The sequence below is a fragment of the Bifidobacterium sp. LCP19S3_E9 genome, assembly GCF_052121135.1.
In the GTDB taxonomy this organism is placed as follows: domain Bacteria; phylum Actinomycetota; class Actinomycetes; order Actinomycetales; family Bifidobacteriaceae; genus Bifidobacterium; species Bifidobacterium thermacidophilum.
On record NZ_JBQKEV010000003.1, the window covers coordinates 173,015 to 227,593 of the forward strand.

Below are 54,579 nucleotides of genomic sequence, written 5' to 3' on the forward strand. Positions count from 1 at the left end.
GAGGATCGCCCCGGCGAGGCCGATATCATCATGGCGAAGCATCGTAACGGCCCGACAGAAACGTTCCATCTTGCCTTCCTTGGCGCCACATCGAAGTTCAAGGATATGCCGCAGGATTATCAGCAACAGCAGGAGGTATGACATGGCGCAACAGCTTTCCCCGGTATCGGGCGGACGGCAGGATTCCGCCGCGCCCGTCGATTCCGCCCAGTCCGCGCCCGCGCCCAAGTGCCCGTGGTACGCGTTCGCGACCCCGACAATCGGCCGGGCCGTCCGGCACGCGTCCCGCCTGCTGCATCATGGCGGCAGCGCACTGCCCGGCAAGGTGGTCGAGCGCATCGATCCAGGCTTCCTCGCCCGCACGTTGAGCTCGCTGCCGTATGGGGTGGTGCTGGTTTCCGGTACGAACGGCAAGACCACCACGACCCGTATGGTCGCCTCCATGCTCTCCGACATGGGGTTGCGCGTGTTCACGAACCCGACCGGCTCGAATTTCACGCGCGGTGTGGTTTCCTCCCTGCTCACCCAGGTGAGCGCGTTCGGGCATCTGCACGCGGATATCGCGGTGTTGGAGCTTGACGAAGCGTACGCTGTGCATTTCGTCCGGCAGGTTCGTCCCCGATACGCGTTGTTGCTCAACGTGATGCGCGATCAGCTTGACCGCTTCGGCGAAATCGACAACACGGCCCGCCTGCTCGCCCATGTGGCGCGCGCGACCACCGGGACCGTGGTGCTCAACCGCGAGGATCCGCGTATCGCTCGGCTTGCCAGCGAGGTGCAGCCGGGCGTGCAGGTGCGCTATTTCGGCCTGTCCCAGGCGTTGCGCAGCTATTTCCCGTCTGACGACGACATGCACAATACCGATATGCAGGCCGCTGAAGTACAAACTGCTGAAGCGCAGGGCGTCGCCGTACAAGCCGCGGGGGCACAGCCCACAGGCGCCGGCAGCAGCACGGCTACCGCTACCGCCACCTCTTCCGCCACTTACAACCCCGACTGCCTCAATGCCGACGTGACTCTCACTCACGTAGGCGACCACGAAGCCACGTACCGGATCACCGATCACGACATCGCCACATCCGTGAAACTCGAAGGCGTCTATAACCTGTTCAACGCAGCCGCTGCCGCGACGGTCGTGCGCGCGGTCACCACAGACACCCCGCAAGGCGTCGCTTCGGATGACGATCTGATCGCATCGCTGTCCCGCGTGACCCCTGCGTTCGGCCGCGGCGAGACCATCAGCGTCGGCGGCACGCCCGTCGAGCTACTGCTGGTCAAAAATCCGATGGGCTTCCGCCTGTCGCTTGCCTCGTTCCCGCCCGCCGGGCACGACACGATGATCATCATCAACGACGAATACGCCGACGGCCGCGATATGAGCTGGTTGTGGGATGTTGATTTCACCGGCCTGCGAGGCACCGGAGTAGCGGCGGTGTCCGGCACGCGCGCTTGGGACATGGCCCTGCGCCTCGAATACGACCAGGTGCCGGTCAGCCATGTCGATACCGATCTCGAACAGGCGGTCGCCGATTTCGTCGCCGCCGACCCGACCACGCCGAAACGCATCTATTGCACCTACACGGCGATGCTGCGCACGCGCGCGAAACTCTCGCATATCACCGATGTCACGGACGCGGGCGTCGGCAGATGAACGCGCCAACGACGCCATCGCCATCATGCATGGACGCAATCAGCGAAATATGAAGGAGCTTGTCATGCCAGCAATGAACGAAGCAACCCGGAACCTTGCGGATACCGAGGCCGACACGCGTCCGGGCCGCCGCATTGACGTCGTGTCCCTGTACCCGAAGGATATGAACATCTACGGCGATTGGGGCAACGTGCTCACCGTCATGCGCCGGCTGTCGCTGTACGGCTACGACCCGGTTCTCCACGAATACAACCAAGGCGACCTGTGGCCGGACCATGTGGACCTGATCCTCGGCGGCGGCGGACAGGACAACGGGCAGAAGAAAATCACGGACGACCTGTTCGCCCGCGCGGACACCCTGCGTACGCTCGCCGCGGACGGCGTGCCGATGCTCATGATCTGCGGCCTGTACCAGCTGTTCGGCGAGTATTTCGAAACCGTGGACGGCACCAGGCTTGACGGCATTGGCATCCTCGGTGCGTACACCGTGGGCCGCGAACACCGCATGATCGGCAATCTGGTCGAGCACAGCGAGGAATTTGGCGACATCATCGGCTACGAAAACCATTCCGGGCAGACCTTCCTGACCGGTGGCACCAAGCCCTTGGGCCGCGTGGACGCCGACGGCACCGGCAACAACGGCACCGACCACACCGAGGGCGCGCGGTTCGGCAACGTGATTGGCACATACATGCACGGGTCGGTTCTGCCGAAGAACCCTCGTCTGGCGGACGGTTTGATTCGAATCGCCGCTGAACGGCGGTATGGCGCGTTTTCCCCTCAGCAGGACGAGCAGCAGTCCGCCGAGCTGCGCAGAATCGACGATTTCGCGCAGCATGCTCGGGTTGTGGCCGCATCCCGGCCCAGATAAACGACAGACGGTGATTGACAGATGGAAGGCGGAAGCGCCCGTCGTCGTCATTCCAGGCCGGATTTTGCCTACGCGACGCGCGAATGGGAGTGTCATGCCTCCCGCCCGTGACCTTCGTGGGGTAATGTTGGACGTACAAGGACCTGATACAAGGAGGTAATGATGGCTGACTTCAACTTCAACGACGGCCTGCTGCACAAGGTGTTCCTCGCAGGTGTCGGCGCTCTGGCGACTACGGTCGAAAAGAGCCAGGAAATCGTGGATGATCTCGTGAAGAAGGGTGAGATTACCGTTGAACAGGGCAAGGCGCTGAACGCCGAGCTCAAGCACAAGGCTGAGGAAGCGAAGGCCGAGGAAACCAAGCCCGCTTCCGACGAGAAGAAGGACTGACTCCGGTCGGTTGCCATGCCGCCGTCCGCCTTCGTCGCGCGCTATGACATGCGACAGGGCCGACGGCGGCATGTGGCATGCCCGGCGTCAGGCAGTAGCATATGGCTGATATGGCAGACGATCAACACGAGGTATCGCGCGATGTCGCGAAGCAGGAATCCGGCGGACCGGTAGCGCCTGAGCCGGAAGAGCACACGGAAACGCAGGGCGCGTCATCCCGGAGCGACGATGCGGCCGCTTCCGGCGCTGCTGCTTCTGGTGCTGTTCCCGGTGCAGTCTCCGACAACGCGACTTCCGACAATGCGGCTTCCGAGAACACTGTTCCCGGTGAGACCGCCGCCGGCAACACCGCCTCAGAAACCGCCGCGACTGGTGACGCCTCGCCTGACAATACGCCGCTCGCGCACGATGGTCCCCAGCAGGAGACCTCGGGTGCCGCGCCCACATACGCCGGCGAAAAAATCGGCCTGTTCAGTGGCCGAAAGAACGATTTCTCCGAAAAATACCATCTCACCCGGCGCGGCAAACTTAAGCGTCTCGACCAGATCATCCGGATCGCCAACCAGTTCGACGCAATCCACGGACTCACGCCGGTCAAAATGCGTCTCATGTTCGAGGCGCTCGGCCCCACCTTCGTCAAAGTCGGACAAATCCTGTCCATGCGCTCGGAGATTCTGCCGCAATCTTTCTGCGACGAACTCGCCAAACTGCGGGCCAACGCCGACCCGATGCCCTACCAGACCGTGCTGGACACCCTGTCCCACGAGTACGGCAAACCGGTCAAAGATATTTTCAAATCTATTGACTCGACTCCGCTCGGCTCGGCTTCACTCGCGCAAGTACATCGCGCGACCCTCGTGACCGGGCAGGATGTGGCCGTCAAAGTCCAGCGTCCAGGCGTGCGCGAAACCATGGCGCAAGACGTGTCCATCATGCGCACCATCGCCAGGAGCGCCACGAAAATCATGCACAACGCGCAGGTCGTCGACTTCCAAGGCGTCGTAGAAGAACTGTGGGACACCTTCGAATCGGAGACGGACTTTCTGGTCGAGGCACGCAACTTGCAGGAATTCAAGCGGTTCTGCTCGCGATTCGCCTATATGGACTGCCCGAAACCATATATGGACCTGTGTACCGAACACGTGGTCGTCATGGATTATATCGACGGCATCTCGCTGTCGCATCCGGGCGCGCTTGTCGCCAAAGGCTACGATCTGAAGGAAATCGGCACCAAACTCGTCGATAATTACGCGACCCAGGTGCTGGACGAAGGGTTCTTCCATGCCGACCCGCATCCGGGCAATATCATCATCTCCGGCGGCAAGATCATCCTGATCGACTTGGGTATGACCGGCAGGCTCAACAAAAAGACCCGCACGGTGATGAAGGATATGATTTTCGCTGTCGCCAAGCAGGATTCACCGGCGCTTGCCGACGGGTTGCTGCGGTTCGCGACGACGGGCGCCGCGGTGGACAACTACCCGGAATTGCTTGCGGATCTTGATTTGATTGTCGAAGAATACGGTACGGTTGACCTTGATGAGCTGGATATCGCCAGTTTCATCACCTCACTCACCCAGCTCGCCCAACGGCACGGCATCGAGGTGCCAAGTTCGGTGACCACGGTCGGCCGGGCGTTGGTGACGCTGGAAGGGCTGCTGGACGAGTTCATTCCGGATGTCAATATGATCGAGATTATCTCCCAGCACATCGCCAGCAGCAAGACAAACCTCGCCGAAATCGAGAATGAGGTCCAGACGCTCGGTATTGAGGGACATAAGGCCTTGCACGGCGCGTTGCAAACGCTCGCCGAGATGAAAACCGCCTCGCGGATGCTCACTCGTGGCCAATTGCGTGCCAATATGCAGCTCGTCGGATTCGATGAGCCGTTCAAGCTGCTGAGCGATATGGTCAATCGCTTGACGATGGCGTTGATTGTGGTCGGGCTGTTCATCGGCTCGTCGATTGTGTATTACGCCGGCATGAAGCCGATTATCTTCGGTATCCCCGTGGTCGGGTTCATGGGGTATGTCATCGCGTTCATCTTGTCGGTATGGATTGTGTTCGACATCTATTTCAAAGGCCGCAAAAAGAAGCACTGAATCGAGCCGCCCGCCCGGCCTCACCGCTCCGTGTCTTCCCAAACTAGTTACGCTAGTGGGCGTGTTTGCGTGGCTGGTTTGTGTGTTTTCCCAAACTGGTTACGCTGGCGGGCGTGTTTGCGTAGTTGGTTTGTGCATCTTCTCAAACTGGTTACGCTGGGCGGTCGGTTTGCGTGGCTGGTTTGTGTGTCTTCTCAAACTGTCTACGCTAGGCGGGCGCCCGGCGACGGGGTTTCTCACGGTTTGTCGGATGGTTACGCTGCGTTCACCGGATTCCCCGATATTGGTTCGGCCGGTACGGTAGGCTCGAATAAGCATGTCCACGAGGAGGAAACATGTCCGGTAATAAGCAACTGACGCATCTGCTAGTCGGTGCCGCCGCCGCGGCCGGGGCTGCGGCATGGGCCATCGCGCCTCGTTCGTCCAATGACAAACGCAACAATTTCGTACCCGTCGTGCCGCAGGTATGGTACGCGCATCGCGGTCTGCATGATGCCGGTTCCGGCTTGACCGAGCAGTATGCGGCAGAAAGCGGCGAATACGTGGCGTTGTCGCGTCGCATGGCCATGCAGGCGGGGTATGGTTCGCCTGTGGTCGAAGGACCGATCGCGCCTGAGAACTCCTTGGCTGCGTTCGCGGCGGCGTGTGAGGCTGGGTACGGCATCGAGCTTGATTTGCAGCTGACCCGTGACGGCCAGGTCGTGGTCGTGCATGACGGCGACCTGCTGCGTGTGGCTGGCGACCCGCGCAGAATCGAAGACCTCACCTATGACGAATTGACGAGGATCCCGCTGTTCCCAGCCCCCGCGGCCCCCGGTGACGCCGCTGCAGAACGGATTGATTTCGCCGGTGGGCAGCCGTCCACTCCGCAAACCGCGCCGGACGGCTACTACCAGCATGTCCCGCTGTTCGCGGATGTGTTGCGTGTGGTCAACGGCCGCGTACCGCTGATCGTGGAGTACAAGTTCGACGACAACTCCCTGTGGGGCGAGCGTGACGAAGCCCTGATGCAGCGCGGTGACGAGCTGCTGCGCCGCTATGACGGCCAGTATGTGATTGAGTCCTTCAACCCGGCGGCGGTGCAATGGTATCGGAAGCACCGTCCGGAGGTGTGCCGCGGCCAGCTCGCCGAGCCGCCGCAGCCGGGTCAGTCCGACTGGAAAGGCTGGTTCGCTGGCCTGCTCGGTTTCGATTGGATGAGTCGTCCTGATTTTGTGGCCTATGACTGGCAAGGCGGCGACCTTCCGCAGATGCGCGCCACCCGCGCGATGGGCGCGACCGCCGTGTCGTGGACAGTTCGCAGCCGCGCGGAGCTGGAAATCAGCGACCGGTGGTTCGACCGTCACATCTTTGAGGCCTTCGTCCCCGAACGCGCGTCCGACAAGGCGTAACCGCCGATTCATCATCACTGCCGGGCTGAATGACCCCCGGCCGGAATGGACCGCAGTCGGAATGGACCGCAGGAAACGAGAAGCCGGGAACCCTTGCAACAGCGAGGATTCCCGGCTTTCTTAGGTTTCGTGAGTGGTTGTGCCGCTACACTGCCTAGTCAATAACGCCGTACAGACGGTCGCCGGCATCGCCGAGACCTGGCACGATATACGCCTTGTCGTTGAGCTTCTCGTCGACAGCGCAGACGACGACCTTGAACGCGATGCTCGGGTCGATCTGCTCCTGCACGAACTTCAGGCCTTCGGGTGCCGCGATGATGTTGATCGCGGTGATGTCCTTGGCTCCGCGTTCGGCCAGATAGTGGGTCGCGGCGACCAGCGTGCCGCCGGTGGCGAGCATCGGGTCGATCAGGAAGCACTGGCGTCCGGTCAGATCTTCCGGCAGGCGGTTTGCGTAGGTGATCTGCTTGGTCGGATTGTCTTCGTCGCGCTTCATGCCGAGGAAGCCGACTTCTGCGGACGGAATCATCTTGGTCATGCCGTCGAGCATGCCGAGGCCTGCGCGCAGTACCGGCACGATAATCGGGCGCGGTTCGGCGATGTGCTTGCCGATCATCGGGGCGACCGGGGTTTCGATGGGCTTGTCGACCACGTCAAGGTTGCGCGTCGCTTCGTAGGCTTCGAGCATGACGAGTTCGGAGATGAGTTCGCGGAAGGTGCTGGACGGCGTGTTTTTGTCACGCAGCACAGTGAGCTTGTGTTCCACCAGCGGGTGGTTGAGTACATGCAATTCCATGCTTCCCAGATTACCGCCATCTGCGTGATTGAGCGAGCCGGTCCGACGGCGTGGCGAATGACGACGATGCAGAACCTGTGTTGATGCGTGATTCGGCGGCCGTCGCAAAGAAGGGAAAACGAAAGAAATGCGCCGGACCGTGAAAGCGCCTGTCGGCGCAAACGCCGCTCGCAGCGGCAACAAATGGAGCCCGGGGCTTAAGCACGGCTCGACGCACAGCCCAGTATAGCGGTATCCGGAGGTTTTCTGTCACGGCGTGGCGTGCGCATTCGTGCCTATTCCGTGCAGATGCAGATTCCGCCGCACGGGCTGAATCGTTGCGTTACTCCAACCGCCCTCGACGCCACAGGTGCGCGCCCTCATGGAAGTCGCGCGACGTGGTCAGCAGATTCGCCGCGGTGTGCATGAGCCGTGCGGCGCGGGTCTGCGCGTCGTGCGACGCCTCTTGTGCCCCTTGCGTCCCGCCGTGTGCCGCTGCATCCTTCTGCGCCGCGGTGATCCGGTGCGCTTGAACACGCAACCCATTGGCGATGACATCGGTGAACGCGCTCGCCCGGTCCAGTGCCACAGCGAAATCACCGGTGAATGCACCTGACAGAATGGAATCCGCGGTCCGGGCGATATCCTCGGCATCCGGCGTCTCATCGACTCCCACAATGGCGGAAGCCGTGGTTGCCACCGGTTCGCTGAGCCGCCACAATCGCGCTATCTGCTCACGATTGCGTTGCATCCATGTGCGCAGTAGATACAGGCGCCACAGAATACCCGGCAGGGAATCTGGCTCTGCATTGCTCCACAGCTGCGCGATGATATCCACGCCTTCTGTGTCCACAAGCGTGATGACACGCCGCACAATCTGCGGATCTTCGGTGTGGTGCACGCGGTCAAGCAGCGCCGCCGCCGAAGCGTGGCTCATCTCGCTGATGACCTCCGGGTCGAGACCGCCCCCCAGATGGTCCAAAATCGCCGGGTCGAGCTGCGCCGGACGGGCTGGCCGCGCCGAGCCTGACGGTGAGGCGAGGAACCCCGATCTGCTGGATTGGATTGATCCGGAACTGGAGGAGTCAGTAGACAAGTGGGCTCACTTTCTGAATATCGATGATTTTCGGGCCGTCGCCCGTTTCGATGATAGCCAAGGCAATCGCGTTGCCGGTGGGCATATACGGCGATTTCGCGATGAGCCGTTTCGCCAAAGCCTCGGACGCGCACATCCCGCGCAGATGAGTGAACATGCCGCCGATCACCGGACGGTGCATACAGATGGCTGTGTCCATGCCAGTGTCCAGCATTCGGTCGATTTCCTTACGGAACCGCTGCCATGCCGCATCAGGGTTCTCGGCGAACGCATCCTCAGTCAGCTCGTTGGCCATGTCAACGGTCAGGCCGGTCTGCCAGGAGAAAATCTCGATGGTCTGCATACATCTCAGCCACGGGGAGCTGACCAGACGGTCGGGGCTGTAGCACGCCAGCTCGCGGTTCAGCGCGAATGCAGCCGCGGCTCCACGCGGAGTAATCGGGCGGTCGCCATCCAACCCTTTCCACTGTTTGCGCGCCTCTGCTTTGCCGTGCCTGACGATCAGCAGCGTGCGGCTTTGCGCTGCGCCGGCTTTGACTAGAGCCACGAACTTGTCGAGAATCATGCGGTCGAGGATATGGGTCAGCAGTTTGCGCGCGCGGGATACCGGCACCCACACCACCGTGTCGATTTCGTCCTTGTCCGCAGGCAGGACCGGGCCAAGCGCTGTGTGACGGCGCTTTTCGGCTTCTTCGGTGATTGGCGTCGCCATCCAAAACACGACATGTTTCTGGTCGACGGTTTTGTTTTTCACGCGACGCTTGCGTCGGCCCTCATCCGCCAGCGGGTACTCGATGTCCCCGATCAGCGCCCCCAATTCCACGGCGACGCCGGATTCCTCGCCCATTTCGCGTACCGCCGCGTGCCGGTGGGTTTCGTTGTTCTCCAGTTTGCCTTTCGGCCAGCTCCAGTCATCGTATTTTGGCCGATGCACGACGCATACTTCGATGGCGTCGAGCGCTGATGCGGGATTCGACCCGACGGGCAGCCTCCCGTCATCGGAGAACTTCATCACGCCCGATGCGGCTTGTTGCGGGCGGTAGATGATACCTCCAGCGGCTTCGACGATTCTTGGCATACTGATTCCTTTCCCCTTGACTATCAACGATACCGTCTGCGAGCGCTTGGATTCGCACGGGTGATGTTTGCGTGCGGCGCGGGTGCGATTGCGGATGCGAGTTGGATGTGAACGCGGACACGACTGCGAAAGCGGCTGCTGATACAGCTACTGATGCGGTCGTGACGGCGAAACCGGAAACGAGCGCGGATACGGCCGTGACGGCGAAACCTGCGCGAACAGGACCCGGACATGAATGATGGCGGCTGACCGGTTGCAGTCGGCCGCCATCATCGTCGTGGCAATCGCAAGGGTGTCGTACGCGGCGAATCCCTCGCATCCCGTTTCCTGATTTCTTGCGGTTTTACGCCGAGCGGGCTCAGTGAGCGAGCGTGTTGGTCCCCGGCTTGCGCTGATGCTTGTGAATCAGGTATTCCTGGCAATCGACCAGCGGCCGGCCTTCCTCATCGCGCGAATGCAGCACATACGTGCCGTCCGGCTGCATATGCCACGAAATGGTGGAATCGGCCATCTGCAAATCGACGTAATGGATGAGCTCCTCCACCTGCTCCGGCGCGGTGATGCGTACAAGCGCCTCCACACGACGGTCGAGGTTGCGATGCATGAGGTCGGCGGAACCGATCCACACCTCAGGGCCGGAAATCGGGCCTTCGCCGATCTGCGGGCCGTCGGAGTTTGCGAAGGCGTAGATGCGGCTGTGCTCGAGGAAGCGGCCAAGGATCGAACGCACGCGGATGTTCTCGCTCAGGCCGGGAACGCCGGGCTTGAGCGCGCAAATGCCGCGCTCGACGATATCAATCTTCACACCCGCCTGGCTTGCGCGGTACAGCGCGTCGATAGTCTTCTCATCGACGATCGAGTTGACCTTGATCTTAATCCATGCCTCTCTGCCGGCGCGGGCAGCGTCCTCCTCGCGGCGGATGCGCTGGATCAGACCGGTGCGCACGGTACGCGGGGCGACCAGAAGACGGTGGAAGCTGGACTTCGGCGCGTAACCGGACAGCTGATTGAACAGGCGGGTCAGATCTTGGCCGACCACCGGATCGCAGGTCAGCAGGCCGAGGTCGGTGTACAGGCGGGCGGTCTTCGGGTTGTAATTACCGGTGCCTACGTGGCAGTAGCGGCGCAGGCCATCGGCTTCCTGACGGACCACGAGCGAGAGCTTGCAGTGCGTCTTGAGTCCGACGATGCCGTAGACCACGTGCACGCCCGCGCGTTCGAGCTTGCGGGCCCACATGATGTTCGCGTCCTCATCGAACCGCGCTTTGATCTCGACGAGCGCGAGGACCTGCTTGCCGGCGTGCGCCGCGTCAATCAGCGCGTCGATGATCGGCGAATTGCTGGACGTGCGGTACAGCGTCTGCTTGATGGCGAGCACCTTCGGATCGGCGGCCGCCTGGGCGAGGAACGCCTGCACGGAAGTCGAGAAGGAATCGTAGGGATGGTGCAGCAGGATGTCGCGCTCGCGGATGGCGGCGAAAATGTCCTGCGCATGGCTGGATTCGACTTCCGCAATCTGCCGGTTGGTGATCGGGATGAACGGGCGGTACTTGAGATCCGGGCGGTCGATGGCCTGCAGCTCGAACAGAACCGTCATGTCCAGCGGGGTGGGCAGACGGTAGACCTCGTCGGCGCTGACGCGCAGCTGGTCGGCGAGCAACTGGGAGAGGAACGGGCTGGCCGCGTCGGAGATCTCGAGGCGGATCGGGGGTCCGAAGCGGCGGCGCAGCAGTTCTTTCTCCATCGCGTTGAGCAGGTTTTCGGCGTCGTCTTCCTCGACGTCGATATCCTCGTTTCGGGTGACGCGGAAGGATCGCGCCTCCTTGATAATCATGCCGGGGAACAGGGATTCCAGATGGGCGATGATTAGGTTCTCCATCGTGATGAAGCCGTAGCGTTCCTCGCGGCTCTCCTCATCGGTCAGATCGTCGACCGGGACCAGACGGTTGAGGTTGCCCGGAATCTTCACGCGGGCGAAATGAGTCTTGCCGCTGGTCGGATTCTCGACGAGCACCGCGAGATTCAGCGAGTTGCCGGAAATGTAGGGGAACGGGTGCGCGGGGTCCACAGCGAGTGGGGTGAGCACGGGGAACACCTGCTGGCGGTAGTAGCGTGACAGGCGTTCCTGTTCGGCGGTGGTGAGCTTGTCCCAGCTCAGCAGGACGATATGCTGATCGGCGAGTGCGGGCAGGATATGGTCGATGATGTAGTGCGCGTGCTCGTCTTGCAGGCGGTGGGCTTGTTCGCTGATGGCGCGGAACTGCTGGCGCGGGCTCAGGCCGCTGGGCGACGTGACGGCGATGCCGGTGTCGATGCGGCGCTTGAGGCCGGCCACGCGGACCATGAAGAACTCGTCGAGGTTGGAGGCGAAGATCGCGCCGAAATTGGCGCGTTCGAGCAGCGGAACGTCTTCGTTCTCGGCGAGCTCGAGGACACGCTTGTTGAACTTCAGCCAGCTGAGTTCGCGGTCGAAGAACCGGTCTGGCGGCAGCGGCTGCTCGCCTTCCTGGGTCTCCCGCTTGTCGTTCTTGTCTGTCTCGGCGATGTGCTCAGCTATCTGGCTGCGCAGAATCGCCTTCGAGGGTGCGTCAAAAATTTGTGCCATACCACTACTCTAGGCACTTGGCTGGGAGTTGTCGCGGCAAAGTCGGGAAAATTTAGCCGGTGTTTACATTTCGGCGTGTTGCGGGTGGGGTGGGTGCGGTGGTTGCTGGGGTGCGATGGGTTGCGGGTGGGTTGGTTGGCTGGATGGTACCCGGTTGTGGTGCGATTGACAGGTCGCACGGCGGGGCGTTGTGTGGGGTGTTCTGGGACTTGGCGGTCGGTATCGGCCTGTGGCGCAACAGATGATTGCAGAACTGAGTGGTATCCGGCGACTTGAATGCGCTGTGTGATCATATCTGTCGGTCTGCGAATGTCATGGCATGCATGACTTGGAGGTTCCGGTGCGTTTGAGCGTCGGTGCGCTTGGTTTCAGCGCATGATGTATGTCTCCGCATACATGAGATTGCCGATATCCCTGACCTGTCGGCAAGGCGTCGAGTGACGGATAGCTCGGCGGTCGGCAGAGCATGCCGTCCCGCGCCTCGCTGATTGCCGCTGGGTTCCAAGGACATCAATGGCGTGGTGGAATGTGTGTTCTGGTACTGATTTGTGCGGAAATGGTTGGTTGGGGGAAGGGCTGCCGGACCGGTGCGACCGGCGTGTCTTTCGGTGCGCACATAATCGCACATACGAACCGGTTCGATGCGCACACGAATCTGCAAGATTGCCGCGTTTGGATGTGCCGTCGAACACTTGCGCAAATAAATGAACAATTCCGCCTCAGACGACGATATCGAGTTGCGGTCGGCGAGAATCGGGGCATAATAACAAGTACAAGGAAAACTTAAGAGAGCAGAAGCCCACAGTAGTGTATAGCCACGAAAGGTTGTTACGTTGGACGGGCATTGGAAAGACTTACCGTTACAACGATGGTGTTGTGAAGAGATTCTGCTCATTAAGCCTTGTACGGAAGGCCCGCTTCGGCGGGCCTTCTCGTTTGTTCGGGCACTTGTTCGATCGTATCCCCAAGCAATAGGCCAGTGTGCGTCCAGTGTTCCGGTGGCTGGGCGGTGCGTGTGCCTGCTGCAGTCCTTTTCCCAAACTGGTTACGCTGGGATGGTCGTTAGCGTAACTAGTTTGGGTGGTTGGCCGGCACCGGTTTGTGCGACTGTTGGTTTGGTTGTGTCTGTTTGTCGCCGTCCCTTCTACAAACTATTTACGCTGAGGCGGTCGTTAGCGTAACTAGTTTGGGTGGTTGACCGGAATCGAGTGTGAGAGGTTGTCCTGTCATGCGTGTCGCGGTTTCGAATCCTCATGCCGTCACTTTCGAGCGCGGCCAGAATGTGTGTCCAGAATCAGCACGGACCCGTTGCGGCGCAAGGCATACGGGCGGTTCGAATGTGCCAGATTGGCGGAATGAACACTCCGCGATGCCCCAAATGCCACGGCACCCCCGACTGACCCGCCACCGGATACACATTTTGTCCTATAACCCTCGGGGCGGTCTTGATACACCGCGATACCATGTGCTCAGTGCTGATATCTGCGATATCTGTAGTACTTGCCCGGCCGTATCTTGCGTATCTGTGTTCATCGGCGCCAGAGACCCGAAGTAGCGTCGTTGAAATTCCGCGGGTCGTACTCGCGGTATCGGACCTATCCGCACACAGATAACGCAGATGCAATCCGCGAGGTACTACAGTCAGTCGAGATACACGTTGCCAGGCACCATCAAGTACCGCAAATACGCAAGATACCGACGTCAAACCACCAGTGCGGACCGCAGATGATTACAAACACTCCCGTCCACAGCCTGACTCCGCCATCCGTCAACGCGGAATATCATCGCGCCGTTTCATACGCGTCACCGGTGATGACCCCTGACACCCGCCAGTGCGGGAGGGGCATCATCACTTGTGGTTCGTCCCGATTCGCGATACCGAGTGACCCTGAGACGCGCGAAACCATGGCATCACGTGAGGAACAATCGCCCGCACACCAGCCAGAAACCCAGCCACACCGCGGGAATCATCTTTCGACCACATTCCCGGTTCGAAGTGGCGCTCGAGCGCCCATACCGTGTTCGATTGGATGGTATGACATCACATACATCACCAATGACACATATGACACATGCGAATACGCACCAATCTGAACAGGTCACCCACCCTAACGTGGTGGCGAACGTCCACTACCGTGCTGAGACCGATTCGTTCGGCGTCCCATGTTCGTCGCCGGTGTACCGCGCGCCGAATGCGGCGATTGTACTGTCGGCGAGCGGCGGACTCGGTACAAGCACCTTCGCGGCGCTGCTCGCGCAAACGCTGCACGGTCTATACGACGACAGGGACTTCGCCTTGGTGGACGCTGACCTGTCCGGCGGCGGACTGGATGTCCTGCTTGGCATGGAAAGCGAGCTTGGCGTCCTGCTCAATGCCGTCACGGCTCCGTTGGGCGAGGTGGACGGTGCTGCCTTGCGTCGTCGGCTTACCACGTGGGATGGCGTTGACGTACTGTCCAGTCGCCCGTGGATTTGCCCGATGCCGCAGGATTGGGAGATTGCCGTGGCGGTCTGCGCACTGGCCGAGATGTATGACATGGTGGTTGTCGATGCGGGGCGTGCCGGGTATTCGCCCGGTGAAGCGATTCCGTTGCCGCTCAAAGGCTCCGCGATGATTCTGCTGGTTGAATTATCCGTCCTCGGCACGGTCCGCGCGCAGGCGTGCATTGAGGCGCTGACCGGCCGGGGCAGTCGACGGTCGTCCGATCACCGCGCCACGCTCGCCGATCGTACCGCTTCGGGAACGGTCACAGAGGACGATATCGCGCTGGTCGGGGTTCTGCCGCCGACCGCCCGTGCATCCGCCCGTGGTGTGATTGGCGTTGATGAGGCGGCGGAATACCTGGGCATCGACGTGCTGTGCAGCATCCAGCCTGACACGCGGTTGTGCGCGGCGATACTTGAGGGGACCGGCTTGCTCAAGCCGAACCGGGCGAACGCGAAAGCATTGCGCACTGTGGCATCGTGGCTTGATGCCAGAAGGACGGGGTCGGCGAGGAGTTGGGAGCGGCGATGACTGCGATGAATGCAACGGTCGCAACGGCAATGATTGCAATTATTGCAACGACTGTGATGATCGCATCGTCGATGATTGCACCTCAGATGGTGGAATCTGGGATGGCTGTACTTGGGATGACTGTTCCTGCAGCGGCTGTATCTGGGATGACAGCGGGAGCAATGCCGACAAGAACTGCGATGGGAACACCGGCATTGAGCGTATCGGCGACACCGGTGGTGACTACGACACTGACAATGACTGTGACAACGGCGATGACTGCAACGGCGCCGCTAGCGTCAGAGTCAGTCTCGCCGTTTGTGTCAGTGCAAGCGCCAGTTTCGCAGCCAGTGCCAGTACCAACATCAGTCCCGCTGACAGCAACAACACCAATGGCCACACCAGAGGCCACCCCACCGACTCTGCCGCCATCAAGCGCGCCGGCTCAATTCGCCGCAACGAGGACATCGCATGAATCGTGATGATCCCCGGAATAACGCAAGCGCCAAAGTCGCAAGCCCGGCCAGCCCAGCCAGTCGAACAAACTCAGCAAACTCAGCAAACCCGGAAATCCCCGCGCCCGCAGCGCCGCGCAGAGCATTGTCCATCGCGTTCGGCCCGTTGCAATGGCTGGCTCAGGACGCCCAGGTCACTGATATCGCGGTGACCTGCGACGGCGGGGTCTGGGCCGATCGCGGGGCGGGCATGCTTCCGTGCCGCATCGCCGTGCCGTTCCGCTCGCCGCATGTCGTTCGCGATTACGCCGTGCGGCTGTGCGCACAGATGGGCCGTCGTCTTGATGACGCCTGCCCGATTGCGGACGCGTCAACAGCTGACGGAATCCGCGTCCACGCGGTCATCGCGCCGATTGTGCCACAAGGCGCCTCGATTTCGATCCGTCTGCCGGGAAGCCTGCCGCCAACATTGGAATCGTTGTGTGCCTCCGGCATGTTCCCGCTGGCATGGCTTGCCCTGCTGGACGGCTTGGTTCGCGGCCGTGCCACGATACTCATCACCGGCGGCACAGGCGCCGGGAAAACCACGCTGCTCAAGGCGTTGCTCGGTCGTTGTGAAATCGGCGAGCGTATCGTCAGCGTCGAGGAAGTCCGCGAGCTTGGCGAATTGGCTGCGGTTTCCGGCGGCAATCATGTGTCGCTGGTTGCTCGGGAGGCGAATGTCGAGGGCGCTGGGGCGGTGGGCTTGCCTGAGCTGGTGAAGGCGACACTCCGGATGCGCCCCGACCGTGTGGTGTTGGGTGAATGCCGCGGTGAGGAGATCGCTGATTTGTTGCGTGCGTTCAACTCCGGGCATCGTGGTGGAGCCACGACCTTGCATGCCGATGGCGTGGAGCGTGTGCCTGCACGGTTGATATCGTTGGGGTTGCTGGCGGGGCTTGACGCTCGGGCTTTGGGTATGCTCGCACAGGACGCGTTTGATGCGGTGATCCATGTGGAGCGTACGTCGACCGGGCGGCATATCGCGCAGGTGGGCACCCTTGCGGTGGTTCACGGCGCTTTGGTCGGAGTGCCGTTGTTGGCATGGGATGGTGTCGGCCGGCCGCTCGCGATTGAGGGGTGGCAGGATTTCGCGGCACGCTGGCTCGCGTCGGCGGCGACATCGTGGCAGGGCCATTCGCTGAAGGTGGCGGAAGTGTAATGATTCTGTGGCCGTTGATCGCCGCAATCTGCTGTGCGGCGTTGCTGATGTTGCCGGTGTGGGATGGCGTGTCGTGCCGAGGGCGGTTGCGCGATGCCGCTGATGGTCGGGCAGTGGAGCCGCCCGCAGCCGCGGGATTGGATGCGGCGCTGGCGATGTTGACTGCCGGGGTGCGTGCGGGAGGCACGTTGGAGGATTCGCTTTCCAGACTTTCCGGGCAGCAATCGGGGCAATCGAGCCAATTGTCAGGCCAGTCAGATCAGTCAGGTCAACCCACCCGATTATCTGGCCTATCGGGGCACGCTGTGGACCGGTTTGCGGTGATTCGAGCGCTCGCTGCCCACGCTCGGGACGGCGAGTCGGCGTATCTTGAGCGGATTGCGGCGGAAGTGTGTGCCGCCGCGCAGCTGAGCGGTCGCTTGGGTTGCGAACTGGGGTCCTGCCTGGAAGCGGTAAGCGCTTCGTTCCGCCGCTCGGTGGGCCGTGACCAGCTGGTCGCCCAAGCGAGTGCGATGCCGAAGGCGACAGTGAAGCTGCTGCTCGTTTTGCCGTTCGGCACCTGGGGGTTCGGCGCCCTGCTTGGCGCGCATCCGTTGCAGACTCTGCTCGGTTCGCCTGTCGGTGTGGCGTGTCTGTGCCTGGGATTGTCCGGGTATGCGGCTGGTGCCGTGTGGGTGCGTTCCATGGTGCGTTCGGCTTTGCAGGAATCGTAACCGGCGGCTGCCGGGCTGGAAAGGGGAGCTGATGGGTGTGCAGGCTGCCGCAGCGTTTGCGGTGTTGGCCTCGTGCTGCGTGTCATTGTTGTTGATGCTGCGTAGGTCGGGACCGTGCATGATTGGCCGGATTGATGTGGCTCGCCGGCTTGCGGATGATGGGCTACGTCCGAGCGATGCGCTTGTGGTGCAGATGCTTGCGGTCGCGTTGCGTAAGGGCGCATCGGTTCCGTGCGCGTTGGACGCGGTGGGCGAGTTGACCGGAGGATTGACCGGGGACGCGCTGTGCGCGGTCTCGCGACGGTTGTACCGGGGTACGTCGTGGGATGATGCGTGGCGGGTCGGGGACGATGCCGGTGTCTCGGCGTGTCGGCTGATTCGTGAGGGTTTGCGTGATTCGTGGGAGCATGGGTCTTCCCCGGTGCGCGGATTGGAATTGGCGGTGCAACGCGCCGACCGTGACGCCCGCCATGCCATTGAGCAGGCGGCGGCGGGGTTGTCGGTGCGGATTCTATTGCCGACGGCGTTGTGTTTTCTGCCGGCGTTCGTTGTGATTGGCGTGGTGCCGACTGCGATGTCGCTGATAGGAGGCTGAGCGGGTCGTTTGTTGTTTCGATGGCGCGTTTCGCCTGGCGACTTGACGGAACCCGCCTGGAACCGACCGGAATCAGGGCGGAATCAGTGCGGATGACATGGACGGATACATGGACGGGGATGTGGATAAGTCGATGTGGATAACAGTCGTCTTTCGACCACATTGCCCGTTCGAGCTTCCCTCGCGAGGTCCCGGTCGGGCACACTGGGGATACCGCCAAGGCAGGCGGTGCCCGGAGCCTCGGGCCATATCAGAAAGGAACAACCATGACCGGCATTCACCAACCCTTGATGCAAGGGAAAACAGGATTCATCACAGCCATGCGGAGCGCTCCGATAACGGCGGCGCGCAAAGCCAAGGAACGTGCGTGCATGATTGACGCGAAAATCCGCCTGATGGCCGTCGAACCGCAGAAAGGTGCGGCGACCGCGGAATACGCGATGGTTCTCGTTGCTGCCTGTGGTTTCGCCGCTGTGCTGTTCGCGGTCATCAAATCGGATATCGTGAAGAATCTCGTGCTCGCTCTGATCAAGGGTGCTATGGAGTTGAAGAAGGGCTGAAATGGGATACGCATGTGAACGGCCCCGCATGAGGGCAGCCGGAAGCCACGGCGCCGTGCAGGGGATGGACGGCGCATCGGGCGCTCGCAGAAATGCCGATGGGGGATTCGGCATGTCGGCGGCATGGCCCACTCGGTTGTCGGGGGAACAGTGGCCGGGGGAATCCGGCGCCGCGCGGGGCCGTTCTCATGCCCCTGAACAAAATGGGCAGCGGGGTGCCATCACCGCGGAATTCGCGATGGTGCTTCCCGTCGCGGTGGTGCTCATGGCGATGGTGCTTTCGCTGACGCATGTGGTGACCACGTCGATGGCGTGTCAGGACGCGGCATCTTCAGCTGTTCGCGAAGTGGTGGTCGCCCGGGTGCCTGCGCACGGCGAACAGGCGCGGAACATCGCATCGACGGCTGTTGCCGCGGTCGCGGGGAAAGACGCCACGGCCACGATCTCGGAGGATGGGGGACTGGTCACTGTGCACACGCAGTGCCCGGTCGTGTCCGGGATGAGCAGCGTCTTGCCGGCATCGGTGCAAGGGTCTGCGAGCGGAGCGTCCTCGTGACCGGTGTTCGCTGCCATGGGCCCTGTGAGTCCCGTGAGCCCCATGAATCCCGCGAATCCTCTCCATCCCGTGAACAGGGGTCGGCGGTGGTGCTCATGGTGATGATCATATCCGTCGCATGCGTAGCGGCGCTTGCCGCCGCCGGCGTCGGCCATGCGAGAATCACCGGGAATCGTGTCAGATCGTGGGCTGATGATGCTGCGGTGTCCGCCGCAGTGGCGCTGAGTGAAGGCCATCGCGACCCATGCGCGGTGGCAGGGCGTGTCGTTCGCGCCGATGGGGCTGGTGTCGCGGCTTGCACAGTCGATGGCGAGGACGTCACGGTGAGCGTGCGCTACGAATACCGGCAGGGTTTCGGCATGATGATTATGAAAACCTCTCGCGCCGGACCCGTGGCCTGTGGATGAGGCGGTGTGGCGTGTTCTGCCGCAACGCTAGATTGGTGAAAGGGACACTGGTGGTCGCGGTGCGGTAGCCTGCGCCGCGTATGCTTGTAGGGCACGTTTGCGGCCTATGAAGGAGTTGGACATGGCGTTGGCATTGTATCGACGGTATCGTCCCGATACGTTCGACGGGGTCATCGGACAGGATCAGGTGACCGTACCGCTCAGCCGGGCGCTTGACCAGAACAGGCTCACCCATGCGTACCTGTTCTCCGGGCCGCGCGGATGTGGCAAAACCAGTTCCGCGCGTATTCTCGCGCGGTGCGTCAACTGCGCGAAAGGCCCCACGTCTCATCCGTGCGGTGAATGCCCGAGCTGCAAGGATCTCGCCACAGGAGGACCGGGATCCATCGACGTCGTGGAAATCGACGCCGCAAGCCACAACGGTGTCGATGATGCCCGCGAACTGCGTGAACGCGCAGGCTTCGCGCCCGCTCGCGACCGGTACAAGATCTTTATCCTCGACGAAGCGCATATGGTCACCCAGCAGGGGTTCAACGCGCTGCTCAAAATCGTTGAGGAACCGCCGGAACATGTCATGTTCATCTTCGCCACGACGGAACCGGACAAGGTGATTGGCACGATTCGCTCCCGCACCCACCATTACCCGTTCCGCTTGGTTCCGCCTGAAATCATGGGCCCGTACCTCGAGGGAATCTGCGAGAAGGAACAGATCAAGCCGGAGCCGGGCGTGCTCAAGCTCGCCATGCGCGCGGGCGGCGGCTCCGTACGCGACACCCTGTCGGTGCTCGACCAGCTGATGGTGGGTTCTGAGCATGGCGTCATTTCCCATGATTCGGCGGTTGCGCTGCTCGGATTTACCCCGGATTCTCTGATCGGAGAGGCGATCGACGCGATTATCGACCGCAACGGTGAACAGCTGTATGGGGTCGTGCAGAAGGTTGTGATCGGCGGATTCGAGCCACGACGTTTCGTGGAAGATCTGCTGGCGCGTGTGCGCGATCTTCTGGTGCTCACTTTGGGTGGAGACCGTGCCGAAAGTGTGCTCAGCGACGATGCGGCAGTCGAGGATATCGCCGATTTGCACCGGCAGGCGTCCGCCCTGGGATTGCGCTCGCTGACATCCATTGCCGACACGATTAACGACACGCTCGGCACGATGAGCGGTGCCACGTCGCCCCGTATGCGTCTGGAACTGCTGGTCGCCCGCCTGCTGGCAGGCCGTGAGGAAAGCGTATTCGGTCCGTTAGTCACGTCTTCGGCGAATATGACGGCCCAATCCGGTGCTCCGGTTCAGCAGCGCGCCGGCAATCCTCCGATGCGCAGCGGTTTCATCGATTCGACCCGCAACAAGCGCAAGGGGCAAGCCCAGACTGCCGCGTCAGGCAACCCCGCCGCGCAACCGTCAAGCAATGCAGACACTCAGGCGGTGGCACGCCAGCAGGCCCCTGCCGCGCCATTGCCGGACCATGCTGCAACAGGAGTGCGGACGACGGAAACACAGACATCCGGTACACCCGGTACGCAAGCCGACGGCGTGCAGGCATCTGTTGCACCCGCCACACAGCAGGCCGGTGCACCCGCAATGCCGCCGACCGCTGGAAGCAATCAGGTCCCGCACACTGGCGGCGCGACCGCACCCGCCATGCCTGAACCGCAGGACGCCCGCAGCGTCGAGGAACGTTGGCAGACCGTTCTGGCCAAGTTGCCGTCGGATATCCGCGAATACGTTGACCAACAGCGGGTGCCGTCCGTCCGGCTCATCGCCGGTCCCGCCGGGAAATCCAAGCTCCTCATGACTTTCGCCAAGCCCATCGACCAGCACGCCTTCGCGCTTGCGGTGTCGTCCGACGAAGCGTATGACGGCAAGAAAGCGGCTGTCGTGGTGCAGGACATCGTCAAGGAAATCTTCGGCGATGGCGCGCGCATTTCACCTACTCCGACCGCGGCGAACGGAGAAACCGTAGAATCCATCAGACGCATGTCGCCCGAGCAGGTTAGCCAGGTCAAACGTGAAATTGCGCTCGCAAAGGCGAAACAAAGCGCAGCCACCCTTGCCGCGGTGACGGTCGGTATCCATGCAGGTCCGACCGGCAAGGAGGCGAAGACTCCGGGGCAGTCCGGTGACGACACACAGGACGCCGACGACCCCAGCCACCGAGGACGGGGAAGCGCCCAAGCGGCGGCGGTCGCAGCGCCGACGGCTATGATGACTCCGCCCGCGATGACGTCCGCCGCACCTGCCTCTTCCATGATTCCGGCGGGTTCTGGGCCAATCGCGTCCGTCGATGCGGCATTTGCCGAGGATGACCCATGGTTGCAGCCCTTGCCGGTGCACAAGCCGACAGGAGACAATGGTTCGGTGCCGTCTGCGATCGGCGGATCCCCGTCAAACCTGGTCGACCAGAGCGGCAGAGGTGGCCAGAGCACCGCGCAGCCGCATCACGACAAGCACGTGGCGGTGCCGGACATCAGCGATGGCATCGATCCATGGGCGACACCGGCCACGCCTGCGACACCGACAGCTTCAGCTGCTTCCGCCGCTCCGGCCATTTCAGCTGCACCGGACGCGTCGAATGCATTCGCGACGCCCGCCGGGCAAGCTACGCCGACGATGCCGTCCGCCGCACAATCAGGCTCGGCAACCCGGAGCAATCCCCGGACCCCGGTGCGCCAGGGCGAAGGCGATGTATGGGGTTCCATGCCGGCAGCAGGAGCACAGACCGCGGAGCCACAGGATTATCCGGAACCGGTGGAGCTTCAGGACGACCCTTGGGCCCAGCAGCCGGGCGACCTCGGTGCACACAACCCGCAGCCGTACTCCGGTGTGTCGGGCGGCTCGCAAGTTCCGCCGGAGGAAGACGAGTACTCGCTTAACGACGAATCGCTTGGAACCGCCGCGGCACTCAGCGTCGAAGAACTCAAAGAACTCTTCGAAGTGAAAACGGTCGAGCAATTCGCCCCCGACGACCCGAAGAACCCGAAGAACCTTCAGCCGCCGAACCGTCACAACGACATGGACGCTTCGTCCCAGAAATAACAGGCGGATAGCATGCAGAACCCCGCAATCGCCTGACCGGCGTTATATCGCCGGGGTTTGGCGGGACACCCGCTCAATCGGCAGATTTATCGTAAAAGGAGCCCAACAATGGCATTGGCATATGACGGCGCGATCCAACGCCTGATCGACGCATTCGCCAAACTTCCCGGCATCGGCCCCAAAGGCGCGCAACGCATCGCTTTTTATCTGCTGTCCGCCAACGACGACGAAGTGCGCAACCTGGTCGAGGCGATCACCGACGTCAAAGAAAAAGTGCGATTCTGCGACGTATGCGGCAACGTGTGCGAGACCAGCCCCTGTCCGATCTGCTCCGACCCAAGGCGCGACCAGTCCATGATCTGCGTGGTCGAAGAGCCCAAGGACGTGATGAGCATCGAACGCACCCGCGAATACCACGGCCTGTACCACGTGCTCGGCGGTGCCATCAACCCGATGGCCAACGTCGGCCCGGCGGACCTCAACATCCCCAAACTGCTCGAGCGCCTGCAAAACCCGGACATCAAGGAGATTATCCTCGCCCTCGACCCGAATATCGAAGGGGAAGCGACCACCAGCTACCTCAGCCGTCTGCTGTCGCCGCTCGGCATCAAAGTCACCCGGCTCGCCAGCGGCCTGCCCGTCGGCAGCGACCTCGAATACGCGGACGAAATCACCCTCGGCCGGGCACTCGCCGGCAGACGTGAGGCGTAATGCGCAAACACCTTGCCATCATGCCGTTCCGCATGGTGGTCACCGGCTATCCTGCCGAATTGCGCGACTCGTATAATCGTCCCACTTGCGTACAATACGGGCGCAGGACATTCCTTTAGAGAAGATAGGACAATCGTGGCTCTTATCGTGCAGAAGTACGGCGGCTCCTCGGTCGCCGATACTGACTCGATCAAGCGTGTTGCCAAGCGCATCATCGAAACGAAAAACGCTGGCAACGACGTCGCTGTAGTGGTTTCGGCTATGGGAGACACCACCGATGACCTCATCGACCAAGCGATGAGCATCGATTCGACCCCGCCGGCCCGTGAAATGGACATGCTCATGACCGCAGGCGAGCGTATCTCCATGAGCCTGCTGTCCATGGCGATTCACTCCGCCGGTTCCCATGCGTACTCGTTCACCGGGTCCCAGGCCGGTTTCATGACGGACGCGCGGTTCGGTGCGGCGCATATTCGCGCCGTCAAGCCTGACCGTGTCCGCCATGCGCTTGAGAAAGGAAGCGTTGCCATCGTCGCAGGCTTCCAAGGCATCAATGAGGACGGCGACGCCACCACGCTCGGCCGCGGCGGTTCCGACACATCTGCTGTCGCCTTGGCTGTTGCACTTGGCGCTGACGTATGCGAGATTTACACCGACGTTGACGGCGTGTTCACCGCCGACCCGCGTATCGTCCCGACCGCCCGCCGCATCCCGGTCATCGATTACGAATCCATGCTTGAAATGTCATCCTGCGGTTCCAAGGTGCTCGCCCTGCGTTGCGTCGAATACGCGCAGCGCTTCGGCATGCCGTTGCATGTGCGCAGCTCCTTCTCCCACCGCAACGGCACACTGATTCTGCCCGAGGGCGTCAGTCCCGCATCGGTGCCGAACCTTACACGCAGATAGTATCCGGAGGATTCCGGGGCGCCTGTGCAAGGCGCACGACACACGACATATCCATACCAACACAACTGTCCGCAACACAACCGCAAGTTGCACTGATTCGAGGAAACAATGAACGAGAACGATAACAAATCCATGGGCGACCTGTTCCCCGACCTCGGTCCCGAGACCCCGGTTATCTCCGGTGTCGCGCACGACCGCAGCGAGGCGCTGGTCACCGTGCGCCGCGTGCCGAACGAGCCCGGCATGGCTGCGAAGGTGTTCACCAAGCTCGCTGAAGTCGGCGTGAACGTGGACATGATCGTGCAGGCCAGCGCCTCCACCGGCACCGCCGATATCTCCTTCACCGTCCCAGAAACCGCCGTCAAGCAGGTGCAGGATTTGCTGCAGAACAAGCATGATGAGCTCGGCTACCAGTCCTTCGACGTCAACACGAGCGTTGGCAAGGTCGCTGTAGTCGGCGTGGGCATGAAGACACACGCTGGTCTGGCCGCAAAGTTCTTCAACGCGCTGAGCGACGCGGGCATCAATGTGCTGATGATTTCCACGTCCGAAATCCGCATCGCGGCTTTGGTCCCGCTCGACCAGCTCGATGACGCGGTGCGTGCGTTGCACACCGCGTACGGCCTCGACGCCGATCAGGTGGAGGCCGTGGTCTACGGCGGCACCGGTCGCTGAATCGCCGGGCTGAGAGCTGCTGAGCCGCAAACTCGGTGATGCTCCTGTCTCGGGGCGGCAGGGCGTTGATGGTGCGAAGGCCCGTCGTCGGTTGTATGCCGGCGGCGGGCCTTTCCTGTTGTGGTTTGGGATTGTGTGTTGTTGGGGGTGGGTGTTGGGGATTGTCTGGTGTGTCTGGTGCGTCAGATGTGTGTATGTCCCGGCATGCGTGATTCAGGCGGAACGGGCCGCTGGGCGGTGGACGTTGCCGTATGTGTCGCGTCGTGCATGCTGCGGCATGCGTAATTGGGTGGTTTGACGTACCAATGCAGCGGGCGTTGCCGTATTTGACGTATGGCGTATGTCACGGCATGCACGATTCAAACGTACGGGTCGCTGAACGGTGGAATGTTGTCGTATGTGTTGCGCCGTGCATGTCTCGGCATACGCAACTGATCGAATGGACAGGCTGTAGCAACAACAAACGGCGGTATCCGCCCGCCCGCGTATGCCGTGGCATACGTGAGAAGACGAATACCCCCCGTTACCGCTGTCAGCAATCGTCGCTGTTGAATCGTCGCTGCCGTCGGCAACCATCACCGCAGCCGGGCTGCAACAGCCGACAGACGTTCACCTGCACTCAACGCTCGCCGACGCTGGTCTTACTTCGCTTCGATATAGCCGAGCGCGTGCAGCATCTCAGCGCATTCAAGCGCGCCGCCGGCCGCACCGCGCAGTGTGTTGTGCGCGAGTCCGACGAACTTCCAGTCGAAAATCGAATCCGGACGCAAGCGGCCGATGGAGATACCCATGCCGCCCTCGTAATCGACATCCAGCTTCACCTGCGGACGGTCGTCCTCGGTGAGGTACTGGATGAACTGCTTCGGCGCGTGCGGCAGGCCGAGTTTGGCGGCTTCGCTCGTGTAGTTCACGAGACGGTCGACGAGCTCCTCCTTGGACGGGTCCTTGCCGAAGTTGATGAACACGGTGGACGTGTGGCCGTTGAGCACAGGCACGCGGATGCACTGCGAGGTGATGCGCAGCGGGCCTTCGAACGGCACGATCTGGCCGGTCGCGTCATCGACGTGGCCGAAGACCTTGAGCGGCTCCTTCTCGGATTTCGCTTCTTCGCCCGCGATGTACGGGATGATGTTGCCGACCATTTCCGGCCAGTCCTTGAAGGTCTTGCCGGCGCCGGAAATCGCCTGATACGTGCTGACGATGACCTCGTGCGGCTCGAATTCCTTCCATGCGGCGAGAGCCGGCGTATACGCTTGGATTGAGCAGTTCGGCTTGACGGCGATGAAGCCGCGCGTGGTGCCCAGACGCTTGCGCTGGTACTTGATCACGTCGAAATGCTGCGGATTGATTTCCGGCACGACCATCGGCACGTCCGGCGTCCAGCGGTGCGCGCTGTTATTGGACACCACCGGGGTTTCGGTCTTCGCGTACTGTTCCTCGATTGCGCGAATCTCGTCCTTCGGCATGTTGACTGCGGAGAACAGGAAATCCACATCCGCGGAGACGTCTTCGACATCCGCCACATCCTTGACAATCATGGACTTGACGAACTGCGGCATCGGGGTTTCCATCTTCCAACGCCCGCCGACAGCCTCTTCGTAGGTCTTGCCGGCGCTGTGCGCCGATGCAGCGAGCGTGACCAGCTCGAACCACGGGTGGTTTTCGAGCAGGGTGACGAAGCGTTGCCCGACCATGCCGGTTGCGCCGAGAATGCCGACCTTGATTTTCTGTGACATTATGGCCTTTCGATTGCAAGGGTAACTGCGCAGTACAATGCCCGAACCTTCGGTCGTGTACGTGTGCGAGCCATGCTAGCAGAACGCATACTCAGCAAGCGTCCGGTTTTCATATCGTGGTCGGCCGGTTTCGGCCCAGCAGTAGGCTTTGCACGGTTCGTACCATCGCGTCGTTGCGGTGGCACGAACCGGTTGCCGCAGGTATCAGCCCGCAGGCATCCGTTTACAAGTGTCCGTTTATGCGTGTCTGTCCACGCAGGATAGACACACATAAACGCATCGCACGGATTCGTTCACGCGTAAATCACGCATAGATATTGCGTGGACGCATGTCGTCAGGCAGACCGTTGAGCAGCGTGGTCACCGACCCGGACTCGAACACGGAACGGATGCCGGCGGCCAGCAGTGGCGCGACCGACAGGACGGTCATATTAGGCAGGCGCTTGCTCTGCGGCACGGGGACGGTGTCCATAAGCACGATTTCGCGCGCCCCGCAGTCCTTGAGTCGGTCGATAGCGGGGCCGGACAGCAGACCATGCGTGGCAACCAGCGTGACGCTCTTCGCACCGGCGTCGCGCAACGTGCGCACGGCTTCGCAAATCGTGCCGGCGGTGTCGATCATGTCATCGACGACGATGCAATCGCGTCCTTCGACCTCGCCGATGATGCCGTGTGCGACCGCGTGGTTCGGGCGAGTAGTGTCGCGGGTCTTGTGGATGAACGCCAGTGGCAGGCCGCCGAGCTTCGCGGCCCACTGTTCGGAAACCTTGATACGTCCGGCGTCGGGGGAGACGACGGTCGCGTTCTCCATCGACATGGAGCTGCGCACGTAGTCAAGCAGCACCGGCATGGCGGTGAGGTGATCGACCGGACCGTTGAAGAAGCCCTGCTCTTGGGAAGCGTGCAGGTCCACGGTCATGATGCGGTCGGCGCCCGCCGTGCGGAACAGGTCGAACATCAGGCGCGCGGTGATGGGCTCGCGGCCTTGGTGCTTCTTGTCCTGACGCGAATAGCCCATGAACGGCGCGACCACGGTGATGGAACGTGCGGAGGCACGTTTGAGCGCGTCGACCATGATGAGTTGCTCCATCAGCCACTTGTTAATCGGGTCGGTATGCGATTGGATGACGAATACATCGGCGCCGCGAACCGGTTCGGTGAACCGTACGTACATCTCGCCGTTCGCGAAATCATATGCGGTGGTCTCCAGCAGATGCGTGCCCAGGTATTCGGCGGTTTCCTGAGCGAGCTGCGGGTAGGCGCGTCCCGTGACCACTGCTAATCGCTTGTCCGGTTTGCCTTCGAGAATTGCCGACATCTTGCGCCTTCCCGACCCTTTGGTCGATTGATGGGATTGAAACATCACCTAATATAACAAGGCAGGGGCATAAGACGGTACGGACGGAGGCGGGATGTGCGTCAAATCCGGGGGAGTGCGACAAATCAGGCGTGCCGCGCGACGCATGTCGAAAGTCAGGCATCGGGAGTATGCTGGCATGGTTGTCCGCAGCACCTGCGGGCAGTCGCATACACACTCCTGCCGTGGAAGGTCCACGGCCTTTAGTCCGAAGGAGGTGGGTGATGTCTGCGCATAAGTACGAACTGATGTTCATTGCCGATCCTGAGCTGGATGAGCGCGGTCTGAAGAAGCTGACCGAGCAGTATCTGGAGATCGTCACCAAGGAGGGCGGTTCTGTCGACGGCACCGATTACTGGGGTCGCCGCAAGCTCGCCTATGAGATCCAGGGCAACACCGAGGGCAACTACGTTGTCGTCAACTACACCGCTGAGCCGGCCACGAGTGACGAGCTCGACCGTCTGCTTAACCTCAGCGAGTCCGTTATCCGCACGAAGATTCTTCGCAAGGACAAGTAAGTCGTTCAGCACTGCTGAAGCAAGGCTCAACGAGCCGTCCGATTCACAAGTCCGGTCACATCCGATTCGCAACAGACGAGTCCGCAACAGGTAAGAAGGTAGCGTCATGGCAGGCGAGACAACAATCACCATCATCGGTAATCTCACCGGCGACCCTGAGCTGCGCACCATTGGCAGCGGGGCGACGGTCGCAAGTTTCACCATTGCATCCACACCGCGCTCCTACAACCGCAACAGCGGTCAGTGGGAAGACGGACAGGCGCTGTTCATGCGTTGCTCTGCATGGCGTGATTTGGCGAACCATGTCGCCCAATCCTTGACCAAGGGCATGCGCGTCATTGCGCAAGGCCGTCTGCAGCAGCGTTCTTATCAGGCGCAGGACGGGTCAAACCGTACTGTCGTCGAAATGCAGGTCGATGAGATCGGTCCATCCCTGCGATACGCCACCGCGCAGGTGACCCGTCAGAGCTCCGGCTCCGGGTTCGCTGGCGGCAATCGTGGCGGATTCGCAGGAAATTCGGGGAACGCCGGTAATGGCGGGTTCGCCGGCAACGGTGGCTACCAGGGTGGCGCAGGCTACTCGGGCGGCTACACCGGCGGCGCCTCCGTCGCTCCGGCTGCCCAACAGGCACCCGCCGCTCCGGCAGCGGATCCGTGGGGCACGTCGAGCTCCAGCCAGTCGGGATCAAGCTTCGAATCGTTCGGATCCAGCGACGATTTCGGCGGAGATTCGGAAGAACCCGAGTTCTGACGCCGGACTTTGCTTCCAGCAGTAAATCAAGTTTGCACTAAGGAGAACATCAGATGTCACGCAAGAGGCCGCAACCGCCGGTCAAGCCGTTCAAGAAGAAGCCGAATCCACTCAAGGCTGCCAAGATCACCGAGATCGATTACAAGGACGTCGCGCTGCTGCGCAAGTTCGTGTCCGATCGCGGCAAGATCCGTTCCCGCCGTATCACCGGCGTGACCGTCCAGGAACAGCGCGAGATCGCGAAGGCCGTGAAGAACGCCCGCGAGATGGCTCTGCTGCCGTACGCCACCACCGGTCGCTGAACAGGAGGATATCGACATGGCTGAAACCAAGATCATTCTCACCCAGACCGTGGCCAACCTGGGCCACGCCGGTGACGTTGTCGAGGTGCGTCCGGGTTACGCCCGCAACTACCTCTTCCCGCAGGGGCTCGCGTTCAAGTGGACCAAGGGTGCCGCCGCTCAGATTGAAGCGATGAAGCGCGCACGCCAGGCCAAGGCCCTCGCCACCCGCGAGGATGCCGTCGCTGCCAAGGCCGCCATCGAGGGCACGGTCGTCGAGATCGCCGCCAAGGTGTCCGAGTCCGGCAAGCTCTTCGGCGCTGTGTCCGCTGACGCAATCGCCTCCGCCCTTGCTGACAAGGCTCCGATCAGCCCGAAGTCCATCAAGGTCGAGACCATCAAGACCACCGGCGAATTCCCCGCCACCGTGGCCCTGCACCCGGAGATCTCCGCTTCCTTCACCGTCAAGGTCGTCGCGGAGTAACCGATTCCAGACTCCGGCCATGCCGCCGATTTCGGCTCATGACATGGTCATAACAGTCTGAGCTTAAGCATGCGAAAGCCCCCGAATCCGGGGGCTTTTGTGTTGTTGCACGGCGAAGGTCGCTGGGCTGGGTTGGCGGAAGGCCGTGGTGCCGGGGCTGTGGGTGGTTGGTTTGGTGTCCTGATTCGGTTTTCGGGGTGTGATCTTGGATTTGGTGCGGGCCGGCGGGGTGGAGTGTACGTGGGTTGTGGGTGAGATTGTTGGTGTTCTGCGGTTTTCGGTGTGCTGTCAGTCGTGGTGATGGGGTGGGGTCGGCCGTGACCGGGCCCGATTCGGTTTTCGATGTGTGATCTTGGGTTTGGTCCCGTGATGGGTGGTTGTTGTGGGGTGGGTTGTAGGGTGTTTGGCCTGGGTTTTGGCGATATTCCGCGGGTTTGAGTGTATGGTTGGTTTGGGTGCTGGGGCCGTGGGTGGTTGGTTTGGTGTCCTGATTCGGTTTTCGGGGCGTGATCTTGGATTTGGTGCGGGCCGGTGGGGTGGGGTGTACGTGGGTTGTGGGTGGGGTTGTTGGTGTTCTGCGGTTTTCGGTGTGCTGTCAGTCGTGGTGATGGGGTGGGGTCGGCCGTGACCGGGTCCGATTCTGTTTTCGGGTTGCGATCTTGGATCTAGGCCTGCGGACCTTCGTCAATCATCAATCTGGCATCCTTGCAGCAATCATCAGAGTATGGGATAATCGTAAGGTCTGCACGAACCGTCACAGCATCGTGGATTTACTTGACACGGCGCATCTATTTGACACAGCGCAGTGCGCTGCGCCGTACGGAACGGACATGGTGTATCGAACGTGAGGCGTGTGCGGCCGCATGAAGGGGATACATCGAGGCGGTGGCGATCCCGGAAGGAACGTGGGAAAGGAACATGGCATGATGACAGACCATGACGACCTGCCGACGCACAGTTGCGTATCAGCCGGTCACGTGCAATCGAAGTCCCAGCCCCGGCCCCAGTCTCAACCCCAACCGGCGCAATCGCCCATACTTCATTCTCGGTCCCATCCCACGTCCCGAACGCTCGTCCGGCGCGTGGTCGCGGCACTCGTCATCATGACGCTCGCCGGCAGCGCTGTTCTGTTGGGATGCTTATCCGCGTACGCCTGGTATCGCCGTGCTTTGGCGGATTGCGTGGAGTGGGGGACCACGTATCGGCTCATTGACGCGCATGTCGCGGCGCTGGCCGATCAGGCGGATGCGCTCGCCGCACGGGATGCCGTCGAATCGCGCACTGCCAATAGTGAGGCACGTGAAACACAACGTCTGCGGACGGTTGCCGCAGAAGCCTCGAACCAACGGCGTCAAACCGACGCGGCCGTGCATGCGATCACTGATGTTCGGGTGTCTTGTGCAGCCAAACAGTCGCCGGTCGCCTTGCATGAGCATGTCGAAGCGTTCCGCGATGCGTCGAACCGGCTGCGGCCCGAGATCGGGCGTATTCGCAGCGTCTTCGAGCCGGTAGCGGCGCGTGTGCTCGAACATGATCCGCAAGCCAGGGCGGTGGCGGTCAATCGTATCCGCGCGGTCATGCCGGGGGTGCGTGCGTTGTATCGGGATACCCCTGGCCTGCGCGATGCCGGTATCGGGCGCGGATTGCGCGACGCATTGACCCAGGCGGCATCCGCGGTGGATAACCCCGGCTCCACGTATCGTACCCTCGCCGATGCCGAGCATACGTTGTTCACGAAGGCGGACGAGTTCACCCGTGCGAGGAATACGAAGCGTGGCATCGACTGCGGCCGTACGGCTTGTGTCGCACTGACATTCGACGACGGCCCGCGAGTCGATATCAGCCGTCGCGTTGTGCAATCGTTGCGGGACAAGGGCGACCGGGCGACGTTTTTCGCGGTCGGCGGGGCGATCGACGATGCTGCGATTCCGGTTCTGCGTGATGACACGCGCTACGGCATGCCGGTGGGAAGCCACACCATGTCGCATACGGATCTGCCGGCGATTATGCAGGCGGGAACCGAACGTCAGGAATTTGATGACGCTGCAACGCGCATCAGCGAAGCAACGGGCCGCCCGATCAATCTGCTCCGTCCGCCGCACGGCGCCGCGGACGAGGCGAGCCGGCGCTATCTGGCCAATCATCTTGGTGCAGGCATCGCGTTGTATGATGTCGATTCCTACGATTGGGCGGCAGGTGCATCCGCACGGTCTGTCCAGTGGAAGGTCACCGCGCAGGCGAGGCCGGGCTCGATTATCCTCATGCATGACATCCACGAACATACTGCTGCGGCGTTGCCGCATATCCTAGACGCCTTGCACGCCAAAGGCTATCGGATGGTCACCATCAAGGAACTGACAGGCCAGTACCCGCGCCCGGGATACGTGTATTATTCGCGCGACAATATCATCCCCTGGTAGCCGTCGTGTCCCACGATGCCACCATGCCGATTCGTGTTGTCCCTGACCATGGCGTATACTTGCATACGCCTCCGCATGGCGTTACGTCACCCAACTCCCCCAGGGCAGGAATGCAGCAAGGGTAAGTGGCCTCTGACGGGTGTGCGGGGGTTTTCTTTTTCCTCGTCGGCGGAAGCTGGGTGCCCGACAATGTGTCGTATGTGTCGTCTTTCAACCTTCTACCGACGTCGACGGGGTTCTCAGCGTCGGTAGAAGCAGGAGGGTGAGGTGGCGGTGGCTGTCGACGACCTTCGGATAATTCGGCGTCCGGATTGCATGATCCCTGCTGCGGTCTTTTTCGCATGTCCTGATTGACTTGATGTGCCGCGGTTGTGAACAATCACCGGGAATTGCGCAAACGTGCAGAAGCGCTGAAGGTATAGTCAGAGACTATGGACGAGAATGCACAAGACCCGCGATTGCAGGAACAGGACGTGACGCAACCGGTTCATGCCCCCGAACGGAATGCCGCACAAGGCGGGGCTGAGCCGCCTGCTGCATCTGCGCAATCCGTGGTACCACCGGCTTCGACCATACCTCCTGCCGTACCTGCGCCTGCGCCTCCGGCCGCCTCTGTGCCTTCGGAATATGCTGACTCAGCGCCTGCGCCAGCGCCATCGACACCTGCAGCGCCACCGGTGCCGGCAGCTCCCCGCGTTCCTCTGATGCCTCCGATGCCAGCAATACATACCGCGCCTTCAGGCCAGTCCGCACAGTTGCGTCCCGCTTCCGGGACCGCTTCATCGCAAACCGCGCACGATACCGCCTCTGGTCGCGGAGATACCATCCACACGGATACCGCGGAACAGTCCGCGGAACAGTCCGCGGAACACTCACCGTCTCGGTCGGGGGCATCAGAACGCCTGTCCAGCCCTACCGGCCCATCGCAGACAGCCCCGCAGCAATCGCAGCAGCAGGTACAAGCACAGCAACCGCAACAGCTGCAACACCCCAAGTCGTCCATGCTGTTCCCACAGACCGATGACGCGCAGGGCCAGACAACGCCCATGACGCCAGCAAAGCCGATGTTCGCGCCGATTCCGGACGATGCCGGCGACCTGGCCGATGCGCGCATGCGCAATCTTTGGCCGTCCGACCCGCTTGAAGCGTCTCCGTCATCCAAACGCGGACGCAATGCAGGCGCGCTCACCGGTGCCGGCGATAACGCAGACTCCGGATTATTGGCCGGAATATCAGCAAGTTCCCCGGCGGCTTCAGCAAAGGCTACAGCCTCGGCGGATAGCGATCTCACGGTCGAAGGCATGGATTCGGGTCTTGCCAGACTTGACCCGCTCACCGTCCACCCACGTCTGTCCAGCAGGATTCTGTGCGTGGTGTTCGGGCTGTTGCTGTTCGCCGCGGCCGCTGGGGTGTGGGGGCGTGGCGGCCCCACGCCAAACGGGCAGAATTTCGATGACGAAGTGTGGCTTCGACTCAACACCTCGCTGCCGTCGTGGCTGCGATCGCTGGTGCATCTGCTCGCGGTGTCGAGTACGGTGATCGCCATCAGCGTCGTCTTCGCACTCGTCGGAATCGTTGTCGCCGCGGTCCGCAAGCGGTGGTGGCTGCTCGGCCAGCTGGTCGTATTCGCCGGCCTGTGCTACGGGTCTTCGCTGTTGAAAGGCGTCCTGCCTCGCCCGTACCTGCAGAATATCAATTCTTCAGCTAGCAATACTGCGCCATCGGGGCATACGTTGCTCGCCGCGGCGGCTGTCGTGGTTCTGGTGTGCGCGGTGCCTCGCGCTTGGCGTGCCGCGTGCGCCGCAGTCGGTTCGGCCTATACGCTGCTCGTTGCGTTGTCCCTGGTCGCCGGAAAGTGGCATCGCCCTACGGATGTGGTGATGAGCCTGCTGATTGTCGGCGGATGGGCGTTGCTGGTGCTCGCCTGCACGCGCACATCCGGCATGGATGAAATCGGCACCCGTTCGGCTTCGGCGAGTATCCAAATTGTCGGCAGCGTGATGATCACCGGTGGCATCATGGTCAGCTTGTACGGGGCGTATCTCGTGTGGCAGATTGAACCGGGGCTTTCGCTGGGCGCGAGCTGGACGCAATCCGGCGCCTGCGCGGCGACGATCATGCTGGTGTGCGGCGTGTCGATGCTGGTATTCGGGCTTGTGCTTGCGATGCGCCAACTCACCGCTTCACCGTTGACAAAACTCGGTCTGGTCGGCGCCCCGCCGGCCCCGCCGTCAAAGTAGCACGGCACACCAGATACGGCGTTGACCATACGCCGTGAGTATTATGGCGTTCCGTAAGCAGTACGTAAGGAGGGGCAATGACAGCCGGCACAAAGCTCGTTATCGTGGAGTCTCCGACGAAAGCGAAGAAAATCGCGGGATACCTCGGGGATGGATATACCGTGCTCGCATCGGTCGGTCATATTCGCGACCTTGCCCAGCCAAGCCAGGTGCCCGCATCGAAGAAGGACAAATTCGGCAAGTTCGGCGTTGATGTGAATGACGGATTCGAGCCGTATTACATCGTCGGCCCTGACAAGAAGAAAACCGTGTCGCAGCTCAAGGACGCGTTGAAAAACGCCGACGAGCTCTATCTGGCGACTGATGAGGATCGCGAAGGCGAAGCGATTGCTTGGCATCTCGTGCAGACCCTCAAGCCGAAGGTCCCCATCAAGCGCATGGTGTTCCATGAAATCACGCCTGAGGCGATCAAGGCATCGTTGACCAACACTCGAGATGTTGACAACCATATGGTGGACGCGCAGGAGACCCGGCGTGTGCTTGACCGTCTCTATGGCTATGAGCTTTCGCCGGTGCTGTGGCGCAAGGTCGGTCCGGGATTGTCGGCCGGCCGTGTGCAGTCGGTGGCCACGCGCCTGATCGTCGAGCGGGAACGCGAGCGTATGGCCTTCATCAAGGCTCCCTACTGGGATGTCGTGGCGACGCTGTCGGCGCCGGGCACAGAAGGCGAACCGGTGCGCTTTGACGCGCGTATGGTGCAGCTCGGCGGTAAACGACTCGCTACATCCAAGGATTTCGGCGCGGACGGCAAGCTCACGCCGGCGGGCTTCGCGGACAATGTCTGCCAGTTGGACGCCGAAGGGGCCGCGGAGGTCGCGCAGGTGTTGCGCGAAGCGCCATTCACTGTGGAATCGATGGAATCCCGCCCGTACCGCAGGCGTCCGCTGCCGCCGTTCACCACATCCACCTTGCAGCAGACGGCCGGCAACCGGCTCGGCATGAGCTCCCGCCAGACGATGCGGGCCGCGCAGGGACTGTACGAGAACGGTTTCATCACATATATGCGTACCGATTCCGTCACCCTGTCGCAGGAGGCGATCGCTGCGGCGCGCAACGCCGTCGAATTCCACTTCGGCAAGAAATTCCTCTCCGACGCCCCGAAACAGTACGCGACCAAGACCGCTGGGGCACAGGAAGCGCACGAATGCATCCGTCCGGCGGGTTCCAGCTTCCGCGATCCTGACGATGTGGCGCGTAAGGTGCCTGCGGACCAAGCGAAACTCTACCGGCTGATCTGGCAGCGCACCCTGGCGTCGCAGATGGCCGACGCCACCGGTTCGACGGCGACCGTTCGCCTGAACGCGGCCGCCGGGTCCCGCGGCGAGGCGGTGTTCCAGGCCTCCGGCACGGTTATCGAATTCCCCGGATTCATGCGGGCGACCGGCGAAGGCAAGCATCCCGCGCAATCGGCGTCCACCTCTGTGAGCGGAGCCTCGGCAAGCGGGGCGCCGCTCGCGACGCGCGGCAAGTCGGGCAAAGAGAGCGAAAACGTCTCCTTGCCTCCAATGCACCCGGGAGACGTGCTCGCCGCCGACGATGTCCAGGCGGATGGTCATGAGACGCAGCCGCCGGCCCGATACACGGAAGCTTCGCTGGTCAAGACTTTGGAAGCCAAAGAGATTGGCCGCCCGTCCACCTACGCGAGCATCATCTCAACGATTATCGACCGCGGTTACGTGTATGAACGCGGCCGGGCGCTGATTCCCTCATGGCTTGCGTTCGCTGTGGTCAAGCTGCTGGAAACGAATTTCCCCAAGTACGTGGATTACCAGTTCACGGCGGATATGGAAAACGGCCTCGACCGCATCGCCCGTGGCAAGGAGACCGGCAAGGAGTGGCTGACCCGCTTCTATTTCGGGTCCGGCGACGGTGCGGCGGCGAACGCCGATGAAGCGCATGAAGGTTTGCAACAGCAGGTCGCGCAACTGGGCGAGATTGACGCCCGTGCGATCAACACCATTGAAATTGGCGACGGTTTGCATGTGCGCGTCGGACGTTACGGCCCGTATCTCGAGGATATGAATCATCTGGATGCCGAAGGCAACCCCAAGCGGGCATCCCTGCCGCCGACGCTCGCCCCCGACGAGCTGACCGTCGAGAAAGGCCATGAGCTGATTGAAAGCAACGCCGGCGGTCCGCGTGAACTGGGCACCGATCCGGCGACAGGCGGCATTGTCGAAGTGCGCAACGGCCGATTCGGCCCGTATGTCTCGCTGACCATCCCGCAGTCGCAGGATGCGCAGAGCAAGGCGGCAGGGGCCAAAAGCAGCAAGAGGAGCAGCGCTCCGAAACCGAAGATGGCGTCGTTGTTCAAGTCGATGAAGCCTGAGACCGTGACCTTGGAGCAGGCGTTGCAGCTGCTGAGTCTGCCGCGTGTCGTCGGTACGGTCGAGGAGACGGATGCGAAGACCGGCGAAATCAAGCAGGCGACCATTTCCGCAAGCAACGGCCGCTACGGCCCGTATCTGACCAAGACCACGGCCGATGGCGGTTCCGAGACGCGGTCATTGGGCAGTGAGGACGAGATCTTCACTGTGGATTTGGCGAAAGCCCAAGAACTATTCGCCCAGCCAAAGTATGGGCGTGGCCGCGGCCGTGGCTCCGCCAAACCGCCGCTGCGAACCCTCGGCAACGACCCGGAGACTGGCAAGCCCGTGACCATCAAGGACGGCTTCTACGGGGCGTATATCACCGACGGTGAGACGAATCGCACGCTGCCCAAGCAGTACACGCCTGAATCAATCGATCCGCAGGAGGCGTTCCGACTGCTCGCCGAGAAACGTGCTGCGGGCCCGTCCAAGCGGCGCACCCGGCGTGGTGCTTCGAAGTCCGGTTCCAAGACGACGGCCAAGAAGACGACGGCGAAGAAGTCCACAGCGAAAACCGCAACCAAGAAGACCGCAACCAAGAAGACCACCACGAAGAAAACCGCAGGCGCCAGCTCATCGGCATCCGGAACGAAGCGCAGCACGAAGAGCGCAGCCGCCACGAAGGAGCAGTAATGACCGCACACGCCCCAGCAGGCCTGTTCATATCCTTCGAAGGCGTTGACGGGGCGGGCAAGACCACGCAGGTCGAACGTCTGCGCAACTATTTCGCGGGATTGGGTAGAAACGTCGTGGTGACGCGTGAACCCGGCGGGACCGAACTTGGCGTGCAATTGCGCACTATGCTGCTGCACGGGGGTGATATCGCCCCCAGGACGGAAGCGCTTCTGTTCGCCGCCGACCGTGCCCAGCATGTAGCGGAGATCATCGTTCCGGCGTTGGAACGCGGCGATATCGTCATCACTGACCGATATCTCGACTCTTCGCTCGCGTATCAGGCGGGGGGAAGGGAATTGACTGTCGATGATGTGCGGGGTTTGAGCATGTGGGCGACCGGCGGATTGCTACCGCGACGTACATACCTGCTCGATATTGATCCGCAGGTTTCACATAGGCGACTCACCCACGGTGAGGATCGGATGGAATCTGCAGGCTATGATTTCCAGCGTCGCACCCGTCAGGAATTCCTGAATCTCGCTCGTGCGGATTCTGCGCGATTCCTGGTGGTGGATGCGTCACAGGGAATCGAGGCCGTCTGGAATACTATTCGTAACGATGCCGAACAGCTGCTCGGGGGAGCGGCGGCATCCACGGGAATTCCGGAAATATCAGAAATATCAGGGATTCCGGGAGTATCAGGCGACGTACGGCAGACGGGGGAACACAGCTCATGAGTGTATGGGATTCGATTGTCGGGCAGCAGCCCGTGGTCAGTCAGCTGAGTGCGATTGCGGCCGGCGACCCTGCGGCCATCGCCCAATCATGGCTGATTTGCGGGCCTCCCGGATCGGGGCGCTCGAATGTCGCTAAGGCCTTCGCCGCGGCTTTGGAGAGTCCGGACCATGGGCTCGGCGACGAACCGACGCGTGCCGCGCATCTGGTGCTGGCCGGAACACACCCGGATGTCACGGTCCTGTCAACCGACAAAGTCACTATCGGCATTGACGAAGTCCGCGAGTTGATTGGCATGTCGGAACAGATGCCGAGCATTTCGCCGTGGCGCATCATCATCATTGAAGACGTCGACCGGATGCTCGAACGCACGACCAACGTGCTGCTCAAGGAAATCGAGGAACCCGCCGAGCATACGATTTGGCTGTTGTGCGCTCCGAGCGCGCAGGACGTGTTGCCGACGATTCGCTCGCGTACGCGTATTGTGAATCTGGCGGTGCCCTCGAATGCTGCGGTGGCGCGTTTCCTGGAACAGCACGACGGCGTCGATCCCGCCTTGGCGTCCCGTGCGGCGCGGCTCGCCGAAGGGCATATCGGCATTGCCCGGCTATACGCTGGCAATGATCAGGTGCTTGCCGACCGCGATGAGCTCGTGGTCGGGGTGCTTGGCATGCATCGGGCGTCGGACGCGGTGTTGCTCGCCGGACGGCTGACCGACAGTGCCAAGGCGCAAGCGCAGAGTGATGTCGACCGTCAGGCGCAGCAGGACGAACGCGAGTTCAGACGGGTCAACGGACTGGGGGAGAAGGACCGGATTCCGCCCAAGCTGCGTTCCGCCTACCATGCGATCAGCAAGAAGGATGATCTGAAACGCCGTGCCACCAGACGCACACGCGATGTGCTCGACCGTGCGCTGACCACTGTGGCGAGTGTGTACCGCGATGTCGCCGTCATCCAGAACAACGCTGATGATGCCGTCGGGCTGATCAATCTCGAGAATCGCACACCCATCACCGAGCTTTCGGTCAGATTGACGCGCCGGGATGCCGTGCGGAGACTGGAGGACATTGCGACGGCTCGTCGCAGACTTGCCGGAAACGGCAATCCGCTGCTGGTGTTCGAGGCGTTGTTCTGCGCTTTGCTCGTTTGAGCCGACTCGGCGTGTTGCCCTGCTCAGGTGCTCCTTATGTTCCGACGCACTTTTCCGCTCTGGCGCGCTTCCGTTTGCGCCCTTCCCGCGGGATGCTTCCGCCCTTGCGTCCACCGATCTGCCTACTGCCCAGGCGCTGTTCCTGACGTGTGTTGTCACTTCCGAGCGCGAAAGTACGCTAGGGTCATGTCAATCCAGGTGGTGTCAACCTGGGCAACATCAACTTGGGCCGTGTCAACCCAAACAACGTCAACCCAAACAACGTCAATCGTCGTTGGACTCGCGGGTGGATTGTCTGGCGATGACGCGGCGGGGGAACATCACATGACGCCCGAGCCGTGCCCCCATCTCGGTGTCGGATCCGTTCGTCTGAGCGTTGGCGATAAGCCGCAGGCTCTCCGCTGCCATTTGTTGCAAAGGCGCATGCATCGAAGTCAATGCGGGCATGCTGGATGCTGCTGCCTCGTTGTCCTGCAAACTAACGACTTGAACCTGCCCGGGCACGTTGATGGACAGTTGGCCAAGCGCGATGAGCACGCCAATCGCCGTGTCCGATGACGAGCAGATCACTGCTTCGGGGGTCTGGTCCGCCCCACGGCCGGCGAACATCCGCATGGTGTCGGAGAACCCACGTTGCACGGTTCCATCGGCGATGGTGATCCACTCGTTGTCGGCGCGCACGTGCAGCAAATTGAGCGAGGATTGGAACGCGAGCAGGGTTTCCGCACCATCGCTGGAGGCGACCTCATCGCTCAGATACGCGACGGACGCCGCCCCGCGTTCGACGACATGGGTGACCGCCAATTCGACGGAAGCGCCATTGTCGATGCTGACCCAATTGTGTCGCAGCAGATTCGTCGATCCCAGCAGCTGGATGATCGGCGTGTCCGCCGCGATGCCCCGGGTGAGGGATACACCGGCGTGCGGGCACGGCAGAACGATGATGCCGTCGGTGGGGTGCCCACAGAACGCTTTGATGCGCCGATGTTGCGCTGCCGCGGTGCTGTCAATGCCAAGCAGCAGCTGCATATGCGCCGCGCTGGCCGCCTCGCTCACGGCGGTGACCACGCTTGCGGCCATCAGCGTCGAGGTTGCCGGCATGGACAGGGCGATGGTGTTGCTCACATCGCTGCGTAACGCGCTGGCGGCGCTGTTGACCGAATAGTTGAGTTCGTGGGCGGCTTTGCGCACCCGCCGCGCAATGTCGTCGTCTTTGGTTCTTCTGCCTGACAGGACGCGTGAGACGGTGGCAATCGAGACGTCGGCTAGGGCGGCGACGTTCGTGATTGAGGCGCCGTTCTGCTTGCCGTGTGATGATGCCATGTGTGCTCCCAGTCAGTGATTCCGGGAAAGCATTTGTTTTCGTAAACATGCCTTCCGCCGTGTGGATTATAGCGATTCGAGGCGTCGGCCGTGCAACCGTGTCCGCCGGGCTGCGCCCCGCCCGTGCTCCGGTGGCGGCGGTATCGGCGGTATACCCGGTGTACCCGTGCGCCGGCGTCGCGCTGATAGCAGTAAGCCGCCCCGGTTATCAACGGGACGGCTTACTTGGTTCGTGGGTGTGTGTGAGGGAGGGACATGGTCTGAATCACCGGATTCGCCTGACTTCAGCCCCTGCTCAGCCCTAGCTTTTTCCTTGGTCAGTCCTTAATCAGGGTCGCGACGAGGTTGTCGGCGACGGCTTCCGCGTTGTCTCCGTCCACGGTGATTTCAATGGTGTCGCCCTGCTTGATGCCCAGTCCCATCACGGACAGGATGCTGCCGGCGTTGACGGCATTGCCTCCCTGCTTGGCGATGGTGACCGCGCAGCCGGAAGCGGTGGCTGCCTGTGCGAATTCAGCTGCCGGACGGGCGTGGATGCCGACTGGATCGTTGACTGTTGCGGTACGGGTTGCGGTTGCCATATGAGACACTCCTTTGCGTCATGCGGTATGTCATGCGGTATGTCATGCGGTATGTCATGCGGTATGTCATGCGGATGCTCATCGCACCCGCTGCACGCCACAACCTTGGCTGTAGCGTTCTAGCGATAATCGTATCACGTTTTTCTGAAAAATAGAAAACGTTTACCGGCGTTGCGTCGCGGATTTCTGGTATATAGTTATGCATTGCAGAAAAGAGACGCCTGCGATGGTGTGAGCGTCTCCCATACGATTTCCGCCGGCGGACGCTGGCGATACAGAAGGAGTCCCCATGGTCATCACTGGTGTTGGAATCGGTCGCGGTGTCGCTGTCGGTCCTGTTATCCGTATGGCAGCCCCGCTTCCCGAACCGGCGGACACGCCGAGGAACGCAAGTGTGAGCGCCGAAGACGAAATCGATCGCGCGATGAAGGCGCTCAATACCGTCAACGCCGATCTCAACCGCCGTGCCGAAGAAGCCGCGAACGGCGATGAGGCCACCAAGAAAGCCGCCCCGATTCTGCAAGCGATTGCCATGTTCGCCTCCGACCCGTCGTTGGCCGAATCAATCAAGAATCTCATCACCGGCGGTAAGACCGCCGAACGCGCGGTATTGGAAGGCTTCGGCCAGGTTGAGGAGATGTTCAAGGCCATCGGCGGCTACCAGGCGGAACGCGCGGCCGACCTGCATGATGTCGGCCAGCGTGTGATCGCGGATCTTATGGGTTTGCCGGCTCCGGGTGTGCCCCAGAGCGACGCGCCGTTCGTACTTGTGGCCGAGGACCTGTCCCCGGCGGACACCGCTGCGCTTGACTTGGGCAAGACCCTTGCCATCGTCACCAGTCAGGGCGGCCCGACCAGCCACACCGCCATTTTGGCGCGCGCCCGCGGCATCGTGGCCGTGGTATCCGCTCAAGGCGCCGATGACATCAAGGACGGGCAGACCGTCGTGGTCAACGCCGCGAAGAACACCGTGATTATCGACCCGAACGATGAGGAGATTGCCGAAGCGCACGAGGCGAAGGCGAATGCCGCCAAGGCCAAGGAGCTGCGCGGCAAGCCCGGGCAGACCAAGGACGGCCATCTCATCCCGCTGCTCGCCAATGTCGGCAAGCCGGAGGATGCCGACCCGGCACTCGAATACGGCGCCGAAGGCGTCGGCCTGTTCCGCACTGAATTCCTGTTCCTCGGCAACGAGGAGCCGCCGAGCGTCGAGGAGCAAACCGAGGCGTACGCCAAGCTGCTCAGCCGCTTCCCGGGCAAGAAGGTTGTGATCCGTATGCTGGACGCCGGCGCGGACAAACCGCTGCCGTTCCTGACCCCTGAGGACGAGCCGAACCCGGCGCTCGGCCTGCGCGGCTTGCGCACGCTTCGTGTGCACAAGAAGGTTCTTGAGGACCAGCTCGAGGCGATCGCCCGTGCCGACGCCCAGACCAACGCCGATTTGTGGGTGATGGTCCCGATGGTCGCCGACCAGTGGGAGGCCGACTACTTCGTCAAGCTTGGCAAGTCCAAGGGCCTGAAGAAGGTCGGTGTCATGGCCGAAGTCCCGTCGATCGCCCTGATGGCCGACAAAGTCGCCCAGGTCGCCGATTTCGTGTCAATCGGTACGAACGACCTGACCCAGTACACGCTGGCCGCCGACCGTACGCTCGGTTCTGTTGCCCACTACCAGACCGCATGGCATCCGGCGGTGTTGCGCGCCATCAAGCTGATCGCTGACGCGGGCAACGCGAACGGCATGCCGGTGGGCGTGTGCGGTGAGGCTGCGGCTGACCCGGATCTGGCGGTTGTGCTTGCAGGCATCGGCGTCAACTCGCTGTCCATGACCCCAGTCGCACTGGACGATGTGCGTGCGCAGCTCGCCTCCGTCACCTTCGAGGAGGCCAAAGAAAAGGCTGCCGCGGCACTCAACGGCGATTTCTACAAGCCGGCGGAGTGACGCTTCAGCCCGATGCGCCGAGCCCGATGAGATCAGGCTTGGCGCATCAGGTGCTACACCGGGCAATAGGGCGTATCGCCGATAAGTCGGTTCCTAGACGGTTTCGGGTCGGTTCCTACACGGGCCGGCCCGTCGTCGTATTTGGGCCTGTTGCGGTTGCGCGCACGTCATCACGATGCGCGATACTGAAGACATGAGAATTTCCGCTGATTTTACCGTTGTGCCCGATGAGTTCGCCAAGCGTGCGCCCGCCGAGAACCGTGTGGATGGCACGCCTATTGTCTCCTTCCCCTTCTATATCGACGACCTCGCACCTGACGCGATGTTCCTGCATTGGGAATTGTCCGATCCGGACTCCATTCCTGTGTGTGGTTTCGAATGGATCCACTGGGCGGTCGCCAACGTGCCGGTTGACGCGCTCATGTTTGATTTCAACGATTCGCATGCCCTGCAGATCCCGGCTGATTTCTCCCGCTCCCTGCCTTCGATGATTCCCGAGGCAGTGCAAGGGCGTACGTCGGCGGCCAGCAAGTTTGTCGGCGCGACGAACCCCGCGGTGACCATGCGTTACAACGGTCCGCAGCCGCCAGACAAGGACCATGACTACCTGCTGCAGGTGTGGGCCTCCCGCAAGGAGCTGCCTGGGCTGAATCAGGGATTCTGGTTCAACGAGATGCTGCACGACCTGCGCAAGGCGGACAGCCTGGTCGATCAGGGGGCCACTTTCTTCACTGGCCGCGCCTGAGCGACCGACCTGTCTTGTACCCCGGCGGACGTGGCGCTTTCGACGCCATCGCCTGTCGTATGGCCCGCGTGACACAATGCGCTTGACAGATGCAATCGATGCAACCGGTTCAATCCGGTTCCATTCGGTTCAATCGCGTGATTCCCGCGTCGGATGCCGCGAACCCATTCGTGGCTAGACCGTCGAATACGCGCGAAGGCTTGGAAATTCGGCAAAACTGAAAGGAACACCATGGCCTGCACCACGATTTTGGTAGGTAAGGACGCGAGCTATGACGGCTCGACCATCATCGCCCGCAACGAGGATTCCGCTAACGGCGAATTCAATCCGAAGCGTTTCATCGTCGTTCGTCCGAGCGAACAGCCGCGGCATTACCGCAGTGTGCTCAGCCACGTCGAAGTCGATCTTCCGGACAATCCGTTGCAATACACTGCCGTGCCGAACGCCGACACCAAGGAAGGTATCTGGGGCGAAGCGGGCGTCAACGAGGCGAACGTGGCGATGAGCGCCACCGAAACGCTGACCACCAACGAACGCGTACTCGGCGCCGACCCGTTCGTCGAACTCACCCCGGCCAAAGGCAAGCCCGGCGAGGACGGCTACGAGCCTGAAACCCCTGGCGGCATTGGTGAGGAGGACTTCCTCACCCTGGTGCTGCCGTACATCAAAACCGCTCGCGAAGGTGTGAAGCGTCTCGGCTCGCTGCTTGAGCAGTTTGGCACGTACGAGATGAACGGTGTCGCCTTCTCCGATTCGCATGAGATCTGGTGGCTGGAAACGGTCGGCGGGCATCATTGGATCGCCAAGCGCGTGCCTGATGAGGCGTATGTGACCATGCCGAACCAGCTGGGCATTGACGAGTTCGATCTGGACGACGCTTTGGAAGATCAGGAGAGCCATATGTGCTCCGCCGATCTTGCCGAGTTCATCGAGCACAACCATCTCGACCTCGCCGTCGAATCGACCTCGCCGTTCAACCCGCGTGACGCGTTCGGATCCCATTCGGATTCCGACCACGTGTACAACACGCCGCGCGCATGGTACATGCAGCGTTTCCTCAACCCGTATGACGAGGTGTGGGACGGCAAGGACGCGGACCATACGCCGGAAAGCAACGACATCCCGTGGGCACGTCAGCCGGAGCGCAAGATCACCATCGAGGACGTGAAATACGTGCTCAGCTCGCATTATCAGGGCACCCCGTTCGATCCGTACGGACATCTGGGCGACGAACACACCCGGCATATGTACCGTACGATTGGCATCAACCGTCAGAGCCAGCTGTCGGTCATGCAGATCCGTCCGTACCGTCCGCAGTCCAACCGCGCAATCCAGTGGATTGCCTATGGTTCCAACCCATTCAACACGCTGGTCCCGTTCTTCCCGAACGTAGACACGACCCCGAAGTACTTCGAGGACACGACCACGCGCGTGACATCCGAGAACTTCTACTGGGAGAATCGCATTATCGCGGCGCTGTGCGATGCGGCGTTCTCCGACACCGCGAACGCTGTGGAACGCTATCAGGAGAAGACCGGCGGCATGGCCCACCGTCTGATCGCCGCGACCGACGAGCAGGTGTCCCGTCTCGGCGGTGAGAACGAGGCGAAGGCCAAGCAGCTGGAGGACGAGTTCGAAGCGGACAATCTCGATGGCGATGTGGAGCCGCTTGAGCCCGACCAGATCATCGAGGTTGTACGCGATCAGGAGGTGCGCGACGTGCTCGCCGCCGCGAACCAGACCATGGCCGACCAGATCAAGGAAGAGACCGACAAGCTGCTCGATGCCGTGCTGTACATCACCAGCATGAAGATGAAGAACGGGTTCAACCGCTCGGACAACTGAGGTGGGCTGGCGCCGGCTGGGTCGGTTGACTGGCATCGGCAGGGCGTCTGCTGAGCCAGTTGACGCCGGATAGCTTCGGCCGGGGTTGCGACATGCGCAATCCAAGCCGACCGCCGGCAATCCCGCGTATTCTCCGCATCATTCCCCCGTGTCACAGACGCCAACGCGCCCGCAGCGACACGGGGAAATGTGTATCCGGTGTGTCTTTCCGGTGGTCTGCGGCGTCTGCGTGTCTTGAAAGTCCTGCTGTTTTCCGGCGGTTTGTCGCCGCATCGAGGTGTCAGTTGTCCGGACAATCGGGCATCGCTGACAGGGCCATCGATTATAGTAAAATCGTGCGCAACGCGGGCTTGCGCATGGTTTCTTGCTTGTGGCTGTAGCAGCGCGTCTACAGTGTGGACTTGCCCGACCAGACTTGCCGTCGGCGGCCGCCGACGGTGCAGTATCACCGACAGGTAAGGAGACCCCATGACCGGTATCGAGGATTACACACGCCAGTACGGCTTGGTCCGCAAGATCGATGCGTACGGCTACCTCGACTATCTCAAGACGCATCCCGAAGCGCCGCGAAAACACGGCAAAATCGTGCTCGTCACCGCTGACACGCCGCTGAAGGCATCTCGCGGTGAAGGCAAGACCACCACCACCATCGCGCTGATCGACGCGCTGCGTGCACGCGGCATCGACGCAACCGCCGTGCTGCGCCAGCCGAGCATGGGCATCACCGCAGCCGGTTCCAAGGGCGGTGCGTCCGGCGGCGGCAAGGCGTCCCTGACGCACCCGGAGCTCATCGACTGGGGTCTGTGCGGTGAAATGGCCGCGATCGAGGCGGCTCAGAACCTGCTCGTCTCCTTCGCAGAGAAGGCCGTGGACGAAGGCAAGCTTGACACCGTGCTTGTGCCGCGCGTCTCCGAGGTCCCGTCCCGTTCGCTGCGCAAGATCGTTGTCGATGCCGGCAAGAACAACGTCGCCGAGCGCGTGGTGCTCACCCCGACCTGCGAACTCATGCAAATTGTCGTGCTTTCCCGTTCGCTGGACGAAATCGCCGAGCGTGTCGCCTCGATGATCGCCGGCACGAAGGACGGCAAGCCGGTCAAGTTCGGCGAATTCATTGATTTGTGGCGTATCACCGGCATTCTGGGCGATGCCGTCAAGCCGGCCCTCACCGAGACGGTCAACGGCTCGCCGGTGTATGTGCACGGCGGTCCGTTCGCGAACGTGTCCATTGGCATCCCGACGCTCGTGTCCGTCGAACTCGCCTGCGCGCTGCATGACGTCGTCATCGTCGAAGCCGGTTATGGCGCCGACGCGGGCGCCCAGAAGTGGCTGGATATCGCCTGCCGCGAGTACGGCGCGCAATGGCCGTCCGCCGCGGTTGTGGTCACCCGTGCCACCACCTGGCGCGACGACCCAGCTTTGCAGTGGCGTTACCCGTTCCACGTGCAGCGTCTCGAAGGCTTGAACATCCCGACCTTCCCGCTGATCAACCTGTGGAGCGGCGAGGATGACCAGGTCGATTCGCTGCGCGCGACCGCGAAGGACCTGAAGTTCCGCGACCCGATTATCGGCAATCTGTTCCGCGACGGCGGTGTGGCGCTTGCCCCGCAGCTGGACGCGTTCGTTGACGTGCTGGGTGTCGGCGACGGCAAGGCTCCGGCCAGCCCGGACAGCCACAAGGGCATGCCGCTGATTGACGACATTCGTTGGGTTGCCGGCAATGCGTACGGTGTGCCCGCCGAGCGTGTCGTCAAGCGCGACGGTTTCGACGAGTCGCTGGCTGCGGCCGAGCAGCTGTGCGCTGATGCTGGATTCAGCCTGAATGATCTTGCGCTGGTCGCTGTGAAGTCCCCGGCCACCATGACCGACAACGATTCCGCACCTGCTGACGAGCGTACCGTGACTCTGAAGAAGGTCGAGGTGCATGCCGGCGCCGGTCTGGTGCAGGTCAACCTGACCACCTCGCTGACCACGCCGATGCCGAAGATCGTCTGACAGCATGCAGCACATGCAGCGCATTCGACGTTGAATCGCAGGAGGCCCCGCGCACATCACGTGCGCGGGGCCTCCTGCGATCGGCGCTTGACAGGCGGATACTAGAAGTTCCCGCCGTTCCAGCCCCAGTCCGTGGTGGCGGTGTAGCGGATGTACGTGCGGTTCATCGGGATGCCGAGCTCACTGTTGAGCGCCTTCATGATCTGCTCGGTCAGCTGCTCCCACGCGCTGCGCGGCACGTCATTGCCGAACACGTTGACCTCCACGTATGCGGCGGGCTTGCTGTCGGAACCGCCGAAATAGATCGGCATATTGTCCTCGAACGGGCACATCAACCAGCTCTCGGACTTGCCGGGAACGGCGGTGATGGCCTTGCCGTACGCGGTTTTCAGAGCTTCCCGCTGGCCGGGGGTGGTGGGGATGGAGACATGGGTGTGGATAACGGGCATATGACCTCCTTGGTGGATTGGACTCGTCGTTCTCATTCTACGTGCGCGCCGGCGTCGTATCGTGTGCGTAGCGTGCGGGAAGCATACCGTACAGCGGACAGTCAGACACGGCGTGTTAAATGGAATATTGTGAAAAAACTCATCGAACAGCTTATGGGATTCGGAATTGTCGGCATCATCGCGTTCGTCATCGACTTCGGTCTGCTGAACCTGTTTGTCGGCGTCTTCCACATGCATAATGTGCTGGCTAGCACGCTGTCATTCCTGATCTCGCTGGTCTTCAACTATCTGGCGAGCATGAAATACGTGTTCAAGCACCGTGACGACATGGCGCGCTGGATGGAGATCGTGATCTTCTTCGTATCGTCCGCAATCGGCCTGTTCATCAATGACGCCATCATCTGGCTGAGCACCTACGGCATGAACAAGGACGCGATGATCACCCAGCATGCGCAATACCTGCTGCGCACGAACGGCGGCAAACTGGTCGCCACCGTGGTAGTCTCCGTATGGAATTTCGTCATCCGCAAGTGGCTGCTCGACAGCACCCATACGGACGCGTTCAACCGCATGCGCAAGCCCGGGGACCGGCTGAACGCTGAACAGCTCAAGCAGAAGCACTACAACAGTTTCGCCGGCCGTCTCGGCCGCTGGTCGCTGGAACACACCCCAGAGGGCTGGCCGAAGTAACAGCCGAAGCAACGGTTAAAGCCTGCCGCGAATCATATCGGGCGCATCTCGGCCTGGGATGCGCCCGAATCGTTTTCAGATGGTGATTTCGGTCAAGGTCGGCGTCTCGGTACTGTGCTTGATCTGCCGCAGGCCAATGAACGCGACCGCCAGCGAACCCAACGCCAGCACGGTCACCACCAGGAACCCGCCATGCGCGCCCATGCGGTCGATGGCCTGTCCGGCGATCGCCGACCCGGCGGACGAACCGATGGAGTTCATCGCACCCATCCACGCCATGCCTTCCGTGAACCGTGCCGGAGGCACCAGATGCAGCATGAGCTGGTTGCCGTTGATCCATGTCGGCGCCTGACATACGCCAATCAGCAGATAGATGATCATGATCGTCCACAGGTTGTGGGCGAACATGAACGAGCCGATACCCAGATTGACGACCGCGAGACAGAAGTAGAAGCGCTTCCACAGAGGGATTCGCCAGTTCTTGGCACCATAGAACAGTGCGCCGATCAGCGAGCTGAGCGAGAAGCAGGCGAACACGAAGCCCGTGTACTGCTTCATATGCTGCTCGGTGGCGAACGCGATGATCGAAATGCCTGCCGCCGACTGGAACGCACCGAGCCCGAACCAGGTGACGCATACCGCCACCAGTCCCGCACTCCAGAATGCCTGGGAGCCTGCCGTCTTGGCAGTGCCGGCGGTATCGGCGTCCGCCGCACGCAGTCGGGCGGCCTCACGTGCTTCGCGCTCGCGGTATTGCGCCCGCGTCAGGCCGGCTGCCCGGGCCAGATCGGTCTGCGAAGGTGGTTCCGTCGACCGTTCGGTCAGGAACATGAGCGCCCCGACCACCACGCATACACCGGTGAACGAGAACGCAAGCACGCCCGAAAGCACCGCAAGGGTCGAGGCGAGCGGATTGCCCACCACCCACATGCATTCGTCAAGCACGCCGGACAACGACAGCGCCCGGTTGGTGCGCTCCGCGTCGCCCTGCAGCAGACGTGTCCACCGTTTGCGGCTCATCGCGCCCCACGGTGGGATGGCGGACATGAACGGCACGATGGCATACAGCACCCATTCAGGGGCATGCGAGGTGATGGCCGTCACCAGCGACATCGAGGCGATCATCCACACGACAATGGTCGGCACCGATACCCGGCGCTGGCCGAACCGGTCGACGAGCTTGCCCAGAATCGGCGAGACGATGGCGGTCGCGATCGCCTGAATCGCTGTCAGCGCGCCGGCAAGCCCATAGTTGCCGTAATAATGCTGGACCGAAATGGTAATGGTCATGCCGACCATCGGGAACGGCATGCACGCGATGACCGAGCCGACGGCGAATCGCGCGGTGTGCGGCATGCGCAGCAGTTCGGCGTACCCGCCGAACACCCGCTGCCCGATATCCCTGATTCCTGCGGTGAAGGTATTGCCCATATGTCTGTCCTGTCTTTGCTCATGCGGCCATGTTTGTCGGTGCGGGGCCTATCGCCCGCTTGCTTCTGCTCTGCATGTCCTTGCTCTCTGATGCCTTGTGCGGTGCCTGTCATTCCTGCGTAGCCATGGTGCCGACGCCATAGTACCGTCTGCTGAACCGGTACATCTGTTGGCGTGTCGGCTCTTTCGCATGCTGCTGTCTTGCCGTCATACCCTACGCTAATCCGTGTGCGGGCATGACACGCGGTACATTGGAACCACCGAACCGCCTGCCACGCGAATCAGGCGTGGCCCAGTCACAGGAAGGCCAACCATGCCGGCAACCACCATTCATTTCATCCGTCACGGCAAGGTGTACAACCCCGACCATCTGCTGTATGAGCGTCTTCCCGGATTCCATCTGTCCAACACCGGCGCCCGCATGGTCCAGGCCACCGCCGACTACATCGCACGCAACCCGCAGATGGCCACCATCGCGGCCGTCTACTGCTCGCCGCTCGACCGCACCCGGGAAACCGCCGGCATTATCCTCGACGCACTGAACCGCACGCGCCGCGAACGCGGCGAAGAGCCACTCAAGCCGATCGCCGACGAGCGCATCATCGAGGCGGGCAACGAATTCCGCGGCACGCGCATCGGGCACGGCGAAGGGGCCCTGTGGCGCAACGGCAACTGGAAACTCGTACGCAACCTGTGGACGCCCAGCTGGGGGGAAAGCTACCGGCACATCGCCCAGCGTGTCGGCGAGTTCGCCCAGGAAAAAGTCCACCAGTACGCGGGACGCCAGATTATCGCGGTAAGCCACGAATCCCCGATCTGGTCCTACCGGCACCTGCTGGAAACCGGGCACCCCGAACACAACATGCTGTTGCGACACACCGCCCTCGCCTCCATCACCTCCATCACCTATGACAGCGATACCGGCGACGTGCTGTCCATCACCTATGTCGACCCGGCGAAAGATGTACGCTAGGGCATGGAGCGCAGGCACAAGCAAAGGAGCATGATGAGCGCAGCGGATGAACCAGGATGCACAACGGCTACGGCAACCCTAATCGGGCAGGTATCAGACATGCCCGGCGTGCTCGCCGCGGCACAGGAAGGTGCGAAGCTTGTCGCCCTCTGGCCGTTGACCAAAGCCAGCGAACTTAGCAACGACGCGAAATACGCGGAAAACCTGCAAGTCAGGCAGACCCGTGCCATGGCCGCCGCACTGACCGGCGAGCACGTCACCATAGCAGACGCGGAATACGTGTATGAAGGCGCAGAAAGCATCCCCGGACGCCCCCAGAGCATCGTGGATGCCCTGCTCGCCGCGAACGCCGCATGTGATGCGATGGCCGACTACTCGCAGACCCAAGACCCCCGGCTGCTCACCCAAGCCGGCGCCGAACTCGGCCTGTCATGGGACGACACGGTGCTTGCGTCGTGCCGCCGGTCACTTGCCGCCATCAAGACTGGGCAGGACAACGAACCCGGACCCGACCGTCGCATCTCCCGGAGTCTGGCGGCGGTAACCGTCGCCGCCGATGGCGTCCTGCACGCCATAGCGGTACCCGACATCGCCGACGTCATCGCCGTTGTTCTGGTCGCCGACGAGCTGTGCGAGACCCTCTCCATCCCCCGGCTGTTCCTCGCCGAAGACGCACTGCGGTCAGCGCATACGATATACGCCGGCGACGGGAGCGGGAGCGCGGGCGACACGGCCGTGACGCTGCCTGCGCTCGCCGGCATCCTTGCAGCGGCGGCCCGCAACGAATGGGCGAAACATACCGAAGACGTCCTGTGGAATCCAGAAGAAGCCAAACGCCAAGCCAAGGCGGATGATGAACGCCGCAACCGCGAGGCGCTCGCCGCGAAATTCTCCAAGCCCGCGCAGTGACGGCATGGTGGCGGCGCGACCTGGCGCGGCCGTGTACGCCACGTCCCTCACGCGCGGCACAATAGAGCGTATGACCGAAGCTGACAACAAAGAAAGCAAGGATACCAAGCCTGAGCTGCCGAAGGACGTGCGCGTGCGCTTCTGCCCGTCGCCGACCGGCACGCCGCATGTGGGCATGGTCCGTACCGCCCTGTTCAACTGGGCGGAGGCACGCCATACGCACGGAACCTTCGTGTTCCGTATCGAGGACACCGACGCACAGCGCGATAGTGAGGAAAGCTACAACCAGATTCTCGATGCGCTCAAGTGGCTGCATATCGACTGGGACGAGGGCATCGAAGTCGGTGGCCCGGACGGCCCGTACCGCCAGTCCGAGCGTACCCAGATTTACAAGGACGTTGCCGCCAAGCTGCTTGAGGCGGGGTACGCCTACGAGTCCTATTCGACCCCCGAGGAGATCGAGGCCCGCAACGTCGCCGCCGGGCGCCCGAAGGCCTTCGGCTACGACGGTTATGACCGAAACCTGACCGAAGAGCAGAAAGCCGCCTTCCGCGCCGAGGGCCGCAAGCCGGCGCTGCGCATTCGCATGCCCGACGAGGACATCGCTTTCGACGATCTGATCCGCGGGCGTATCGAGTTCAAGGCCGGGTCCGTGCCGGATTACGTGATCGTCCGCCCGAACGGCGACCCGCTGTATACGCTCACCAACCCGGTGGACGATGCGATGATGCGCATCAACGTCGTGCTGCGCGGTGAAGATCTGTTGAGCTCCACCCCGCGCCAGATTGTGCTGTACCGCTATCTCATCAAGCTCGGCATCGCCAAGGAAGTCCCGCTGTTCGGCCACATGCCGTACGTCATGGGCGAAGGCAAGAAGAAGCTGTCGAAGCGCGACCCGGAATCCAACCTGTTCCTGCACCGCGAGAACGGCTTCATTCCTGAGGGTCTGCTCAACTACCTCGCCCTGCTCGGCTGGTCAATCGCGCCCGACCGTGACGTGTTCTCGATGGACGAGATGATCGAGAAGTTCGATGTGCGAGACGTCAAGGCGAACCCCGCCCACTTCGACTTGGATAAGGCGATTTCGATTAACGCGGAGCATATCCGCATGCTTGAGCCGCAGGACTTCCTCAACCGTTCCGTGCCGTATCTGCACCGCGACGGTGTGGTGTCCGCCGACAGCTGGGATGCCCTGACTGATCGTGAGCGCGCGATTCTCACTGCTTCTGCGCCGCTGGTGCAGCCGCGTGTGCGCCTGCTTGGCGAGGTGTCCGGCATGGTCGGCAGCCTGCTGAGCGAGGAGCCCTACATTGAGCCCGCCGCGGATGCGCGCAAGACGCTCAAGGATTCCGCCGGCGACGTGCTTGACAAGGCGATTGCCACGCTCGAGGCCGTGGACGAGGCCGATTGGAAGGCTGAACCGCTGCATGAGACCCTGAACAAGGCGCTGATCGAGGATGCCGGTTACAAGCCGCGTCTGGCGTTCGGCCCGGTGCGTGTCGCCGTGTCTGGCCGTCGTGTATCCCCGCCGTTGTTCGAGTCGATGGAGATTATCGGCAAGCCAGTGACGGTGGCTCGCCTCAAGGGGCTGCGCGAGCATCTGTGATGGTTGCGGGCCTGGGTGCATGGGCTTGGGTGTTGTGCAGGCGGTGCCGATGGCTGAGCCTGGCGTCTAAGTCCTTGTGACAGTAGTGATAAGGCGGTCTGGAGCGTGATGTTCCAGGCCGCTTTCGCATTGCGACACGCCGATGAGGTTGGGTGATTTGCGTGGTGCGAGTATCCGCTGTATATTATTCAACTGTTGCGTCGAGAGACGTAAACAGATAACTAAACGCCCCCGTCGTCTAGCGGTCTAGGACTACGCCCTCTCACGGCGCCAACACCGGTTCAAATCCGGTCGGGGGTACGACCGACGAAGCAGTTCCAAGAGCTGCGGCGCCTGCCAATTGGGGTATGGTGTAATTGGCAACACAGGTGATTCTGGTTCATCCATTCTTGGTTCGAGTCCAGGTACCCCAGCCAACGGAAAGCCACTGCAAACGCAGTGGCTTTTTTCGTATCCACCCAGATCAATCGTCAACATGCGTGTCCGCAGCAAGCAAACCGGGGCTATAGGAACTAAACGTGGTGTTTTAGACTTCCATTTTTGGTTAGTGGACGTGTCCTTTGCGGATGTAGAATCCAGGTTCGTTCGTCGGATCGTCGTGGTTGTTCGC

Annotated in this window: 44 protein-coding genes, 2 tRNA genes and 1 other RNA gene (1 of these 47 running past the window's edge); 37 read left to right on the forward strand and 10 right to left on the reverse strand. The window is 61.9% G+C overall.

The window, feature by feature from the left end; translation table 11 throughout:
- The 6 genes from dnaB to ACTQYB_RS02640 form a co-directional block, all read left to right on the forward strand.
- Window positions 1-141, forward strand: the 3' portion of a protein-coding gene (gene dnaB, locus ACTQYB_RS02615; RefSeq protein WP_081966536.1) for a replicative DNA helicase. It extends 1,299 nt beyond the left edge of the window; only the last 141 of its 1,440 coding nucleotides appear in the window; its start codon lies beyond the left edge, outside the window; its stop codon occupies window positions 139-141.
- Window position 142: 1 nt separating this feature from the next.
- Window positions 143-1,651 carry a MurT ligase domain-containing protein gene (locus tag ACTQYB_RS02620; RefSeq protein ID WP_441481790.1) on the forward strand — a complete coding sequence of 503 codons (1,509 nt, stop codon included), beginning with the start codon at window positions 143-145 and terminating at the stop codon, window positions 1,649-1,651.
- A gap of 73 nt (window positions 1,652-1,724) precedes the next feature.
- On the forward strand, window positions 1,725-2,522 hold the full coding sequence (locus ACTQYB_RS02625) for a type 1 glutamine amidotransferase (RefSeq protein WP_441481816.1): 798 nt from the start codon (window positions 1,725-1,727) through the stop codon (window positions 2,520-2,522).
- A 162-nt stretch (window positions 2,523-2,684) separates the two neighbouring features.
- Window positions 2,685-2,912: a phasin family protein gene (locus tag ACTQYB_RS02630; RefSeq protein WP_015449738.1), complete on the forward strand. Its 228-nt coding sequence runs from the start codon at window positions 2,685-2,687 to the stop codon at window positions 2,910-2,912.
- Between the two features lie 110 nt (window positions 2,913-3,022).
- Window positions 3,023-5,014: an ABC1 kinase family protein gene (locus ACTQYB_RS02635; RefSeq protein WP_441481791.1), complete on the forward strand. Its 1,992-nt coding sequence runs from the start codon at window positions 3,023-3,025 to the stop codon at window positions 5,012-5,014.
- Window positions 5,015-5,349: 335 nt separating this feature from the next.
- Entirely contained in the window at window positions 5,350-6,405 is a 1,056-nt protein-coding gene (locus ACTQYB_RS02640) for a glycerophosphodiester phosphodiesterase family protein (RefSeq protein WP_441481792.1), read from the forward strand.
- A gap of 154 nt (window positions 6,406-6,559) precedes the next feature.
- Here the strand turns inward: ACTQYB_RS02640 and upp are convergent, their stop codons facing one another.
- The 4 genes from upp to ACTQYB_RS02660 all read right to left on the reverse strand — a co-directional run bounded on the left by upp (window position 6,560) and on the right by ACTQYB_RS02660 (window position 11,959).
- Window positions 6,560-7,201, reverse strand: coding sequence for a uracil phosphoribosyltransferase (gene upp / locus ACTQYB_RS02645; RefSeq protein WP_015449741.1), 642 nt, complete (start codon window positions 7,199-7,201; stop codon window positions 6,560-6,562).
- 322 nt (window positions 7,202-7,523) lie between these two features.
- Window positions 7,524-8,246 (reverse strand): hypothetical protein, encoded by a 723-nt coding sequence (locus ACTQYB_RS02650; protein ID WP_441481817.1) that lies wholly within the window; start codon window positions 8,244-8,246, stop codon window positions 7,524-7,526.
- A 19-nt stretch (window positions 8,247-8,265) separates the two neighbouring features.
- Window positions 8,266-9,354: an NUDIX hydrolase gene (locus tag ACTQYB_RS02655; protein ID WP_441481793.1), complete on the reverse strand. Its 1,089-nt coding sequence runs from the start codon at window positions 9,352-9,354 to the stop codon at window positions 8,266-8,268.
- 358 nt (window positions 9,355-9,712) lie between these two features.
- Entirely contained in the window at window positions 9,713-11,959 is a 2,247-nt protein-coding gene (locus ACTQYB_RS02660; protein WP_033506620.1) for an RNA degradosome polyphosphate kinase, read from the reverse strand.
- 2,056 nt (window positions 11,960-14,015) lie between these two features.
- On the opposite strand from ACTQYB_RS02660, the gene ACTQYB_RS02665 reads away from it, so the two are divergent.
- From ACTQYB_RS02665 to ACTQYB_RS02715, 11 genes are all read left to right on the forward strand, one after another.
- The gene (locus ACTQYB_RS02665; RefSeq protein WP_441481794.1) at window positions 14,016-14,975 is read left to right on the forward strand and encodes an ATPase; all 960 of its coding nucleotides are present in this window, start codon (window positions 14,016-14,018) and stop codon (window positions 14,973-14,975) included.
- 585 nt (window positions 14,976-15,560) lie between these two features.
- On the forward strand, window positions 15,561-16,610 hold the full coding sequence (locus ACTQYB_RS02670; RefSeq protein ID WP_441481818.1) for a CpaF family protein: 1,050 nt from the start codon (window positions 15,561-15,563) through the stop codon (window positions 16,608-16,610).
- The gene (locus ACTQYB_RS02675; protein ID WP_441481796.1) at window positions 16,610-17,323 is read left to right on the forward strand and encodes a type II secretion system F family protein; all 714 of its coding nucleotides are present in this window, start codon (window positions 16,610-16,612) and stop codon (window positions 17,321-17,323) included. The genes ACTQYB_RS02670 and ACTQYB_RS02675 overlap by 1 nt, the downstream gene beginning before the upstream one ends.
- 118 nt (window positions 17,324-17,441) lie before the next feature.
- Window positions 17,442-17,918, forward strand: coding sequence for a type II secretion system F family protein (locus ACTQYB_RS02680; protein WP_441481797.1), 477 nt, complete (start codon window positions 17,442-17,444; stop codon window positions 17,916-17,918).
- Between the two features lie 266 nt (window positions 17,919-18,184).
- Complete coding sequence (locus ACTQYB_RS02685) at window positions 18,185-18,478, forward strand: DUF4244 domain-containing protein (protein ID WP_029576051.1); 294 nt, start codon at window positions 18,185-18,187, stop codon at window positions 18,476-18,478.
- 28 nt (window positions 18,479-18,506) lie between these two features.
- Window positions 18,507-19,034: a TadE family protein gene (locus ACTQYB_RS02690; protein ID WP_321046631.1), complete on the forward strand. Its 528-nt coding sequence runs from the start codon at window positions 18,507-18,509 to the stop codon at window positions 19,032-19,034.
- A complete protein-coding gene (locus ACTQYB_RS02695) occupies window positions 19,031-19,441 on the forward strand; it encodes an Rv3654c family TadE-like protein (RefSeq protein ID WP_275039741.1) in 411 nt (136 codons plus the stop codon). The genes ACTQYB_RS02690 and ACTQYB_RS02695 overlap by 4 nt, the downstream gene beginning before the upstream one ends.
- A gap of 121 nt (window positions 19,442-19,562) precedes the next feature.
- A complete protein-coding gene (gene dnaX, locus ACTQYB_RS02700) occupies window positions 19,563-22,478 on the forward strand; it encodes a DNA polymerase III subunit gamma/tau (protein ID WP_441481798.1) in 2,916 nt (971 codons plus the stop codon).
- 108 nt (window positions 22,479-22,586) lie between these two features.
- Window positions 22,587-23,189: a recombination mediator RecR gene (gene recR, locus ACTQYB_RS02705; RefSeq protein WP_033506663.1), complete on the forward strand. Its 603-nt coding sequence runs from the start codon at window positions 22,587-22,589 to the stop codon at window positions 23,187-23,189.
- A gap of 135 nt (window positions 23,190-23,324) precedes the next feature.
- A complete protein-coding gene (locus ACTQYB_RS02710) occupies window positions 23,325-24,095 on the forward strand; it encodes an aspartate kinase (RefSeq protein ID WP_081966540.1) in 771 nt (256 codons plus the stop codon).
- Between the two features lie 108 nt (window positions 24,096-24,203).
- Complete coding sequence (locus ACTQYB_RS02715) at window positions 24,204-24,770, forward strand: ACT domain-containing protein (RefSeq protein ID WP_029576046.1); 567 nt, start codon at window positions 24,204-24,206, stop codon at window positions 24,768-24,770.
- A 641-nt stretch (window positions 24,771-25,411) separates the two neighbouring features.
- On the opposite strand, the gene asd is transcribed toward ACTQYB_RS02715, so the two are convergent.
- Together asd and ACTQYB_RS02725 are read right to left on the reverse strand one after the other, a co-directional pair.
- Window positions 25,412-26,506: an aspartate-semialdehyde dehydrogenase gene (asd, locus tag ACTQYB_RS02720; protein WP_321046628.1), complete on the reverse strand. Its 1,095-nt coding sequence runs from the start codon at window positions 26,504-26,506 to the stop codon at window positions 25,412-25,414.
- A 304-nt stretch (window positions 26,507-26,810) separates the two neighbouring features.
- Window positions 26,811-27,824 (reverse strand): ribose-phosphate diphosphokinase, encoded by a 1,014-nt coding sequence (locus tag ACTQYB_RS02725; protein WP_412171305.1) that lies wholly within the window; start codon window positions 27,822-27,824, stop codon window positions 26,811-26,813.
- A 263-nt stretch (window positions 27,825-28,087) separates the two neighbouring features.
- Here ACTQYB_RS02725 and rpsF point away from each other — a divergent pair, with 263 nt between their 5' ends.
- The 10 genes from rpsF (at window position 28,088) to ACTQYB_RS02775 (ending at window position 39,486) form a co-directional block, all read left to right on the forward strand.
- Window positions 28,088-28,381, forward strand: coding sequence for a 30S ribosomal protein S6 (rpsF, locus tag ACTQYB_RS02730; RefSeq protein ID WP_015449761.1), 294 nt, complete (start codon window positions 28,088-28,090; stop codon window positions 28,379-28,381).
- A 106-nt stretch (window positions 28,382-28,487) separates the two neighbouring features.
- Window positions 28,488-29,132: a single-stranded DNA-binding protein gene (locus ACTQYB_RS02735; RefSeq protein ID WP_441481799.1), complete on the forward strand. Its 645-nt coding sequence runs from the start codon at window positions 28,488-28,490 to the stop codon at window positions 29,130-29,132.
- Between the two features lie 53 nt (window positions 29,133-29,185).
- Window positions 29,186-29,434: a 30S ribosomal protein S18 gene (rpsR, locus tag ACTQYB_RS02740; protein ID WP_015449763.1), complete on the forward strand. Its 249-nt coding sequence runs from the start codon at window positions 29,186-29,188 to the stop codon at window positions 29,432-29,434.
- Window positions 29,435-29,450: 16 nt separating this feature from the next.
- Entirely contained in the window at window positions 29,451-29,897 is a 447-nt protein-coding gene (rplI, locus tag ACTQYB_RS02745; protein ID WP_026650709.1) for a 50S ribosomal protein L9, read from the forward strand.
- 1,082 nt (window positions 29,898-30,979) lie between these two features.
- Window positions 30,980-32,317 carry a polysaccharide deacetylase family protein gene (locus tag ACTQYB_RS02750; RefSeq protein WP_441481800.1) on the forward strand — a complete coding sequence of 446 codons (1,338 nt, stop codon included), beginning with the start codon at window positions 30,980-30,982 and terminating at the stop codon, window positions 32,315-32,317.
- 62 nt (window positions 32,318-32,379) lie between these two features.
- Window positions 32,380-32,476: signal recognition particle sRNA small type (ffs, locus tag ACTQYB_RS02755), an RNA gene on the forward strand.
- Between the two features lie 953 nt (window positions 32,477-33,429).
- Window positions 33,430-34,557 carry a phosphatase PAP2 family protein gene (locus tag ACTQYB_RS02760; protein ID WP_441495903.1) on the forward strand — a complete coding sequence of 376 codons (1,128 nt, stop codon included), beginning with the start codon at window positions 33,430-33,432 and terminating at the stop codon, window positions 34,555-34,557.
- 77 nt (window positions 34,558-34,634) lie between these two features.
- Window positions 34,635-37,619 carry a type I DNA topoisomerase gene (gene topA, locus ACTQYB_RS02765; RefSeq protein WP_441481802.1) on the forward strand — a complete coding sequence of 995 codons (2,985 nt, stop codon included), beginning with the start codon at window positions 34,635-34,637 and terminating at the stop codon, window positions 37,617-37,619.
- Window positions 37,619-38,338 (forward strand): dTMP kinase, encoded by a 720-nt coding sequence (gene tmk, locus ACTQYB_RS02770; RefSeq protein ID WP_321046486.1) that lies wholly within the window; start codon window positions 37,619-37,621, stop codon window positions 38,336-38,338. The genes topA and tmk overlap by 1 nt, the downstream gene beginning before the upstream one ends.
- Window positions 38,335-39,486, forward strand: coding sequence for a DNA polymerase III subunit delta' (locus ACTQYB_RS02775; RefSeq protein WP_441481803.1), 1,152 nt, complete (start codon window positions 38,335-38,337; stop codon window positions 39,484-39,486). Before tmk ends, ACTQYB_RS02775 begins: the two co-directional genes overlap by 4 nt.
- A gap of 264 nt (window positions 39,487-39,750) precedes the next feature.
- On the opposite strand, the gene ACTQYB_RS02780 is transcribed toward ACTQYB_RS02775, so the two are convergent.
- On the reverse strand, window positions 39,751-40,809 hold the full coding sequence (locus ACTQYB_RS02780; protein WP_321046487.1) for a LacI family DNA-binding transcriptional regulator: 1,059 nt from the start codon (window positions 40,807-40,809) through the stop codon (window positions 39,751-39,753).
- 317 nt (window positions 40,810-41,126) lie between these two features.
- A complete protein-coding gene (locus ACTQYB_RS02785) occupies window positions 41,127-41,390 on the reverse strand; it encodes an HPr family phosphocarrier protein (RefSeq protein WP_033506677.1) in 264 nt (87 codons plus the stop codon).
- 289 nt (window positions 41,391-41,679) lie between these two features.
- On the opposite strand from ACTQYB_RS02785, the gene ptsP reads away from it, so the two are divergent.
- From ptsP to ACTQYB_RS02805, 4 genes are all read left to right on the forward strand, one after another.
- The gene (ptsP, locus tag ACTQYB_RS02790; protein WP_033506679.1) at window positions 41,680-43,329 is read left to right on the forward strand and encodes a phosphoenolpyruvate--protein phosphotransferase; all 1,650 of its coding nucleotides are present in this window, start codon (window positions 41,680-41,682) and stop codon (window positions 43,327-43,329) included.
- Window positions 43,330-43,522: 193 nt separating this feature from the next.
- Window positions 43,523-44,074: a YbhB/YbcL family Raf kinase inhibitor-like protein gene (locus ACTQYB_RS02795; RefSeq protein ID WP_033506681.1), complete on the forward strand. Its 552-nt coding sequence runs from the start codon at window positions 43,523-43,525 to the stop codon at window positions 44,072-44,074.
- Window positions 44,075-44,305: 231 nt separating this feature from the next.
- Window positions 44,306-45,919, forward strand: coding sequence for a C69 family dipeptidase (locus ACTQYB_RS02800; protein ID WP_441481804.1), 1,614 nt, complete (start codon window positions 44,306-44,308; stop codon window positions 45,917-45,919).
- Window positions 45,920-46,387: 468 nt separating this feature from the next.
- Entirely contained in the window at window positions 46,388-47,911 is a 1,524-nt protein-coding gene (locus tag ACTQYB_RS02805; protein WP_033506685.1) for a formate--tetrahydrofolate ligase, read from the forward strand.
- 101 nt (window positions 47,912-48,012) lie between these two features.
- Here ACTQYB_RS02805 and ACTQYB_RS02810 read toward each other — a convergent pair whose 3' ends face one another.
- The gene (locus ACTQYB_RS02810) at window positions 48,013-48,360 is read right to left on the reverse strand and encodes a phenylpyruvate tautomerase MIF-related protein (protein WP_033506687.1); all 348 of its coding nucleotides are present in this window, start codon (window positions 48,358-48,360) and stop codon (window positions 48,013-48,015) included.
- A 153-nt stretch (window positions 48,361-48,513) separates the two neighbouring features.
- Between ACTQYB_RS02810 and ACTQYB_RS02815 the strand changes: the two genes are divergently transcribed.
- Complete coding sequence (locus ACTQYB_RS02815; protein WP_441481819.1) at window positions 48,514-49,050, forward strand: GtrA family protein; 537 nt, start codon at window positions 48,514-48,516, stop codon at window positions 49,048-49,050.
- Between the two features lie 75 nt (window positions 49,051-49,125).
- On the opposite strand, the gene ACTQYB_RS02820 is transcribed toward ACTQYB_RS02815, so the two are convergent.
- Window positions 49,126-50,481, reverse strand: a complete 1,356-nt coding sequence (locus tag ACTQYB_RS02820) for an MFS transporter (RefSeq protein ID WP_441481805.1) — start codon at window positions 50,479-50,481, stop codon at window positions 49,126-49,128.
- A 313-nt stretch (window positions 50,482-50,794) separates the two neighbouring features.
- Between ACTQYB_RS02820 and ACTQYB_RS02825 the strand changes: the two genes are divergently transcribed.
- The 5 genes from ACTQYB_RS02825 (at window position 50,795) to ACTQYB_RS02845 (ending at window position 54,385) form a co-directional block, all read left to right on the forward strand.
- Entirely contained in the window at window positions 50,795-51,454 is a 660-nt protein-coding gene (locus tag ACTQYB_RS02825) for a histidine phosphatase family protein (protein ID WP_033506691.1), read from the forward strand.
- 33 nt (window positions 51,455-51,487) lie between these two features.
- A complete protein-coding gene (locus ACTQYB_RS02830; RefSeq protein ID WP_441495901.1) occupies window positions 51,488-52,363 on the forward strand; it encodes a hypothetical protein in 876 nt (291 codons plus the stop codon).
- Window positions 52,364-52,433: 70 nt separating this feature from the next.
- The gene (gene gltX, locus ACTQYB_RS02835; RefSeq protein ID WP_033506693.1) at window positions 52,434-53,969 is read left to right on the forward strand and encodes a glutamate--tRNA ligase; all 1,536 of its coding nucleotides are present in this window, start codon (window positions 52,434-52,436) and stop codon (window positions 53,967-53,969) included.
- A 227-nt stretch (window positions 53,970-54,196) separates the two neighbouring features.
- Window positions 54,197-54,269, forward strand: a tRNA-Glu gene (locus ACTQYB_RS02840).
- Window positions 54,270-54,310: 41 nt separating this feature from the next.
- Window positions 54,311-54,385 (forward strand) — tRNA-Gln (locus tag ACTQYB_RS02845).
- The last annotated feature ends 194 nt before the right edge of the window (window positions 54,386-54,579 follow it).

What these genes read in the sequence shown, in the direction of transcription:
- ACTQYB_RS02620 (WP_441481790.1), top strand. Translation starts at nt 143, where the DNA reads ATGGCGCAACAGCTTTCCCCGGTATCGGGCGGACGGCAGGATTCCGCC.
- ACTQYB_RS02625 (WP_441481816.1), top strand. Translation starts at nt 1,725, where the DNA reads ATGAACGAAGCAACCCGGAACCTTGCGGATACCGAGGCCGACACGCGT.
- ACTQYB_RS02630 (WP_015449738.1), top strand. Translation starts at nt 2,685, where the DNA reads ATGGCTGACTTCAACTTCAACGACGGCCTGCTGCACAAGGTGTTCCTC.
- ACTQYB_RS02635 (WP_441481791.1), top strand. Translation starts at nt 3,023, where the DNA reads ATGGCAGACGATCAACACGAGGTATCGCGCGATGTCGCGAAGCAGGAA.
- ACTQYB_RS02640 (WP_441481792.1), top strand. Translation starts at nt 5,350, where the DNA reads ATGTCCGGTAATAAGCAACTGACGCATCTGCTAGTCGGTGCCGCCGCC.
- upp (WP_015449741.1), bottom strand. Translation starts at nt 7,201, where the DNA reads ATGGAATTGCATGTACTCAACCACCCGCTGGTGGAACACAAGCTCACT.
- ACTQYB_RS02655 (WP_441481793.1), bottom strand. Translation starts at nt 9,354, where the DNA reads ATGCCAAGAATCGTCGAAGCCGCTGGAGGTATCATCTACCGCCCGCAA.
- ACTQYB_RS02660 (WP_033506620.1), bottom strand. Translation starts at nt 11,959, where the DNA reads ATGGCACAAATTTTTGACGCACCCTCGAAGGCGATTCTGCGCAGCCAG.
- ACTQYB_RS02665 (WP_441481794.1), top strand. Translation starts at nt 14,016, where the DNA reads ATGACACATATGACACATGCGAATACGCACCAATCTGAACAGGTCACC.
- ACTQYB_RS02675 (WP_441481796.1), top strand. Translation starts at nt 16,610, where the DNA reads ATGATTCTGTGGCCGTTGATCGCCGCAATCTGCTGTGCGGCGTTGCTG.
- ACTQYB_RS02680 (WP_441481797.1), top strand. Translation starts at nt 17,442, where the DNA reads ATGATTGGCCGGATTGATGTGGCTCGCCGGCTTGCGGATGATGGGCTA.
- ACTQYB_RS02685 (WP_029576051.1), top strand. Translation starts at nt 18,185, where the DNA reads ATGACCGGCATTCACCAACCCTTGATGCAAGGGAAAACAGGATTCATC.
- ACTQYB_RS02690 (WP_321046631.1), top strand. Translation starts at nt 18,507, where the DNA reads ATGAGGGCAGCCGGAAGCCACGGCGCCGTGCAGGGGATGGACGGCGCA.
- dnaX (WP_441481798.1), top strand. Translation starts at nt 19,563, where the DNA reads ATGGCGTTGGCATTGTATCGACGGTATCGTCCCGATACGTTCGACGGG.
- recR (WP_033506663.1), top strand. Translation starts at nt 22,587, where the DNA reads ATGGCATTGGCATATGACGGCGCGATCCAACGCCTGATCGACGCATTC.
- ACTQYB_RS02715 (WP_029576046.1), top strand. Translation starts at nt 24,204, where the DNA reads ATGAACGAGAACGATAACAAATCCATGGGCGACCTGTTCCCCGACCTC.
- asd (WP_321046628.1), bottom strand. Translation starts at nt 26,506, where the DNA reads ATGTCACAGAAAATCAAGGTCGGCATTCTCGGCGCAACCGGCATGGTC.
- ACTQYB_RS02725 (WP_412171305.1), bottom strand. Translation starts at nt 27,824, where the DNA reads ATGTCGGCAATTCTCGAAGGCAAACCGGACAAGCGATTAGCAGTGGTC.
- rpsF (WP_015449761.1), top strand. Translation starts at nt 28,088, where the DNA reads ATGTCTGCGCATAAGTACGAACTGATGTTCATTGCCGATCCTGAGCTG.
- ACTQYB_RS02735 (WP_441481799.1), top strand. Translation starts at nt 28,488, where the DNA reads ATGGCAGGCGAGACAACAATCACCATCATCGGTAATCTCACCGGCGAC.
- rpsR (WP_015449763.1), top strand. Translation starts at nt 29,186, where the DNA reads ATGTCACGCAAGAGGCCGCAACCGCCGGTCAAGCCGTTCAAGAAGAAG.
- rplI (WP_026650709.1), top strand. Translation starts at nt 29,451, where the DNA reads ATGGCTGAAACCAAGATCATTCTCACCCAGACCGTGGCCAACCTGGGC.
- ACTQYB_RS02760 (WP_441495903.1), top strand. Translation starts at nt 33,430, where the DNA reads ATGCGCAATCTTTGGCCGTCCGACCCGCTTGAAGCGTCTCCGTCATCC.
- topA (WP_441481802.1), top strand. Translation starts at nt 34,635, where the DNA reads ATGACAGCCGGCACAAAGCTCGTTATCGTGGAGTCTCCGACGAAAGCG.
- tmk (WP_321046486.1), top strand. Translation starts at nt 37,619, where the DNA reads ATGACCGCACACGCCCCAGCAGGCCTGTTCATATCCTTCGAAGGCGTT.
- ACTQYB_RS02775 (WP_441481803.1), top strand. Translation starts at nt 38,335, where the DNA reads ATGAGTGTATGGGATTCGATTGTCGGGCAGCAGCCCGTGGTCAGTCAG.
- ACTQYB_RS02780 (WP_321046487.1), bottom strand. Translation starts at nt 40,809, where the DNA reads ATGGCATCATCACACGGCAAGCAGAACGGCGCCTCAATCACGAACGTC.
- ACTQYB_RS02785 (WP_033506677.1), bottom strand. Translation starts at nt 41,390, where the DNA reads ATGGCAACCGCAACCCGTACCGCAACAGTCAACGATCCAGTCGGCATC.
- ptsP (WP_033506679.1), top strand. Translation starts at nt 41,680, where the DNA reads ATGGTCATCACTGGTGTTGGAATCGGTCGCGGTGTCGCTGTCGGTCCT.
- ACTQYB_RS02795 (WP_033506681.1), top strand. Translation starts at nt 43,523, where the DNA reads ATGAGAATTTCCGCTGATTTTACCGTTGTGCCCGATGAGTTCGCCAAG.
- ACTQYB_RS02800 (WP_441481804.1), top strand. Translation starts at nt 44,306, where the DNA reads ATGGCCTGCACCACGATTTTGGTAGGTAAGGACGCGAGCTATGACGGC.
- ACTQYB_RS02805 (WP_033506685.1), top strand. Translation starts at nt 46,388, where the DNA reads ATGACCGGTATCGAGGATTACACACGCCAGTACGGCTTGGTCCGCAAG.
- ACTQYB_RS02810 (WP_033506687.1), bottom strand. Translation starts at nt 48,360, where the DNA reads ATGCCCGTTATCCACACCCATGTCTCCATCCCCACCACCCCCGGCCAG.
- ACTQYB_RS02815 (WP_441481819.1), top strand. Translation starts at nt 48,514, where the DNA reads ATGGGATTCGGAATTGTCGGCATCATCGCGTTCGTCATCGACTTCGGT.
- ACTQYB_RS02820 (WP_441481805.1), bottom strand. Translation starts at nt 50,481, where the DNA reads ATGGGCAATACCTTCACCGCAGGAATCAGGGATATCGGGCAGCGGGTG.
- ACTQYB_RS02825 (WP_033506691.1), top strand. Translation starts at nt 50,795, where the DNA reads ATGCCGGCAACCACCATTCATTTCATCCGTCACGGCAAGGTGTACAAC.
- ACTQYB_RS02830 (WP_441495901.1), top strand. Translation starts at nt 51,488, where the DNA reads ATGAGCGCAGCGGATGAACCAGGATGCACAACGGCTACGGCAACCCTA.
- gltX (WP_033506693.1), top strand. Translation starts at nt 52,434, where the DNA reads ATGACCGAAGCTGACAACAAAGAAAGCAAGGATACCAAGCCTGAGCTG.